Source organism: Streptomyces sp. CG4 (assembly GCF_041080655.1).
Lineage (GTDB): Bacteria > Actinomycetota > Actinomycetes > Streptomycetales > Streptomycetaceae > Streptomyces.
Genome location: NZ_CP163525.1, coordinates 2749628 through 2807298, shown reverse-complemented (window position 1 = coordinate 2807298; position 57671 = coordinate 2749628). Strand labels below are relative to the sequence as shown.

Annotated in this window: 36 protein-coding genes, 1 tRNA gene and 3 rRNA genes (2 of these 40 running past the window's edge); 26 read left to right on the top strand and 14 right to left on the bottom strand. The window is 68.8% G+C overall.

Features of this window, described 5'->3' with window-relative positions; translation table 11 throughout:
- The 4 genes from rbfA to AB5L52_RS12625 form a co-directional block, all read left to right on the top strand.
- Nucleotides 1-325: the 3' portion of a 30S ribosome-binding factor RbfA gene (gene rbfA, locus AB5L52_RS12640; RefSeq protein WP_351024681.1), read on the top strand. 137 nt of this gene lie to the left of the window's left edge; 325 of the gene's 462 nt are visible here — the last part of the coding sequence; its start codon lies off the left edge, out of view; its stop codon occupies nucleotides 323-325.
- The gene (gene truB / locus AB5L52_RS12635) at nucleotides 322-1227 is read left to right on the top strand and encodes a tRNA pseudouridine(55) synthase TruB (protein ID WP_351024683.1); all 906 of its coding nucleotides are present in this window, start codon (nucleotides 322-324) and stop codon (nucleotides 1225-1227) included. Before rbfA ends, truB begins: the two co-directional genes overlap by 4 nt.
- A 289-nt stretch (nucleotides 1228-1516) precedes the next feature.
- Nucleotides 1517-5341 carry a trypsin-like peptidase domain-containing protein gene (locus AB5L52_RS12630; RefSeq protein WP_369364043.1) on the top strand — a complete coding sequence of 1275 codons (3825 nt, stop codon included), beginning with the start codon at nucleotides 1517-1519 and terminating at the stop codon, nucleotides 5339-5341.
- Between the two features lie 256 nt (nucleotides 5342-5597).
- Nucleotides 5598-6545, top strand: a complete 948-nt coding sequence (locus AB5L52_RS12625) for a bifunctional riboflavin kinase/FAD synthetase (RefSeq protein WP_351024688.1) — start codon at nucleotides 5598-5600, stop codon at nucleotides 6543-6545.
- A 104-nt stretch (nucleotides 6546-6649) separates the two neighbouring features.
- Here AB5L52_RS12625 and AB5L52_RS12620 read toward each other — a convergent pair whose 3' ends face one another.
- The 3 genes from AB5L52_RS12620 to eccE all read right to left on the bottom strand — a co-directional run bounded on the left by AB5L52_RS12620 (nucleotide 6650) and on the right by eccE (nucleotide 12557).
- Nucleotides 6650-10057, bottom strand: a complete 3408-nt coding sequence (locus AB5L52_RS12620; RefSeq protein ID WP_369364041.1) for an SCO5717 family growth-regulating ATPase — start codon at nucleotides 10055-10057, stop codon at nucleotides 6650-6652.
- A gap of 335 nt (nucleotides 10058-10392) precedes the next feature.
- Nucleotides 10393-11196, bottom strand: coding sequence for a hypothetical protein (locus AB5L52_RS12615; RefSeq protein ID WP_369368862.1), 804 nt, complete (start codon nucleotides 11194-11196; stop codon nucleotides 10393-10395).
- A gap of 23 nt (nucleotides 11197-11219) precedes the next feature.
- The gene (gene eccE / locus AB5L52_RS12610; RefSeq protein ID WP_369364039.1) at nucleotides 11220-12557 is read right to left on the bottom strand and encodes a type VII secretion protein EccE; all 1338 of its coding nucleotides are present in this window, start codon (nucleotides 12555-12557) and stop codon (nucleotides 11220-11222) included.
- A gap of 185 nt (nucleotides 12558-12742) precedes the next feature.
- On the opposite strand from eccE, the gene eccB reads away from it, so the two are divergent.
- Genes eccB through AB5L52_RS12595 form a run of 3 tightly spaced genes read left to right on the top strand, consistent with a single transcriptional unit; the run spans nucleotide 12743 to nucleotide 17039 of the window.
- Nucleotides 12743-14272, top strand: a complete 1530-nt coding sequence (gene eccB, locus AB5L52_RS12605) for a type VII secretion protein EccB (protein WP_369364037.1) — start codon at nucleotides 12743-12745, stop codon at nucleotides 14270-14272.
- 53 nt (nucleotides 14273-14325) lie between these two features.
- A complete protein-coding gene (mycP, locus tag AB5L52_RS12600) occupies nucleotides 14326-15555 on the top strand; it encodes a type VII secretion-associated serine protease mycosin (protein WP_369364035.1) in 1230 nt (409 codons plus the stop codon).
- Entirely contained in the window at nucleotides 15552-17039 is a 1488-nt protein-coding gene (locus tag AB5L52_RS12595) for a PQQ-binding-like beta-propeller repeat protein (protein WP_369364033.1), read from the top strand. Before mycP (AB5L52_RS12600) ends, AB5L52_RS12595 begins: the two co-directional genes overlap by 4 nt.
- A gap of 52 nt (nucleotides 17040-17091) precedes the next feature.
- Here the strand turns inward: AB5L52_RS12595 and AB5L52_RS12590 are convergent, their stop codons facing one another.
- The gene (locus tag AB5L52_RS12590; protein ID WP_369364031.1) at nucleotides 17092-17385 is read right to left on the bottom strand and encodes a DUF397 domain-containing protein; all 294 of its coding nucleotides are present in this window, start codon (nucleotides 17383-17385) and stop codon (nucleotides 17092-17094) included.
- Between the two features lie 288 nt (nucleotides 17386-17673).
- Between AB5L52_RS12590 and AB5L52_RS12585 the strand changes: the two genes are divergently transcribed.
- Nucleotides 17674-18030, top strand: a complete 357-nt coding sequence (locus AB5L52_RS12585) for a WXG100 family type VII secretion target (protein WP_369364029.1) — start codon at nucleotides 17674-17676, stop codon at nucleotides 18028-18030.
- A gap of 24 nt (nucleotides 18031-18054) precedes the next feature.
- On the top strand, nucleotides 18055-18366 hold the full coding sequence (locus AB5L52_RS12580; protein WP_369364027.1) for a WXG100 family type VII secretion target: 312 nt from the start codon (nucleotides 18055-18057) through the stop codon (nucleotides 18364-18366).
- 128 nt (nucleotides 18367-18494) lie between these two features.
- Here AB5L52_RS12580 and AB5L52_RS12575 read toward each other — a convergent pair whose 3' ends face one another.
- The 7 genes from AB5L52_RS12575 to eccCa form a co-directional block, all read right to left on the bottom strand.
- Nucleotides 18495-18971, bottom strand: coding sequence for a hypothetical protein (locus AB5L52_RS12575; RefSeq protein WP_369364025.1), 477 nt, complete (start codon nucleotides 18969-18971; stop codon nucleotides 18495-18497).
- Between the two features lie 101 nt (nucleotides 18972-19072).
- Entirely contained in the window at nucleotides 19073-20854 is a 1782-nt protein-coding gene (locus AB5L52_RS12570; protein ID WP_369364023.1) for an alpha/beta hydrolase, read from the bottom strand.
- Between the two features lie 2 nt (nucleotides 20855-20856).
- Complete coding sequence (locus AB5L52_RS12565; RefSeq protein ID WP_369364021.1) at nucleotides 20857-21297, bottom strand: hypothetical protein; 441 nt, start codon at nucleotides 21295-21297, stop codon at nucleotides 20857-20859.
- A 59-nt stretch (nucleotides 21298-21356) separates the two neighbouring features.
- Entirely contained in the window at nucleotides 21357-22757 is a 1401-nt protein-coding gene (gene mycP, locus AB5L52_RS12560) for a type VII secretion-associated serine protease mycosin (RefSeq protein WP_369364019.1), read from the bottom strand.
- Between the two features lie 29 nt (nucleotides 22758-22786).
- On the bottom strand, nucleotides 22787-24388 hold the full coding sequence (locus AB5L52_RS12555; protein ID WP_369364017.1) for a hypothetical protein: 1602 nt from the start codon (nucleotides 24386-24388) through the stop codon (nucleotides 22787-22789).
- Nucleotides 24388-24807: a hypothetical protein gene (locus tag AB5L52_RS12550; protein WP_369368860.1), complete on the bottom strand. Its 420-nt coding sequence runs from the start codon at nucleotides 24805-24807 to the stop codon at nucleotides 24388-24390. Before AB5L52_RS12550 ends, AB5L52_RS12555 begins: the two co-directional genes overlap by 1 nt.
- 164 nt (nucleotides 24808-24971) lie before the next feature.
- Complete coding sequence (gene eccCa, locus AB5L52_RS12545; RefSeq protein ID WP_369364015.1) at nucleotides 24972-28934, bottom strand: type VII secretion protein EccCa; 3963 nt, start codon at nucleotides 28932-28934, stop codon at nucleotides 24972-24974.
- 165 nt (nucleotides 28935-29099) lie between these two features.
- On the opposite strand from eccCa, the gene eccD reads away from it, so the two are divergent.
- The 6 genes from eccD (at nucleotide 29100) to AB5L52_RS12515 (ending at nucleotide 36235) form a co-directional block, all read left to right on the top strand.
- Complete coding sequence (gene eccD / locus AB5L52_RS12540; RefSeq protein ID WP_369364013.1) at nucleotides 29100-30569, top strand: type VII secretion integral membrane protein EccD; 1470 nt, start codon at nucleotides 29100-29102, stop codon at nucleotides 30567-30569.
- Nucleotides 30570-30754: 185 nt separating this feature from the next.
- Entirely contained in the window at nucleotides 30755-31042 is a 288-nt protein-coding gene (rpsO, locus tag AB5L52_RS12535; RefSeq protein WP_023546329.1) for a 30S ribosomal protein S15, read from the top strand.
- A gap of 353 nt (nucleotides 31043-31395) precedes the next feature.
- Nucleotides 31396-33615 (top strand): polyribonucleotide nucleotidyltransferase, encoded by a 2220-nt coding sequence (locus AB5L52_RS12530; RefSeq protein ID WP_351024699.1) that lies wholly within the window; start codon nucleotides 31396-31398, stop codon nucleotides 33613-33615.
- Nucleotides 33612-34991, top strand: a complete 1380-nt coding sequence (locus tag AB5L52_RS12525; protein WP_369364010.1) for a M16 family metallopeptidase — start codon at nucleotides 33612-33614, stop codon at nucleotides 34989-34991. The genes AB5L52_RS12530 and AB5L52_RS12525 overlap by 4 nt, the downstream gene beginning before the upstream one ends.
- A 26-nt stretch (nucleotides 34992-35017) precedes the next feature.
- Complete coding sequence (gene dapB, locus AB5L52_RS12520) at nucleotides 35018-35770, top strand: 4-hydroxy-tetrahydrodipicolinate reductase (RefSeq protein ID WP_351024704.1); 753 nt, start codon at nucleotides 35018-35020, stop codon at nucleotides 35768-35770.
- 12 nt (nucleotides 35771-35782) lie between these two features.
- Nucleotides 35783-36235: a tetratricopeptide repeat protein gene (locus AB5L52_RS12515; protein ID WP_351024707.1), complete on the top strand. Its 453-nt coding sequence runs from the start codon at nucleotides 35783-35785 to the stop codon at nucleotides 36233-36235.
- A gap of 194 nt (nucleotides 36236-36429) precedes the next feature.
- Here AB5L52_RS12515 and AB5L52_RS12510 read toward each other — a convergent pair whose 3' ends face one another.
- Both AB5L52_RS12510 and AB5L52_RS12505 read right to left on the bottom strand, forming a co-directional pair.
- Nucleotides 36430-36990, bottom strand: a complete 561-nt coding sequence (locus tag AB5L52_RS12510) for a hypothetical protein (protein WP_351024709.1) — start codon at nucleotides 36988-36990, stop codon at nucleotides 36430-36432.
- A gap of 90 nt (nucleotides 36991-37080) precedes the next feature.
- Nucleotides 37081-37317, bottom strand: coding sequence for a hypothetical protein (locus tag AB5L52_RS12505; RefSeq protein WP_351024712.1), 237 nt, complete (start codon nucleotides 37315-37317; stop codon nucleotides 37081-37083).
- Between the two features lie 189 nt (nucleotides 37318-37506).
- On the opposite strand from AB5L52_RS12505, the gene thyX reads away from it, so the two are divergent.
- The 8 genes from thyX (at nucleotide 37507) to AB5L52_RS12465 (ending at nucleotide 47815) form a co-directional block, all read left to right on the top strand.
- On the top strand, nucleotides 37507-38247 hold the full coding sequence (gene thyX, locus AB5L52_RS12500; protein WP_369364007.1) for an FAD-dependent thymidylate synthase: 741 nt from the start codon (nucleotides 37507-37509) through the stop codon (nucleotides 38245-38247).
- A 229-nt stretch (nucleotides 38248-38476) separates the two neighbouring features.
- A complete protein-coding gene (gene dapA, locus AB5L52_RS12495) occupies nucleotides 38477-39376 on the top strand; it encodes a 4-hydroxy-tetrahydrodipicolinate synthase (protein WP_351024717.1) in 900 nt (299 codons plus the stop codon).
- Nucleotides 39377-39541: 165 nt separating this feature from the next.
- Nucleotides 39542-41227, top strand: coding sequence for a ribonuclease J (locus AB5L52_RS12490; RefSeq protein ID WP_351024720.1), 1686 nt, complete (start codon nucleotides 39542-39544; stop codon nucleotides 41225-41227).
- A gap of 495 nt (nucleotides 41228-41722) precedes the next feature.
- Nucleotides 41723-43248: ribosomal RNA gene (locus AB5L52_RS12485) — 16S ribosomal RNA — on the top strand.
- 304 nt (nucleotides 43249-43552) lie between these two features.
- Nucleotides 43553-46671 (top strand): 23S ribosomal RNA (locus AB5L52_RS12480).
- A gap of 88 nt (nucleotides 46672-46759) precedes the next feature.
- Nucleotides 46760-46876: ribosomal RNA gene (rrf, locus tag AB5L52_RS12475) — 5S ribosomal RNA — on the top strand.
- The 16S, 23S and 5S rRNA genes sit together here, the layout of an rRNA operon.
- Before the next feature lie 116 nt (nucleotides 46877-46992).
- Nucleotides 46993-47655 carry a DegT/DnrJ/EryC1/StrS family aminotransferase gene (locus AB5L52_RS12470; RefSeq protein WP_351016390.1) on the top strand — a complete coding sequence of 221 codons (663 nt, stop codon included), beginning with the start codon at nucleotides 46993-46995 and terminating at the stop codon, nucleotides 47653-47655.
- Nucleotides 47656-47739: 84 nt separating this feature from the next.
- A tRNA-Thr gene (locus tag AB5L52_RS12465) sits at nucleotides 47740-47815 on the top strand.
- 61 nt (nucleotides 47816-47876) lie between these two features.
- Here AB5L52_RS12465 and AB5L52_RS12460 read toward each other — a convergent pair.
- Nucleotides 47877-50636, bottom strand: coding sequence for a SpoIIE family protein phosphatase (locus tag AB5L52_RS12460; RefSeq protein ID WP_351016347.1), 2760 nt, complete (start codon nucleotides 50634-50636; stop codon nucleotides 47877-47879).
- A 409-nt stretch (nucleotides 50637-51045) separates the two neighbouring features.
- Here AB5L52_RS12460 and AB5L52_RS12455 point away from each other — a divergent pair, with 409 nt between their 5' ends.
- The 3 genes from AB5L52_RS12455 to AB5L52_RS12445 form a co-directional block, all read left to right on the top strand.
- Nucleotides 51046-56505: a HAMP domain-containing protein gene (locus tag AB5L52_RS12455; RefSeq protein ID WP_351016344.1), complete on the top strand. Its 5460-nt coding sequence runs from the start codon at nucleotides 51046-51048 to the stop codon at nucleotides 56503-56505.
- Between the two features lie 298 nt (nucleotides 56506-56803).
- Complete coding sequence (locus tag AB5L52_RS12450; RefSeq protein WP_351016341.1) at nucleotides 56804-57484, top strand: response regulator; 681 nt, start codon at nucleotides 56804-56806, stop codon at nucleotides 57482-57484.
- A gap of 124 nt (nucleotides 57485-57608) precedes the next feature.
- Nucleotides 57609-57671: the beginning of a DNA translocase FtsK gene (locus tag AB5L52_RS12445; protein WP_369364004.1), read on the top strand. 2661 nt of this gene lie beyond the right edge of the window; only the first 63 of its 2724 coding nucleotides appear in the window; it begins with the start codon at nucleotides 57609-57611; its stop codon lies beyond the right edge, outside the window.

Genomic DNA, 57671 nt, shown 5'->3' with positions numbered 1-57671 from the left:
GCGGGAGGCGACCGTCTTCTACACGGTCTACGGCGACGACGAGGAGCGGCAGGCCGCCGCGGCGGGCCTGGAGAGCGCCAAGGGCATCCTGCGCTCCGAGGTCGGCCGTGCGGCCGGTGTGAAGTTCACGCCGACGCTCACCTTCGTCGCGGACGCCCTGCCGGACACCGCCCGGACCATCGAGGACCTCCTCGACAAGGCACGGCAGTCCGACGCGAAGGTCCGCGAGGCCTCCGCGGGCGCGGCGTACGCGGGCGGGGCGGACCCGTACCGCAAGCCGGCCGACGACGAGACGACCGAGACGGACGGCGACGCCGCGGAATGACCCAGAAGCACACCACGCCCGACGGCCTCGTCATCGTCGACAAGCCGTCGGGCTTCACTTCGCACGACGTGGTCGCCAAGATGCGCGGGATCGCGAGGACCCGTCGCGTCGGCCACGCCGGCACCCTCGACCCGATGGCGACCGGCGTCCTGGTCCTCGGCGTCGAGCGCGCCACCAAGCTCCTCGGGCACCTCGCCCTCACGGAGAAGGAGTACCTGGGCACCATCCGCCTGGGCCAGAACACGCTCACCGACGACGCCGAGGGCGAGATCACCTCGTCCACCGACGCGTCCAAGGTGACCCGGGACGCCATCGACGCCGGGATCGCCAAGCTGAGCGGCGACATCATGCAGGTGCCGTCCAAGGTCAGCGCCATCAAGATCGACGGCGTACGGTCGTACAAGCGGGCCCGCGAGGGCGAGGACTTCGAGATCCCCGCCCGGCCGGTGACGATCTCCTCCTTCGCGGTGTACGACGTCCGGGACGCGGTCGCCGACGACGGCACCCCGGTCCTCGACCTGGTCGTGTCCGTGGTCTGCTCCTCCGGCACCTACATCCGCGCCCTCGCCCGTGACCTGGGCGCCGACCTGGGCGTCGGCGGCCACCTCACGGCACTGCGCCGGACGCGCGTCGGACCGTACAAGATCGATACGGCGAAGACGCTGGACCAGCTCCAGCAGGAGCTGACCGTGATGCCGATCGCGGAGGCCGCCGCGGCCGCGTTCCCGCGCTGGCAGGTGGACGCCCGGCGCGCCCGGCTGCTGCTGAACGGCGTCCGGCTGGAGATGCCCGACGAGTACGCGGGCGCCGGTCCCGTCGCCGTCTTCGACCCCGAGGGCCGCTTCCTCGCCCTGGTCGAGGAGCAGAAGGGCAAGGCCAAGAGCCTGGCCGTCTTCGGCTGAACCACCCCGCGGAGCCACCCGGCACGGTCCCCGGGCGGGTCGTCCGTGGAGCGGCGGCCGGCCACGGGGTGGGCCCCAGCCGCCGCTCCACGCTCCCCCTCGGTTCCCCCACCTCTAGGGTTATCCACGGGCTCCCGGCTATTCACCCGTCCGGGCAGGCGCTCGGAGTGAACCAGGGGAGCGGAAGGGGGCGCGTTCACCACGCGATCTGGTCCCGCCGATCATCGCGCGCCTACCGTCGAGACAGGGGTCGAGACAGGCACACGGGTACGGGCGGGGAGGTAGGGCCATGGCGGGACGGGGCCCGCGCACCAGGGGCGCTTGCCCGGCGGCGCACGGTACGGGGGAGACGGCGGACGGCGTCCGACGAGCAGATCAGGACCGTACGGGGCCCGGAGGCGCCGCGGAAACCGGCTACACCACGGGCACGGGCCGCTTCACCGGCGCCGGCTGCACCTCAGGCACGGGCGCCACCGGCCACACCACCGGCACAGCCGACGCGACCGGCACAGCCGATGCCACCGACACCGGCTACACCACCGGCACTTGGCACACCACCGGCACCACAGCCGCTCCCCAAGCCCCCCATACGCCACCCCACACACCCCGCACACCCCACGACACTTCCCACCCCCACCCGTCCCTCGTCCAGATCCGCGACCTCGCCGGTCGTCCCCGCGGCGTCGGGTTCCCCGTCGATCACCAGGGCACCCTGCTCACCAGCCACGAGACGGTCGACGGCCTGGCCCGGCTGGTGCTGCAGATCACGGCGGACCACACCTGTGTGGTCGGCGCCGATGCCGTCACCCCGCTGCCCGCGCTCGACCTGGCCCTGGTCCGCACCGAGGGCCTGGGCCTGGAGCCGCTGCCGGTGACCGTGCGCGAGCGGATCGAACCGGGGACGTACGTACGGATCCCGGCGGGCTGCTGGCGGGAGGCGCGGGTGCTGGCCGCCACCGAGGTGACGTACGCCGCCACCGACCGCTTCCACCTCCTCCAGGACGCACTGGAGCTGGCCATCGGCACCGCAGGCCGGGACGCGCTGCGGCCGGGCGGCGGAGCGGCCGGGGGACCGGTGCTCGACGCGGAGACCGGCGCGGTCCTCGGCGTCCTCGGCACCGCCCTGCACTCCACGCAGCGCGACACGGGCTTCGCGGCGCCGCTGCGGCCCGCCGACGGCCCCCTCGCCGAAGTGCTCGCACGCAACGCGGCCACCGTGCCCGCCTACGGCGCCGACCTCAACCTGGCCGGGATCCAGCAGCTGACCGCCACCTCGGTCGGCCAGAACGGCCCGCACGGCTTCCTCGCCGGCGTCGTGGAACCGGTCGAACGCGACGGTGTGGCACGGGAGTTGGCCGCTTTCACGGCCGGCGACCGGACCGTGCTCGGGCTGGTCGGCGCCGCGGGCAGCGGCCGTACGACGGAGCTGGCGGCCCTCGCCGCCCGCCGCGCTCACGACGAACGCCCCGCCCCGACGCTGTGGTTGCGCGGCGCCGACCTGGAGGACGCCGACGATTCCGTGGCCGACGCGGCCCGCCGCACTCTGGAGCGGGCCGCCCGCATCGTCGCCGCCGCCCGTTCCGTCGACCCCGAGGACCTGGGTGACCTCGGCCTCGAACACCTGGCCCGCCTCGCCGCACAGGCCGGGCGTCCGCTGCTGCTCCTCCTCGACGGCCCGGAGGAGATGCCCCCCGTCCTCGCCCACCGCCTGCCCGAGTGGGCCAGGGGTACGGCCGCCTGGCTGCGCACGACCGGGGCACGCCTGGTGGTGGCCTGCCGGGAGGAGTACTGGGAGCGCGCGGGCGCGGAGTTCCCCGCCGACCTGCTGTACTCCCCGGCGACGTCGCCGGCTCCGCCGACACTGCCGGGTCCGTCAGCACCGGCGGCACCGTCGGCTACCGCGGCCCGCGCCACCAAGCCTCCCACCCCCACTCCCATCCCCACCCCCCTCCCGCCCTGCCTCCGCCTCCCCGACCTCACGGCGGACGAGGCCCGCGCGGCCCGTGCCAGGTACGGCATCCCCGACGGGGTTCTCACCGACCGCGACGCACGGCATCCGCTCACCCTCCGGCTGCTGTCCGAGGTGCGGGCCGCCGCCCCGGACGCCCCGGTCGCCGCACCCCTCGACCGGCACGAGGTGTTCGCGGCCCACCTGGACCTGATGTGCCTGCGGATCGCGGTCCGGCTCGCCGCGGAGAGCGGGCTGCGCGGCGCGGCCGTACGCCGGCTCGCCGCGCGCGTGGCCGGGCAGGTGCACGAGGCCGCCCGGCGCAGCCTCGGCCCCGGGCAGGGCGAGCTGGACTGCGCCTCCTTCGAGGCGGTGTTCCCCTGGGGGCCCGCGCCGGCCCGGCTCGGCGGCGGCACGGGGTGGGCGTCCGCCGTACTGACCGAGGGCCTCCTCGTCCCGGCCGGAAGCGGCTACCGCTTCGCGCACGAGGAGCTGGCCGACTGGATCCAGGGCACCCACCTCGACCTCGACGAGGCCCTGCGCGCCCTCGTCCACCGTCCGCGCGCCGAGCGGGAGACCGCCCCGGTGCCCGTCCCGCACCACCGCATCGGCCCCGTCGTCCAGGCCCTGCTGCTGCTCGCCCGGCAGCACGGCACCCATCAACTGGCCGACCGGCTGCGGGACTTGATGGACGCCGTCGACCGGGACCCGCACTCCTGGTGGGCCGCCCGGCTGCTCGCTCGCACCCTGCTCCAGGTCCCGGACACGACGCCGTACACCGACGTGCTGTGGCTGCTCGCCGACCGCATCGTCGCCTGGCGGGGCGCCGGGCGGCCCGTACCGGGCGAGTTCGGTCCCGGCTTCTGGGCCGAGCTGCCGCTCTCCGACACCGAGCGGCTCGATCTGCTGCGCCGGCTCGTGCTGGCCGACCAGGCGCCCGCGGAGGCAGGTGAGCGGACCGGTGAGCGCTACCTCGACGCCGTCGCCCGGCTGCTGGCCGCCGCGCCCGCCGTCGTACAGCCACGGCTGACCCGCTGGTTCGACGACGAACGGCCGCTGCCCGCGACCCCGCACGCCACCGTCGCGACCGCCGCGCAGGCGCTGCTGCACACCCACCGGCACGGCGCGCTGGACGACCTCACCGAGATCCTGGTCGCGACCGCGCACCGGCGGGCCGACGAACTGCTCGCCACCCTCGCCGAGGACGAGCCGTCGGCCGTCTGCCGGGCCGTCGACCGCTGGGCGCACGACGAGCGCCCCGCCCGCCGGGTCGCCGCCGTGACGTACGGCCTGCGCGCGGCCCCGCACGTCCGCTCGGAGGCCGACCGCGAGCTGCTGCGCTACGCGGCCCTCGCCCTGCTCGCCCGCCCCGCCGACTGCACCCTGCACGGCAGCGCCCTCGCCCTGCTGGTCCGCGACCCGCACACCCGTGACCGACACCTCGCCGCGGCGCTGCGCCACTTCGCCGACGGCGACCCGCAGTTCCCGCCGAGCGCCCTGGCCCCGGCCCTGACCACCCACCCCGAACCGGTCCTGGAGGCCTTCCGCGCCCGGCTGAGCGGCCCGGACACCGGGGAAGCGCTGCGCACCCTCACCGACGTCACCACCCCGGCCCTCGCCCGTCGCATCGCGGCGCTGCTCCAGGACGCGGTACGGCTGCGCCCGGCGACCGCCGGACCCATCGCCGCCCATGTCGACCGCCGCCTCGCCCAGGGCCCCACCACCCGGCGCGCCCTGCTGCCCCTGGTCACCGGCCTGCTCGACGACGCTCCGGAACAGCTCCGCGCGGCCCTCGCCACCGTCCTCGCCGCCGCCGGCACCCCCGCCTGCCGTCCGCTCCGCCGCGAGCTGCTGGAACTCCTCCTCGCCGGGGAACGGGCCCCCTCCGTGCTGGACGCCGTCCTGCACGCGGCGGCCGAGCAGTGCGACGGACGGGAGGAGGAGGTCCGCGGCCTCGTCCACCGCACCGGCCTGCTCCTCGTCCGCACCCCCGAGGGCGCCACCCGCTTCGACCGCGGCCTGGTCGACCTCGGCCGCCAGGTCCCCGGCTTCGCCGCGCGCATGGCCCGCTGGCTGGCCGACACCCCGGAGGACTGGGCCGCCGTGGTGGGCCCCGGTACCCGGCGCATGCTCGAGAATCTCGCGGGCGTCCGCGTACCGGCGTGAACGGCGGCCACGGCGCTGCACGACGGCTATGGGGGATGCACGGCGGTTACGGCGATGCACGGCGGTCACGGCGAGGAAGCGGGCGGTGGCCGCGGGGACGGGGCGGCCGGCCTGGTGACGGAGCGGGCGGTAGCCGGGAACGTGCGCCCCGTCACAGCCTCCCTACCGATGCGGGCCCGGGACACCCGGCATGGCACCCTTAGACCTGCGCAAGTCTTAAGCGTCGATATGGACACGGGTTCGAGGAGCGGTCACAGTGCAGCGCTGGCGTGGCTTGGAGGACATCCCCCAGGACTGGGGGCGCAGCGTCGTCACCATCGGTTCCTACGACGGCGTCCACCGCGGCCACCAGCTGATCATCAAGCACGCCGTGGACCGCGCCCGCGAGCTGGGCGTCCCGGCCGTCGTCGTCACCTTCGACCCGCACCCCAGCGAGGTCGTCCGCCCCGGCAGCCACCCACCGCTGCTCGCCCCGCACCACCGCCGCGCCGAGCTGATGGCGGAGCTGGGCGTCGACGCGCTCCTGATCCTCCCCTTCACCACCGAGTTCTCGAAGCTGTCGCCCGCCGAGTTCGTGGTGAAGGTCCTGGTGGACAAGCTGCACGCGAAGGCGGTCGTGGAGGGCCCGAACTTCCGCTTCGGCCACAAGGCAGCCGGCAACGTCGAGTTCCTCGCCGAGCAGGGCAAGGTCTACGACTTCGAGGTCGAGATCATCGACCTGTACGTCACCGGCGAGGCGGGCGGCGGCCTGCCGTTCTCCTCGACCCTGACCCGCCGCCTGGTGGCGGAGGGCGACGTCGCGGGCGCCCGCGAGATCCTGGGCCGCCCGCACCGCGTGGAGGGTGTGGTCGTGCGCGGCGCCCAGCGCGGCCGCGACATGGGCTTCCCGACGGCCAACGTCGAGACCCTCCCGCACACCGCCATCCCCGCCGACGGCGTGTACGCCGGCTATCTGCACGTCGAGGGCGAGGCCATGCCGGCCGCGATCTCCGTCGGCACGAACCCGCAGTTCGACGGCACCGAGCGCACGGTGGAGGCGTACGCCATCGACCGCGTCGGCCTCGACCTGTACGGCCTGCACGTCGCCGTCGACTTCCTCGCGTACGTCCGCGGCCAGGCGAAGTTCGACTCACTGGACGCCCTGCTGGAGCAGATCGCCGCGGATGTGAAGCGATGCCGGGAGATCATCGCCGAGGAGGCGTAGGGCTCTCCCCGTAAACGCCGTAAACGCCGTAAACGCCACACACGAGACGAACGGAAAGGGCGGCCGGTGCGGAACACGCACCGGCCGCCCTTCTGCATGCCGTCCTACGGCTGCTGTCCTTGCGGGGGCTGCGGGTAGCCCTGCTGCGGCGGATACGGCTGACCGGGGGCCTGCTGCGGGTAGGGCTGCTGGCCCGGTGCCTGCGGCGGGTACGGCTGTCCCGGCTGCGCGGGATACGGCTGCTGCGGCGGCCCGGCGTACTGCTCCTGGCCCGGTGCCTGCGGATACGGCTGGCCCGGCATGGGCTGCCCCGGCATCTGCTGGCCCGGCATCGGCGGGGCGGCCACCGGGGGCGGGTTGCCGTCGCTGGTCCACAGCCCGTGCGACTGCTGGTGCCGTACGAAGTCCTCGGCGACCAGCGCGGCGAGGTTGAAGTACGCCTCGCGGGTCCGCGGCCGCATCATGTCGAGGTCGACCTCGGCACCGGCGGCCAGATGCTCGTCGAAGGGCACGACCACGACTCCGCGGGTGCGCGTCTCGAAGTGGGACACGATGTCCTCGACCTTGATCATCTTGCCGGTCTCACGGACCCCGGAGATCACGGTCAGGGACCGGGAGACCAGGTCGGCGTACCCGTGCGCGGACAGCCAGTCCAGCGTCGTACTGGCGCTGCTCGCGCCGTCCACGGACGGCGTGGAGATGATGATGAGCTGGTCGGCGAGGTCGAGCACGCCACGCATGGCGCTGTACAGCAGACCGGTACCCGAGTCGGTGAGGATGACCGGGTACTGCCGGCCGAGCACGTCGATCGCGCGCCGGTAGTCCTCGTCGTTGAACGTGGTCGAGACGGCCGGGTCCACGTCGTTGGCGATGATCTCCAGACCGGAGGGCGCCTGCGAGGTGAACCGCCGGATGTCCATGTAGGAGTTGAGGTACGGGATCGCCTGGACGAGGTCACGGATGGTGGCCCCGGTCTCCCGGCGCACGCGCCGCCCGAGCGTACCGGCGTCCGGGTTCGCGTCGATGGCGAGGATCTTGTCCTGCCGCTCGGTGGCGAGGGTGGACCCGAGCGCGGTGGTCGTGGTCGTCTTCCCCACGCCGCCCTTGAGGCTGATGACCGCGATCCGGTAGCAGGACAGCACCGGCGTGCGGATCAGGTCCAGCTTGCGCTGCCGCTCGGCCTCCTCCTTCTTGCCGCCGATCTTGAACCGCCCGCCGGCGGCCGCGGGCCGGCCGCTCCTCGCCTTCTGCTTCTTGTTGTTGAGCAGCCGGTCCGCGGACAGTTCCACGGCGGCGGTGTAACCGAGCGGCGCGGCACCGGGGTTGGTCGGCTGCCGCTGGTCGTGCTGGAGCGGCTGCGGCCACGCGGCCCCGGTCCGCGGATCGACGGGCGCCTGCTGGCCCTGCGGGGCGTGGGGGCCCTGTGGAGCGTGAGGGGCGTGGGGGCCCTGTGGCGCCTGCCGGCCTTCGGCCGCCGGTGCGCCTTCGGGGCCCTGCGGGGCTTGCGGGGCCTGCGGGCTCTGGGGCGGCTGCGGGAAGCCGTAACCGCCGGGCTGGGCCTGGCCGTTGGGAGTGCCGGGCTGAGGGAAGGCGTAACCGCTTTCCGGGGTGGGGCCGTTGGGGTTGGTCTGCTGCGGGAAGCCGTAGCCGCTGTTGGGCGGGGTGGGGGTGTTGGGGTTGGTCTGCTGCGGTGCCGCGGGCTGCGGCGGTACGGGCGGCTGCGGTGCGGGCGCTTGTGGTACGGGCGGCTGCGGGAAGCCGTAGCCGCTGGTGGGCGGGGTGGGGCCGCCGGGGTGCTGCTGCGCGGGCGGCTGCGGGAATCCGTAACCGCCCGCGGCGGCGGGGCCCGCCGGGTTCGGCTGCGGTGCGGTGGGAACGCCGGGCTGGTTGGGCTGACCGGTCTGGCCGGTCTGGCCGGGCGGGGCCGGCTGGTTCCAGGCGGCGGGCGCGGGCTGCGGGGCCTGCGGCTGGAACGGCGCCTGCTGTCCGGGGACGCCGCCGGGCCCCTGCGCGGCCGTCGGCTGCGGCTGACCGGGCATCGGGCCGGGCTGCTGCGGCGCGGCCGGCTGCCCGGGCCACTGGCTCGCCGGGGCGGGCGCGGCGGGCTGGTAGGAGGGCGGCAGCGGGGGCACCCCGCTCTGCGGCGCGGCGGCCGGCGGCGACCAGGCGGGCCGGGCGTCCTGAGGAGCGGGCGGTACGGCGTCCTGAGGCGTGCCGGTCCGCGCGGCGCCGTTCGGCTGGGCGCCGTCCTCCGGAGTGCCCGGCCGGGGCACGCTGTCCTGGGGGCCGGCCTCGGCGCCGACTGCGTCCGTGGGCTCAGCGGAAGCGGACTCCGAGGCGTCGGACTTGGCATCGCCGGACTCGGCGTCGTCGGACACGGCACTGTCGGCGGCGCCCTCCTCGGCGTCGACCGTGGCGGCTGTGTCGGTCGCGTCCTCGGCCAGGGCCTTGCTCTCGGCCTCGCCCTCGCCGTGGTCCTCACCTTCGTCGGCACCGGAGGCCGCAGGCCCCTCGACGGCAGCGCCATCGCGCCCGGAGCCGTCCTCCGCGACGACCGGGTCGCCGGACTCCTCGTCACCCGACTTCTGGGCGCTCGGCTCCTCGGCAGCCTCGGTGGTGTCGGCCTTCTCGGCCGCCTCGGCCACCTCGGACGGGTCGCCGTCGGCATCGTCGGCACCGGCGGAGCGGTCGGCCGCCTGGTCGGCCGCAGCCGTACCGGAAACCTCGGCGGAGCCCCCGTCCTCCGACGCGGGCTGCTGCGCGGCCGTCTGTGCGCGCTCGGCGATCTCGGCCATCTCGCGCTTCAGGGCCACGGCGGAGAACCGCATGGTGGCCCCGCTCTCCAGGTCCCCGTTGCCCGTCTCCGGCTCGACCGCGGCGGGCGGGGTCACGGCCTCGGGCCGGGGCTGCGGGGCGGGTTCCGGCCGCTGCAGCTCGAAGCCGTCCGGCAACCGTGGCACCGACACGGGGCTACTGGCGGGCGGGGTGGGCGGCACGGGTGCCGTGTAGGGCGCGCCCTGCGCCGGGGGCGGAGGCGGCGGCGTGTACGGAGCCCCCGGCCGGGGCGCGTACGGTGCTCCCTGCGGAGGCGTCTGAGGCGCGTACGGAGCTCCCTGCGGGGGTGCGAACGGAGCGCCCTGCGGCGGTGCGTGCGGGGGTCCCGGCGGCGGCGCGTGTGGAGTTCCCTGTGGCGGGGTGCCGGCGGGGTGGACGGCGGGCGGCTGCGGAGCCGGCCCGGGCGCCGGTGTGTTCGACGGGAACACCGGCCTCGCGGAAGCGCCCTGAGTGCCCGCGTCGCCGGAGCCGTCCGCTCCGGTGGCACGGTCCTCGCCGTCCGATTCCTCTGCCGTGTCTGCGGAGCCGGACGCGCCGGACGCGTTCTGCGTGTACCAGGCGGGTGGGGCGTAGTCGATGGTGAACTCGCCCGTCATCTCGATGGCGGACTCCGCGTCGGGCTGGTCATCGCCGGGTGTGGCCCAGCCCCCGCGCATCCCGTCCCGATCGCTGCTCACAGTTCCTCCTGGTGTGGTCGAGCACCCTCATGCCGTGCCGGGGCGACCATGTCGTGTCGTTCCGAGTCGTCCGTAGTCGTTCGGGGCAGCCCGATCCGGCGGTTCTCCCCCTGGGACACCGACGACCGGTCGACGGGTCGTGCATCGCGCCCGCTCCCAGCCTAATCACCACGAGCCGTACCTCGGCAGGCCCGCCCACCTTCGAGCGCGACCGCGAGCGCACCGAACCGCCCCACCGGCCGCATGACCTGGGCAAGGAAAACAGGGAGCAATCGGCAGACAAGTGACGAACAGAGAAGGAGCATTCGTCGAACAAAACGGGCATATAAGGCAGTTCAGTCCATCCGTCGTGGTGCGCCCAACAATCCGACTTCGAGGTCGGTGGGTTGTGTCAGCACATACTGCCGGTCACGGTCCGTGCACCACAGGGTGACGCCATCGGGCAGGGCCGGAAGCGACTCCACCTCGGTCCGGGTCAGCCCCATGGTGCGCCCCAGCTCGGCGGCCTCGTCCGGGGAGACCCGCTGGATGCCCGCGAGCCGCGCCTGCCGCAGCAGCCGGGGGGCGACCGGGCTGAGATACGGCAGCAGGGTCAGCACCGACTGCCAGGGCCCGGACACCACGCGTCCGCGCGGCGGCCGCATACCGCAGTCCCGCACCACCAGCATGGGTGTACCGGCCGAGGAGCCCTGAGGCGGCACACGCCCGACGTCGTACACGGACAGGCCGTTCTGCCCGCCGCCCATCGCGTGCACCATCTGCATCCACGCCTGGGGCCGACCGGTCTCCACCGCGACCCGGGCGCCCGTGGCCGCCGAGCGCAGCGCCAGCACCTGCGCGGTCCACAGGCCGCCGATCAGCACGACGTCGTACGGCGTCGGCCGATTGATGCCCAGTACGGCCGGCTGCCCCTCGGCATCGATGCCCGCCACCACGCCGTCATCCCCTATGGGCAGCGCGAGCGCGTCCAGTTGCTGCACGGGCAGCCCGTGCCGGCCGTGCCGAGGCCCGATCAGACCCAGTCCGTGCCGAAGCAGCTCGAGCCCCCGCCGTGGACCGGATCCCGCCGACGCGCCCGCATCCCCACCCGGACCTGCACCCGCCCCCGTCCCGAGCCCTGTCCGCGCTGTCTCCGGCATCGCGGACGTCGTCGGCATCGTCGTCACCGCGCACCTCCGAGGGGCAGTGTGGCCAGCATTCCGGGCAGTTGCTCACGGTCGAGGCGGGCGAGCCCGGCCCCGGACTGCCGTGCCGCGGCTTCCAGCGCGCGGCGCGCCGCCACCAGCTCTTCGTCACTGCGCCCGGTCACCCGCAGATGCGCGGACAGCGACACCTCCTGCCGCTCGCCGTGCGCGAGCGTGAGGCTGAACGTGGTCGCCAGGGCCGGTATCGCCGTGACCCGGGCGACGAAGTGCGGCAGCGATTCGCCCCGGCCGCCGCCCAGTGGGGGCCAGCGTCTGACCCAGTACGTCGTATGCCGCCGGTTGTCGCAGCGCCAGCTGCGCCCGGACTCCTCGGTGCGCCGCTCCCGAGTCTCGCTGCGCCCCGCCTCGGCGGTGACCAGGGGGTTGGCGCAGGCCGAGGTGGCAAGTGCCGCGACCAGCTCCTCCTCGTCGAGCACCCGCGCGCGGAACCCGGCGCCGGTCAGCCGGCTCGCCAGATGGTCCGCGGTCCGCGCGACGCACTTCTGCGCGCCGAGCAGCCCGCCGCCGCGCGCGGCCACGGCCTCCGCGCACAGCTCCGGGTCGAGCTTCAGCGCGATCCAGGTGATGCGCACCGCCGGGGCGCCCGTCTGCTCCTGCAGCGGCAGGTAGTTGGCGACGGCGATGGACTGCTGGGGTAGATGCAGCGCGGGCGCCGGCTGGGTGTGCAGCACGATCTGCGCGGATTCCAGCCGGATTCCGTCCACCTCCAGCGCGTCCCGCACCAACGCGACTGGCAACGGCTGTCGGCTCCGCTCGGCCCGCAGCGCCGTCGCGTCCGCCTCCACCTGAAGCACGGCCGTGACGAACGTGCCGTCCCCCACGACGCCGACCGCCCGCTGGTCCCGCCTGCCGTAGGAGTACGTGCGCAGCGCGGGCTCGCACTCCAGAGCGGGAACCAGCGACGGCTCCGTACCTGGCGGTATCGGCATGGCGACGGCACGCCGCTGACGTGCCTTCAGCGCGCGTGCCGTGGACAGCCATTCGGGCAGGGAACGGCCTCTGTGACGCACCACCGCGAGCAGGATGAGAGCCACCGCCACCGGTGCCGCGACGGCCAGGGCCAGCGGCGCGATCACCCACCCGACGATCAGCACGGCCACGGCCAGTTCCAGCAGCACGAGCCGTTGCAGCCGGAAGGAACTGCCTTGACCAGACTGCGTCCGGAAGTGCAACGCGCCTGCGCTGTGTCCTTGGGGCGCCGGCTCGGCCGACCGGTGGAAGGCCCCGGGAGCGGGTGTCGCGGAGCCCAGGCCCCTCGACCTGCCGCGCACGCGGGACCGCGTACCGGAAGCCATCACTGCATCCCCCCGCGTTGCTCACAACTCACTGGTCCAGGCATCACACTTGTGCCTCGCCGAGGCCCCGGTACCGTACCCGCTCCTCCAGCCCCCGCGGACACCATGCATAGTAGGGGGCTGGTCTGACATCGCGACGCGGGACGGGTGCCCGCCGGTGCGACGAGGGGGAGAAGCAGGGGCCGATGGCATCACAGCGGGACGAACTCAACGCCTACACGTTCGCGAAGAGGCGTACTCTTGCGGCCTTTCTCCAGTCCTCGGCGTCGGGGTCCGAGGAAGGGGCACCCAAACCGCTCCGGGCGGTCGTGCCCAGCCTCGTGGCCGGTGCGCTGACGCTGGCCGTGTTCGGCGCCTGGGGCATGTTCCAGCCCACCGCGCCCGCCGGATGGGACACGCCCGGAACCCGGGTGATCGTCGGCAAGCAGTCCACAACGCGGTACGTGGTACTCAAGACCGGCAGGACCACCCGGCTGCACCCGGTCCTGAACCTGGCTTCCGCGCGCCTGCTGATGAACGACGCCGACTACCAGGTCATCCAGGTCAGCGACAAGTTCCTCGACGCCGGCAAGCTGCCGCGTGGCCCGATCCTCGGTATCCCCTATGCGCCCGACCGCCTGCCCTCGGCCGAGGAAGCGGGCAACGCCAAGCGATGGGCCGTGTGCGAACAACCCGGTGGCGAGGGCGAGACCGTCCAGCAGGCCACGTTCGTCATGGCGCAGCGGGACGCCGCGAAGACGGACGGTTCCGGCCGCCTCGGTGCGGGCGACGTGCTCTACGTCAAGACCCGTACGGGCGCGCGCTATCTCGTGGACGCGCACGGAACGTCGTACTCCGTCACCGGAAGCGAGTCGGACGCCCTGACGACCGCCCTGGTCGGCACGCGCACGCCGCAACTCGTCACCAAGGAGTGGCTCGGCACCCTCCACCAGGGCGACCCGATCACGTTCCCGCAATTGCCCGTCGGTGTCGGCTCGCCCGCTCATGTGCCCGGACAGCTGTCGCAGGCGGAGAACAGGGTCGGCATGGTCCTGAAGACCCAGACGGGCGACGGCATCAAGTATTACGTCGTCCTGCCGGGCAAGGTGCGGCCGGTCAGCGAGTTCACGGCCTGGTTGCTCATCTCCTCGCCCCAGACCGCCTCGCTGAACATGAACGGCGAGGCTCGCACCGTCGGTCTGCAGGACTTCACCGCCGATCCGCAGCCCTTCGCCGGGCAGGCCGCCGGCTGGCCCGAGCAGCGGGCGCGGCAAGTCAACTCTCCTTCCCCCGCCTCCGATCACGACACCGTGTGCAGTGTCCTGCGCGACGTCGGCGTCAACTCTGGCAGCACCACCACACTCAGCACCTGGGTGGGCAAGGACTACCCGGCCGACATCACCGCAGATGGCACGGGAACCTACGTGACCCCCGGAACCGGTCTGCTCTACACCCAGATCCAGGGCAACGAGACCGGCGCCGGAGCGCTCTTCCTGGTCACGGACACCGGGCTGCGGTACGCCGTCCAGACCAACGGGGACAGTGACAGCCACAAGTCGGACATCGGTGCGGACGGCAAGAAGACCTCCGACGGCACTCCCGAGCCCAGCGAGGCCCAGGTCAAGCTCGGGTACCAGAACGTGCGTCCCGCCAAGGTGCCTGCGGCCTGGTCGGAATTCCTCGCCAAGGGGCCCCGTCTCGACACCAACGGCGCCCGTCAGCCGCAGGGTTCATGACGCGCCCTCTCCCCGACGTGACTGACGGACATGTGAACAGGAGCGCCGCACGCGTGCTGCCGACGAAGGCAACCCTGCTGACCGCCGCCACCCTGCTGACCACACTCGGCACTGCCCCGCCCGCCTCGCCTGTCCCGCCTGCCTCCGGGCTCCGGCTGGACGGCAGCGGCGAATGCACCTTCCCCGCCAAGGAGATCAAGGGCACGCCCTGGTCCCTGCAACGTGTCCTGCTCGACCAGCTGTGGCAGGGCACCGACGAGGGCAAGGGCGTACGGGTCGCGGTCATCGACACCGGCGTGGACGACAAGAACCCGCAACTGGCCCCGGCCGTGGACAAGGCGGCCGGCCGTGACTACCTGACCAAAGGCAAGGGCGGCGACCCGACCAACGACCAGGTGGGGCACGGCACCAAGGTCGCCGGCATCATCGCGGCCCGCCCTCGAAAGGGGACGGGCTTCGTGGGGCTCGCCCCGAACGCCACGATCATCCCGATCCGGCAGAACGACGCCAACAGCAGCGGCAACTCGGACACGATGGCCCAGGCGATCACGTACGCCGTGTCCCAGGGTGCCGAGGTCATCAACATCTCCCAGGACACGACCAAGCCGCTGTCGGGCACCTCGGCCCTCGCCGAGGCCGTGCGCAAGGCGATCGCCCAGAACGTCGTCGTGGTCGCCTCCGCGGGCAACGACGGATTGGACGGCAAGGACAAGAACACCTATCCGGCCGCGTTCCGGGGTGTTCTGGCCGTGGCCGCCTCCGACCGCAACAACGAACGGGCGTCGTTCTCGCAGGCCGGCACCTTCGTCGGGGTCGCCGCGCCGGGTGTGGACATCGCCTCCACCGTTCCCGGCGGTGGCCAGTGCACCGACGACGGCACCAGCTTCTCCGCCCCGTTCGTCGCCGGTGTCGCGGCGCTGCTCAAGGAGAAGCACCCCCGCTGGACCACCGCTCAGGTCGTCACACAGATCGAGCAGACGGCCGAGCGCTCTGTCAATGGGCACGACGACTTCGTCGGATGGGGCGTCGTCGACCCGGTTCGCGCCGTCCAGGAGTCGGACATCAGTGATCCATCCTCCTCCCCGTCGCCCGACCCTGGCTTGGCCAAGGCACCGGAGCCCGACGTTGCGCCTTTCTCCCTGGCCGAGACCCCACGGGAACGCAACCAGCGCTATGCCGTCTACGCGCTGGGGATCACAGCCGTCCTGGTCGCCGTCATCGCTGGTACGGCCGTTGTCACCCGCGATCTGCGGCGACGCCACCGAAAGGATCTGTCAGCGTGAGCTTCGGCCCACCACCCTCGATATACACCCACTCCGCGCTGGAGGCGGACCGGTCGCGGGCCAGGCGCCGTAGACGCGTTCTCGGCGCCGCCGCAGCGGTGTCCGCGGTCGTATGTCTCGGGGCAGGCGTGCTCTGGTACGACTCGGCCGGCCACGAGAAGAGGCGGACCGACACCACGCAGGCCCGACAGGCGCCGGACGCCATACGCGAGACCGTGGAGAAGACCCCCGTCTCTCCGGAGGGCCAGGTCGTCGTCCAGCACAACGAGCCCAACCTCACCGGCAAACAGCAGCGGCTCGCGCCCGGGACCTGGGCCACGGGCAAGATCCTCGCGCGGGCCGTCGCCAACCACATCGAGGGCTACAGGATCGAGCCCGATCCCGACTGGGACGCGAAGGCATGGACCCTGACCCTGGACGGCCATGTCTGTGCCACAAGCCGCGACGTCACCGCCGACGGCCGCACCGCGATCGTCGTCCAGCCCGCCCGCGCCAAGTCCTCCGGCAAGAACGGCGTCTGCGACGAGGTGATCATGGTCGACCTCGACACGGGCAAGAAGCTCTGGCAGCAGACGATGCCGTCGGCCGGCTCCGCCTACGTCACCAACACCGACATCGCCCTGACCCAGGGCGTCGTGGCCATCGCCTGGCGGGAGGGGTCGGTGGCGTACGCCATGGACGGCGGCAAGCGGCTGTGGAACACCACCGTCGCCACGTCCCGGTGCCCCGACACGGGCTTCGCCGGCGGCCGGGCCCTGCTGGCCCTCGTCACCTGCGGCGAGGGCGACAACACCACCTACCGCGTGGCCAAGCTCGACCCGCGCACCGGCAGGACCGTGTGGCAGTACCCGGTCAGCAAGGGCGTCAACTCGGTCTGGCTGCCGTCCGCCGACCCGCCCGTGATAGCCATCCAGGCGGGGGACTACACCGTCACCGACCTGATCTCCCTGGACTCGAAGACCGGCGAGCAGCTGACCAGGATCCCGATGACGAAGTACAAGCCCGACTGCAGCATCGACATGTACTTCGGCGTCGTCGCCAAGTGCTACGGCATGGTGGTCGGCCGCGACCGGGTCTTCGTCATGAGCAAGGACAACGACGACATCACCAAGCCCGAGAACCAGATCACGGCCTTCGACCTCAAAAAGGGCACCGCCGTCGCCAAGTTCCAGGGCCGTCCCTTCCAGCCGGTCCTCCCGCTCCGTACGAACGGTGACGACCTGATCATCTACCGCAGCACCCTGGACGACGTCCGGCCCGCGGCCGTAGTGGACTGGAACCCCCAAACCGGCAAGGAGACCCCGTACCTCCTGTTCCACCTCCCGGACGAGTACGGTCGACTCAGCAACCCCGATGACTCGGACATCCTCTACGAACAGGGCCACGCCTTCTTCGCCCGCCGCGAGCTCGAACGCGACGACGTCCATCCGAAGGACCCGGTGCTCTCGGTGATCGGAGTGGGTAGCGCGGGGCTCAAGCACTGAAGCGTGAAGGGGCGGCACACGCGTGTGCCGCCCCTTCACGCTCACGTTCCGCTCACTGCGCCGCAAGCCCCCCATTGCGCTCCGAGGGCTCCAGATCGAACTCCCCGTCCCGCGCCCCCAGCACGAACGCCGTCCACTCCGCCTCGGTGTAGCGCAGCACGGTGTCGTGGTCGAGGGAGGAGCGCATCGCCACCGCCCCACCGGGCAGGTACGCGATCTCGACCCGCTCTTCGTGCTCCTCCGTACCCGGCGCGCACTGCCACTCCACGCCGGAGATGTCGAGGGCGTAGAGCTCATCCCGTTCGCGTTCCTTGCGCGCCTTGATCTCCTCTGCCGACTCTGCCATGCCGCAGCGACCCTTTCCGACGTACGAACAATCCACCGGCCAGCGTAGTCGCCGGCGAACTTCCCCCGAGGGCCTTTGCAGTTGGAAGCGCCACGTCAAATGACTAGAGTGGCTTCCGGTACTACGCGAGTGGTACGTCACGGGGGCGGCGCGGTGTTGCGTCCCGCGCGTCGGCGCATGCGGGGAACGGCGACACCTCTTGCCCATGGTCGGGCACCTCAGGGACAACCTCGTGGCCCCGGCCCAGTGGCTGTCGCCATGATCAGGACAACAGGAGGGCAAGAGGCGATGACGAAGCCGCAGTTCGACTTCAGCCATGACAGCGGCACACAACTGGCCAAGGACATCGAGTCCTTCAACGTCGAACTGAGCAAGCGGATCGGTTCGCTGAACCAGGTCGTCGACATGGTCCAGGCGGGATGGCAGGGCGCCGCGGGCAAGGAGTTCGACTCTTTGCAGCGGGGCATCAACCAGAACCTGAGGAAGCTCCAGGACAACCTGTCTGACCTGGAGGACATCGTGCGCATGAGCACCAACAAGTTCAGTGCCCACGAGCAGGAACGGATCGCGGAGATCCGCAAGGTGGACAACTCCGGGGAGATCCAGAGCAAGATCCTCGGCCAGGTCGGCGTCAACTACTCCTGAACCGCTCGAAAGGAAGCGAAGAACATGTCGAGCAGCTTCGACCGGACAGCGGTCAACTACGACACCGTCACCCAGGCCGCCAGCGACGTGCGCAGCACGGCCAAGAACCTCAGCGACCACCTGGAGGCCCTGATGCGCGCCGTCAGGGCCAAGGCCGAGAGCTGGGAGGGTGAGGCCAAGACGGCCTTCGGCGAGATCCAGCGGAGCAACGCGCAGGAAATGGCCGCCATGACGGAGAAGCTCGGCCGCGTCGCGCAGCTCCTGGACGACTCGGTCGTCGGCTACCAGGACACGGACAAGGGCAATGCGGCGCGTTTCCGCATGCTGATGGGCTGAGCGACGACCCGAACACCCAGGGGGGAGGCAGCGCGGCCGCGCTGCCTCCCCCTGCTGGTGAAGTACGGGACGTGGGGAGAGCAGTGGCCCCTCAGCCCATCTGAGACTGCTGTACGGCCTTCCGGCCGTCAGCCGGATGAAGAAGTCCCCGGGACCGTAGATTTCGCGGACCAGAAGTCGGAGTGCTCGCTCGGCAAGGGCGGCTCTGAGCCGTCGTACGTGGGTGCGCCCGCCCTCGGCTTCGGCGGTGCGACTCCGGACTTCTCCACGCAAGGAGTGGTCACCTCGAAGTGAGCCTGTCCCTGGTACCCGAACAGCAGCCGGATCTGGAATTCGTCCGGCGTCACGAAGTACGTGGCGGGAGTCGTCTCGCTCTTGTTCGAGCCCCGGTAGGTGAACCCCTTCTTCTTCCAGTACTGCTCTACGATGCCCAGGAAGCTCCCCCGTCGCTCGGCGGAGATGACGGTCGTCACGGACACTCGCCGTGACACCGTGCAGCTGAGGTCCGTGGAGATTCCGTGCGCCCACTTCACCTGCGGCTTGATCGCATCCAGGGTGCCGGCAAGGAGGCTGTCGGCCCGTTCTGCCGCTTCTTGCATGTTCATGTCTGACGCCTTCTTTCCTTCGTTGTCCCCGCTTTCCCCTCCGATCAGCCCGCAAGCCGTGGTGAGCGCGAGCAGTGCAGCAGCCAGAACAAGTCGCGTTTTCATCGACGTGCCTCCGGAGTGATCCCCCCAGGATTGCCGGCGACGATGTTGGCGATGCTGTCGGCTGACATCTGATCCTTCTCGGGATTGAAGTAGTTCGAGTGGGCTTCCATCGTGAAATGGGTGAACGCATTCGGCCCCGGTTCCGTCCGGAAGCGCGTAGCCCCGAACTCGTCACTCGCCGGGTCCTTGCCGAACCAGTTGTCATCATGATCGGGATCGCCCAGCTCCGCCCCCACGGTGGCGCCCTCCAGCGCACCGCCCAGCCCGCCCGTGACCAACCCGATCCCGCCCCCGACGAATCCGCCCGCGACCGCCCCCTTCGAAGGAGCCTTGCTGACGAGGTCGTTCTCCGCCGCACCGACGAAGACGTGCTGCTTACCCACGCCCAGATCCTCGGCGTGGTCCACTCCCACACCCGGGCTGCCCAGCAGGATGTAGTCGTCCACATCGGGCATGCCGCCCGGTTGCTGACTTGCCGTGCCGACCGTCAGCGAGCCGTACGAATGCCCGATGGCAGTGAGGTGTGGGTCGGCGTTGTCGTTAGTGGCGGCAAGGCCGCTCATGAACTTCTGGTAGGCGGGTGCGCCCCTCTTCGCATCGTCGGTGAAGGCGACGTCCGCGCTCTGCGGAGCGTCATAGCCAAGCCACACGATCGAGGCACTGGACGGGTTGATTTCCCGTGCTCCGACGGCGGTGTCCCTGGCGCGCTTCACCGTGCCGTCCGCGAAGTCCCCGTCGAGTTTCGTACCCAGACCAGGAACATAGGCGGAGACATTCTGCGACGTGTCCGGATCGCCGAAGGACACGATCGCGCGCCCGTTTCCCTGGTCTCCGACTCCGAGGAGGAACATGGGGGGCTGGCGGCCCGCTCTGAGCTGGTCGTCGATCTTCCGTAGGCCGTCGAGCTTGGTCATGGAGGCCTCGTCGCCCTGTTCCTCCAGCTTTCCCATGAGCTGCGGAAGGTACAGGCGGTTCGCCTCGTCGCGGGACCCCGCCGGAATACCGTCCAGGTTTCCTATGGTGTCCGGGTAGACCGCGAGGTACTCCCTGCGCTCCTCCTCGCTGAGGCCGTTCCACCACTTCTTGCGGTCGGCCGGGGACTGATCGGTGGGGATGTTGCGCTTCAGGACATCGTCCACCGCACCGTGCACTGCTGTCGTGTCACGGCTGACGTCGGCCCACGTCGCGTCGGTGACATCGAGTCCCTCGGCAGCCTTCAGGCGGCGGAGCGTCTGCGCGTACTGATCATCGATCTCCGTTGCCTGGGAGAGCGCGCTGGCGATGGTGTCCGCGATGCCCTGCGCGACGACGGCGTGGGGATTCGGGTTTGTCGTCGCCGCGGCCTCTCCCACAGCCTGGTTGAGGAATCCACTGTTCCCGGTGACGGTGTCACCTGGTAGGAACGTGTCGTCGCGGCTCGATTCCGGATAACGCACGGACCCGTCGTCATTGACGTCGAAACCCTCGTGTTTGGCTTCTGCAAGAGCGTTCAGCAATTTCTGCTGGAGGGGCGCCAGCTCCTCGGCCAGGCCCGTGAGCGCTGCGCTGATCAACCCGCACTCGGTATAGATGTACTGATAGTTGTTGCTGAGCCGGCCGAGCCGTACAAGGGCCCAGAAAGAGGCGTCACCGATCTGAGTCGCCGACAGGTCGGCGCTTATCTCGTTGGTGACCCTGCCCCGGGATGCGTAGGCGCTGTTGCTGATGGTGGCCCAGCCGTGAGCTTCGTCCGTGAGGTCCGACAGCTTGAGATCGCGAAGTTGACTGAGGGGAATCATGGCTACTGGCCTGCCTCGAAGGGCTTGGCCACATTCTTCTCGGCGGCAATGGCGGCCCTGATCCTCGCATCGTTCTCGCCGTGGTCCTTGGCGGCCTGACGCATGGCTGGCTCCAGGTTTTCGCACTCGTCGCGAACCGCCTTGAGCCGACGGTGCCAACTGTCCTGAACGGCAGTCAGAGCCACGACCGACGTCAGTCCCTTCATGCTTGAGGATGCGCCGGCTTTCTCATCCGCCAACTGCGTCACTGAGGTGTTGGTGGTAGTCCTCAACTCGCCCAGGACCCTAGCGCCGTTGGTCCAGGGATACGCGACGTAGACCATTTTGCCGCCCCCGCTTTCGCCCGAGTTGGCCGAGGCGAGGGTCATGTCGGATGTGTCGGAAGGGCCTGACTTGGCGGCGGCATGCGTGCGCGCCGATGCCCACTGTTCTTCGAACGTCACAGAGACCTCATTCATTGCATCGTCGCGGCCGGCAGGCGCTCACGACCGGGAGATATCGATCAGCCGGGCTGCCCGGGCTCGCGCGGCGGTTGATAAGGGGCATGCGGCGCGGATGAGTGGTACGGGGGCTGCTGCTGGTACGGCACTTGAGGCGCGTACGGCGGCGGGTACCCGGGTGGCGTCGGGGGGCCGGCCGGAGTCGGAGCCGCTCGACGGCGGCGCGCACGGAGGATGGGGACGGTGATCGCCGTCCCGAGGAGCGCAGCGGTCGCGATGCCCAGGCCGACCCACAGTGAAGTGTCGCCTTCGTCGCTTGCCTTGCCTGCCGCGGTCTGGGGCTTGGCATCGCTCTTGCCGGCATCCGCGGACCCCGCGGGCTGCGACGCATTGGCGGACGGCGACTTGGCGGCTGCAGCGGCCAAGTCGGGGAGAGGGTACTCGTCCGCGGGGCCGGGGTCGCCCGGGTTCTCCAGGGCGACACGGGGGCGGACACCGCCATATCCGACGTAGTCGCTCCGCTTTTCTCCGCCCGCCGGCTTGCTGGCCGTATTCAGCATGACTCGGAGGACCTGGTTGTTTGTCCAGGTGGGGTGTTCGGACCAGATGAGGGCGGCGGAGGCAGAAGCAAGGGCGGTTGCGTCACTGGTTCCGTTGGACTTGCAGATTTCACTCCCGCCGGGGCAGGCGTGAATCATGTCAGTGCCAGGTGCGACCAGATCAACCTGAGGGCCTCGCTGGGAGAACGAAGCCACCTTGGCGTTCTCGTCAGCGGCCCCGACGCCGACGACACCAGGGGTAGCTGCGGGGTACTCCAACACGTTCGAGGTGTCTCCGGTATTTCCCGCACCGGCGAACAGTAGCTTTCCCTTGGAGATTGCGTACTTAACTGCCGCAGCCAACTGCGGGGTTTCCACATTATGGGTGCCCGGCGCATCGGAACTGCCCAGCGACATATTGATGATCTGGGCTTTGCTGTCCGCGGCGTAGCGAATGGCCTGGCTCAATATGCGGGAAAACTCGGCCTTGTTGTCGACGGATCCATAGTCCTCGGTGGCATAGCGCATACGGATGGGGAGGATCTTCGCTCCCGGGGCGAGACCGTACGAGCCGTTCGACGGTCCCCGTGCCCCGGTGGCGGCGATGAGAGCGGCAATTCCTGTTCCATGCCCGTCGAGGTCGGTGTGTTCATCACCGTGCTGACTGGAGTAGTCCTTGCCGACCAGAACCTGGCCTTTGAGATCGGCCAGAGAATCGTCGACACCGGAGTCGATGACCGCCACCGTGATGCCACGGCCCGTGCTGATCTTCCACATCTCCTCGGCATGCATGGCATCGAGATGCCACTGACGTGCCCGGACCGAATCGGCATAAGCGGGAGTGGAACCGACGCCCACGAGAAGCAGGCCGAGAACAGCTGACACCGTCGGCAATGACCGGAGTGTCCAGTTGTTGGTACGCATATGCCTTCCTGGATGTGGAGTCGCGGGCTTCAGCCGACCACAGGTGGAACGGAGCGGCGCCTGTCGGACGCCCAGGTCTCCTCGTCCTCGACGAGGTAGTCAGCCCGCTGCTCCTGCCGTCGGTCCTTGCGGGAACCCGAGACGGAGGTGGAGGAGGCGGCTGCCTCTGTGCGGCCGTTCACCGGGAAACGCGCCGGATTCGACTCATCGGACGACGAACGAACGAGACCCGAACCACCTGGTGTGAACGGACGCCCGCCCGTACGCCCCGGCTGGACCTGTCGGTTGCCGACGACCCCACCCGTCTCCGATGCCAGACGACGGCCACCGGTCATCCCGCTGCCGGAGCCCGCACCCCCCATGGATGGTTGCACGATGCCCCCACGAGCTGTACCGGTACGGCCCTCGGCGCCTTCGTCGCCGATGACTGTTCCGCGCGGAATGGTGCTCTGCGGCCGTCCCGTCGCAGAGGACACGGGACGGCCGCCGACGATGCCCGTCTCACGCGGCAACTGCGGTGTGCGGCTGGTTGCGGTGCCGCCAGGTGACGGCATCTGCGGTACCCGCCCGGTGGCGACACCCTCGGGCCCCGTCGTCTGCGGGAGCCGCGAGGGCGATGGAACCCGAGGGCCGGAGGCCGTGCCAGGTGCACGTCCCCGGCTGGTGAATACCGGCGGCATGGTGGTCGGCTGTTGGCTCGGAACAGGCAATTCCGGGTGAGGGACACTCGTGTGCGACGCCGTAGGCCCTGTGGTGCTCGGGACTGGAGCGCGAGGGAGTGGGTCCGTCCCGTCGATTCCCATGTCGACAGGCTTGCCGTGCGGAATTGGCTGGCTTGTGTGCACAGGTGCGGCGTGGCCAGTGACTGTGTGGCCGCTCACAGGCCGCGCTGTACCTGGCTGCCCGGAGATACTGCCGCCCGCGCTTCGACCCGGACTGCCACTCGACGGTGCTGGGTAGCCGCCCGAACTCACAGAGATGTGCTGGGAATCGCCAAACCAATCCCTGGAGTCCATATGGTTTGCCGGCGGCGAAAACGTAGGCGGCGTCACACTGTTCACCTGTTGCGCCGAGAATTCGTACGTCTGCCCCAGCTTCCGCATCTGCTGGATCGCCTCGCCGCGAGCCGCTTCGATCTGCTTCTGGGCGGCCGCTGCGTCCGTCTGCGCTGTCTGGACTTGCTTCCGCGCGGCGGGGTCGTTGCGCGCACCCGGCTGCTGGGCCGCCGCGAGCGTCGTGTGGGCGTCAGCGAGGTCCGCCTTGGCCTGCGTCGTCTCGGAGACGTCCGGCATGGCCGCCTTCGCTTCTCCGATGGCCTGCGAAACCGTACCCATCCAGCGGGCCGCCACCTCGGCGTACTGGCCCAGGCGCAGGGTGGCGCTCGCCGTCTGACCGCCCCAGCCGCGGAACGCGTCGCCGGCCTGTCCCTGCCACTCCAGACCCTTGACGTGCGTCATCAGGTCGTCACCGATCTTGGTGATCGTCGAGGCGGCTTTGGAGAGCTTGCTGGACAGGTGCGATGCCCCAGCCGTATGCGCGGAGTCGAGCATGGCGGCAAGCTGCTCGTGCGTCATGGATTCGAAGTCCGTGCGGGCGAGCTGCGGTTCTCGATTCTTCGACTGCCCGTCCATCACCACTTCTCCTTCGTGCCCTCAGAGCCGGAGGTGTTCGACTGGTCCGGTTGCTGTGCGTACGGATCCCGGCCCGCGTCGTAGTACTTCTCCGCCTCCGCATTCACCGCTCGCATCCGCGCCTTGATGTCCTCGTCGAGGTTCACGTAACCCACCCGCGACGCGTGCACCGCCAGCCCCATCCCCTCGATCTGCGCGCTCAGCGCCTTGGAGAGGTTCTCCAACTCGTCGTGGACGAGGGTGTACGAGTCGTAGAGGAACTGTGCTTCCTTGAAGTCGGAGGAGCCCAGCTGGGCGCGCGTCAGACGGTCTCCGCCGACCTTGCCCGGGGCCGCCTCCGACTTGTCCAGTTCGATGAGCAGCTCGTCGACGCGCTTCTTGAAGTTCTCCATGGCCTTGTGCTGGATGTCCAGCGCCATCTGCGGATTCACCCCCGACAAGGTGTCGAAGGACTTGCCGGTGTCGGATGCGTCGCTCCGATCGTCCGAACCGCCCGCGCCCCCGTAGGAACTCACCTCGGACGCCTCCCCGTCTCCCCGTGCGCTTCATTCACTCGGATGAAGCGCGTACTTGACCAGTCACTTTAGTGCCGTTGCGGAAGCAATCCCACTTGAATCAGGGACGTCCCGCGCTTACGCGAAACGAACACGCCACGCCCCGGCGGCATCGGACGGGCGCGGACGGTGCCGAGAATGTCGCCCTCGCTCGGATCACCGGACAGGACCACGCCCTGGGCGCCCAGTTCCTTGAGGCGTTGCATGAACGACTCGTACATGGCCCGTGAGGCGCCGGCCGAGTTGCGGGCGATGATGAACTTGACGCCAACATCGCGGGCGAAGGGCAGGTGTTCCACCAACTGGCCAAGAGGGTTGCCCGAGTTGGTGGCCACCAGCTCGTAGTCGTCGACGATGACGAACAGCTGCGGGCCGCTCCACCAGCTGCAGTCACGCAACTGCTGCGGGGTGATGTCCGGTTTTGGCGCCCGCATCTCCATGAACTGGCGGATCGCGTCCATGTGGACATCCATGGCCGACGCCATGGGCGCGTACTCGAGCAAGTGCTCCTCCGAGACCGCCTCCAGCATGGTGCGCCGGTAGTCGCCGACGACGATCCGGGCCTCGGCGGGCGTGTAGCGCTCCGCGATCTGCTTGGCGATCAGTCGCAGCAGGTTTGTCTTCCCCGACTCGCTCTCGCCGAAGACGAGGAAGAACGGGTCGGTCTCCAGGTCGATGAAGACCGGCTCCAGGTTCGCCTCGTCGATGCCGATCGCGATCCCGTTCTGCGGGAACTCGAAACCCTTTGGCAGCTGGTCCGCGGGCATCTTGCGGGGCAGCAGGCGCACCGCCGGCGCCGCCGGACCCTGCCAGTTGGCCTTCACCGCCTGAACGAACTGACTCGTCGCGTCAGAGAGGTCGCCCGGTGACGACGAGGAGTCGACACGCGGCAGAGCCGTCATGAAGTGCAGCTTCTCCGGCACTTGTCCACGGCCGGGCACGCCCGCCGGCACGTTCACGGCGACCTTGCGGTCGAACTCGGAGTCCATCGGGTCGCCCAGCCGCAGCTCCAGCCGACCCAGGATCTGGTCCTTCAGGGCCGAGCGCACCTCCATGTAGCGCGACGCGGAAACGACGACGTGGACGCCGTAGCCGAGGCCTCGCCCCGCGATGTCGTTGACGACGCCCTCTAGGCCCTCGTAGTCGTTCTTGAAGTTGCCCCAGCCGTCGATCACCAGGAAGACGTCTCCCCAGGCCTCGCCGGGCAGTTCGCCTGCGGCCCTGCGCCTGCGGTAGGTCGCCATGGAGTCGATGCCGTTGGCGCGGAAGAACTGCTCACGGCGGTTGAGGACCCCGGCCACCTCCGCGACCGCACGACGGACCCGCTCGGGGTCCAGACGGGATGCCACTCCGCCCACGTGCGGGAGGTCTGCCAGGGCCGAGAGGCCGCCGCCACCGAAGTCCAGGCAGTAGAACTGCACCTCGTGCGGGGTGTGAGTGACCGCGAAGGACCCGATCAACGTCCGCAGCAGAGTCGACTTTCCGGACTGCGGGCCGCCGACGACCATCATGTGGCCCGCCGCCCCGGAGAAGTCTCGGTAGAGCACCTCGCGCTTCTGCTCGAACGGCTTGTCGATCAGGCCGAGCGGAACCGCCAGACCGCCCGAGCGGGTGTATTCGGATGCCTGCAGGCCGCGCCCCGGCGACACGGACAACGCCGGCAGCAACTGATCCAGGGCCGGTGCCTGGTCCAGCGGCGGCAGCCACACCTGGTGCGCGGGCACGCCCTGCCCCTCCAGCCGCTGCACGACCACGTCCAGCACGGTGTCGGCCAGTGCGTCGTCCTCCGGACGAGCCGCCCGTGCCTGCGTCTGCGCCGGATCGGGCTCCGCGTAGGCCATGCGTACGGGCAGGGCCGTGAACGGCGCCGGACGGCGCTCGATGGGCAGGGCGCCCTGTGTGACCTCAGGGCCACCGGAACGGTATGTGCCCGACACATAGGCCGCCTTGAAGCGGACCATCTCGTCCGTGCCGAACTTCAGGTAACCGGAGCCGGGCACGGACGGGAGGTGGTAGGCGTCCGGGACACCGAGCGCGGCCCGGGACTCGGCGGCGGAGAATGTCCGCAGACCGATCCGGTACGACAGGTAGGTGTCGAGACCTCGCAGCCGGCCTTCCTCCAGGCGCTGCGAGGCGAGGAGTAGATGCACACCCAGGGAGCGGCCGATACGGCCGATCTGGATGAACATGTCGATGAAGTCCGGCTTGGCCGTCAGGAGTTCGCTGAACTCGTCGATCACCAGGACGAGGGTGGCCAGCGGCTCCAGGGGAGCGCCGGCGGCGCGTGCCTTCTCGTAGTCGTGGATGTTGCCGTAGTTGCCCGCCGCGTTCAGTAGCTCCTGGCGCCGCTGCAGCTCGCCCCGGATCGCGTCTCCCATGCGGTCGACCAGGGTCAGGTCGTCGGCCAGGTTGGTGATCACGGCCGCGACGTGCGGCATCTGGGACATACCGGCGAAGGTCGCGCCGCCCTTGAAGTCGGCGAGGACGAAGTTCAGCGTCTCCGAGGAGTGCGTGACCGCCAGGCCCAGCACGAGCGTGCGCAGCAGCTCGGATTTGCCCGAACCGGTCGCGCCCACGCACAGGCCGTGCGGGCCCATGCCGTCCTGCGCAGCCTCCTTGAGGTCCAGCATCACGGGTCGGCCGTCCTCACCGACGCCGATTGGCACACGCAAACGCTCAGGAACGGAACGCGGCCGCCAGGTACGCGTGACATCGACGGAAGCGGCGTCACCGAGGCTCAACAGGTCAGTGAAGTCCAGGTTGGACAAAAGGGGTTCGTCATCGTCCCCACCGCCCATGCGCAGCGGCGCGAGCTGCCGGGCCAGCGCCTCCGAGGCCGGCAGCGAGAGCCCGTCGGGCAGGCCCTCGTAGGCGATCCCGTTGCCGGAGTCGAGCCGCAGGCGCTCCGGGCCTACGACGATCGAGAGGTCGCCGCGGGGCTGGTCCAGCTCACCCTGGACGACCTCCACGATCGTCACGCCCTGCAGCCCCTCCGCCGCGGCGAACGCGGAGGTCGGCGGCACCAAGCCACCGTCCAGTACCACCAGGATGTGCGGCTGGTCCAGCAACGGCTGCCCGTCCCGGCTGAATCGCGGCCGGCCGTCCAGCCGACTCCTGAGCAGCTGTTCCAGTTCACCCAGGTCGTCACTGAACAGGCGGCGGGTGCCCGCGCCGTCGAACTGGCCCGCCACCTGGCAGTGCGGCAGCCACTTCGTCCAGTCCCAACGGGCGACGGCACCCGGCGCGGTCACCAGAGCGACGACGAGGTCGTCGGGGGAGAGCAGAGTGGCCGCCTGGGCCACCAGAGCCCGCGCCGACGACTGGGCGCATTCGGGGTCGCCCGAGATCGTCACGTGGTAGAAGGCGCGCAGCGACACTGCCACGGGCAGGTGGTCCATCTGGCCGTGCACCGCCAGGAACCGCTGCATGGCGCCGGCGCACAACGGCTCCAACTCGTCCACGGGCGCGGTCTGCGGCGCCACCAGGGGAGTGGATAGTTGCTGAGGCCCCAGACCGATGCGCACCTGTCCGAAGTCCTCGTCGGCTATGCGCCGTTCCCACACCCGGCTTCCCTCGGCGACCACCGACCACAGCTGGTCCGGGGCAGGGTGCAGATACAGCTGTGCGTCCCGCTGGCGCAGTGCCGTTTTGCGCACCGAGCGCCGGGTCTGGGCCAGGTAGCGCAGGTAGTCCCGGCGAACGTCGGCCATTTGCCCCTGCGTACCGCGGCGATACCGCACGATCTGCGAGATCACCATGGCGGCCGTCGACACCATCATCACCACACCCATGATCCGCATGAACGGAGCGGCGTTGGGCGAGGCGAAGTAGAAGACCACGGACGAGCCCATGCCGAGGGTCGGCAGGACCTGCATCAGCATGCCCTCCTGCTGCCCACGCGGCAGCTCGGGAGGAGCCTCGAGGTGCACCTCGTCCGAGGACACTTCGGGTGGAAGCGCGCGTGGCGGGCGCTTGATGACGATCTGGCTCACCGGAGCATCAATCCTCGTGTACGGACGATCGGTTGATCACCGGCACCCCCGTGGCGACGGTCGTCCCCCTCCTGTCGGGCGATCCTACTGGTGACCACGGACACCAACTCCCCGGTAGGGTGACGCCCGCACCGTGCGCATCCGCGAACAGGGGGGTCAGGAAAGGTGAGTACGACAGCGGCGACGGGGTTCTGCAGAGTCACTGTCGTGGCGCCCGACAGCCGTATCGACGTGGCACTCCCGGTGGACATCGCCGTGGCCGACATCTATCCGGAGATCCTGCGCCTGGCCGGGCAGGCCCAGGCCGTCGGCGCCCCGACCGGTTACCACCTCGTGCGCCGGGACGGGCGAGTCCTTGACAGCGGCCGCACCCTCGCAGACGAACGAGTCCTTGACGGCGAGGTGCTGAGCCTACGGCCCTTCGCCGAGTCACTCCCGCCCCTGGTGTACGACGACATCGCCGACGCCGTCGCCTCCGCCGTCGTACGCGACCGGCACCTGTGGAGCGACGACATGCTGCGCACCGCGGGCCTGGCCGGCGGTGCACTCTTGGCTCTGCTGTCCGGGTTCGTCCTGTGGTTCGCCGATCCGGTCCGCCATGACATGCACGGGCTGCCCGGGATCATCGCCGCGGGTCTCGGGGTGCTGCTGACGGCGTTCGCGGGCGTGCGCGCGCGGGTCTACGGCGACCGGGCCGCCGCCATGGCCCTCGGGCTCGGCGCCTTGCCCTTGCTGATGATCGCGGGCTCCGGGCTCGTCGCCCCCGCCGCCGGCCAGGGGCCGGGCAAGCTGCAGTTCATGCTGGGCTGCGTCGTGGTCCTGGTCGCCTCGGTGGTCCTGGTCGCGGTCACCCCCGGCGGAGACGCCCCGTTCGTCGCCGCATCCTTCCTGGCGACGGCCGGCACCCTGGCCACCTTCACGGCCGTCCTTGCGAACGCGTCCGCCACTGCCGCGGCCTCTGTCTGCGCCCCGGTGGCGATCGGCCTCGTCGCCTTCCTGCCCGGCCTGTCCGCGCGCTTCTCGCGGTTGCCCATCGGATACGCCTCGCCACGCTCCGCCGCCGGCGACGACTTCGAGACGGACCCCACCCGGGGCGCGGACGCCGAACCGTACGACGCCGAACGCATCGCCGCACAAGCCCGCAGGGGTCACGAGATGCTGCTGGGCCTGGTCGCCGGTACCGCGGCCGTCGTGGTCGCCGCCGCGGCCGTCCTCGGTTTCTCCGGCAACGTCTGGGGACAGCTCCTCGCCTTGGCCGCGGGCCTCGCCATGATGATGCGCGCGCGCCTGTTCCGCTACACCTCGCAGGTGTGTTGCGTGCTGGTGGCCGGTATCGCGGCCGTCGCCCTGCTGCTGCTCGGCCTCGCGCTGAACCCGCCGTCCGACGCGCTCACCGACTTCGTACTGCACCACGACCGCGGAGCCCTCGACCTGCGCACCGTCTGGCTCACGGCGGCTGTCGCCGCGGGGGCCGCGCTGATCACCGCGATCGGCCTGATCGTCCCGCGCAAGGGCCTGTCCCCCTTCTGGGGCCAGTTCCTGGACCTGTCCGAGGGCGCCGTCCTGCTCTCCCTGGTCCCGCTGTGTCTCGCCGTGGTGGGCGTCCTGACCGAGGTGCGTTCGATGGTCGGCTAGTGCCCGAGGGCAGCTGCGCCCCAGCGCACTGGTACCCTGACTGACGGCCGTTCGTGTACGCACCCCCGGAGCCCCTGGCTCTGGTGGCCGCGCGCAGCGGATCCCCGCCTCCCGAGTAACGGAAGCTCCCCCGAGACGTAGACCGGGGGCACTCGGTGGCATTCAACAGACTATGAGGAGTACGCGTGTCGCTCGACGCCGCTACGAAGAAGCAGATCATCTCCGAGTTCGGTACCAAGGAGGGTGACACCGGCTCCCCCGAGGTCCAGGTCGCTCTGCTCTCCCGTCGGATCTCCGACCTGACGGAGCACCTCAAGACCCACAAGCACGACCACCACTCCCGTCGTGGCCTGCTGATCCTCGTCGGTCAGCGCCGTCGCCTGCTGCAGTACCTGGCGAAGAAGGACATCCAGCGCTTCCGTACGCTGGTCGACCGCCTCGGCATCCGCCGTGGTGCGGCGGGCGCCAAGTAAGACGCCGTGAGGGGAGCGGTTCCCGGTAGCACCCGGGGACCGCTCCCTTCGTCGTACGTGCGGAGCCCTTCGTCAAGCGGAGATCTCCGTCGTACAGGCGGAAACATGCGGAGTGTCACTCACGCTTTGTAGTGTGGTAGCACAACGCAATACGGACGACACAGCACGACAACAAAGATGGAGAGGCGCACCTCGCCGCCGCCGGTCCTCGGTAGTGGCCCCCGGGGGGAAGTGAGCCCCGGGTGCTTCGATCGAAGACCGGCCCGCACCAGACGGCGCGCTTCTCCGCCACCGTCCCCCTGCCACACGGGCAGCCAAGGGACGAAAGACGATACGTAACGGAGAAAACGCTAGTGGAGAACGAGACCCACTACGCCGAGGCCGTCATCGACAATGGCGCCTTCGGCACCCGCACCATCCGCTTCGAGACGGGCCGCCTGGCCAAGCAGGCCGCCGGCTCCGCCGTGGCGTACCTGGACGACGACACCATGGTGCTGTCGGCCACCACCGCCTCCAAGAACCCCAAGGACCAGCTCGACTTCTTCCCGCTGACGGTGGACGTCGAGGAGCGGATGTACGCCGCCGGCAAGATCCCCGGCAGCTTCTTCCGCCGTGAGGGCCGTCCTTCCGAGGACGCCATCCTCACCTGCCGCCTCATCGACCGCCCGCTGCGCCCGTCCTTCAAGAAGGGCCTGCGCAACGAGATCCAGGTCGTCGCCACGATCATGGCGCTCAACCCCGACCACCTGTACGACGTCGTGGCGATCAACGCCGCGTCCGCGTCCACGCAGCTGGCCGGTCTGCCCTTCTCCGGCCCGATCGGCGGCGTCCGCGTCGCGCTGATCCGCGGCCAGTGGGTCGCCTTCCCGACGCACACCGAGCTCGAGGACGCCGTCTTCGACATGGTCGTCGCCGGTCGCGCCCTGGAGGACGGCGACGTCGCGATCATGATGGTCGAGGCCGAGGCCACCGAGGGCACCATCAAGCTCGTCGAGGGCGGCGCCGAGGCGCCCACCGAGGAGATCGTCGCCGCCGGTCTGGAGGCCGCGAAGCCCTTCATCAAGGTCCTGTGCCGCGCTCAGGCCGACCTCGCCGCCAAGGCCGCGAAGCCGACCGCCGAGTTCCCGATCTTCCTGGACTACCAGGACGACGTGTTCGAGGCCCTGACGTCCGCCGTCCGCCCCGAGCTGGCCCAGGCGCTCACCATCGCCGGCAAGCAGGAGCGCGAGGCCGAGCTGGACCGCGTCAAGGGGCTCGCCGCCGAGAAGCTCCTGCCGGAGTTCGAGGGCCGCGAGAAGGAGATCTCCGCCGCGTACCGCTCGCTCACCAAGCAGCTGGTCCGCGAGCGCGTGATCAAGGAGAAGAAGCGCATCGACGGACGTGGGGTCACGGACATCCGTACCCTCGCCGCCGAGGTCGAGGCCATTCCGCGGGTTCACGGTTCGGCCCTGTTCGAGCGTGGCGAGACCCAGATCCTGGGCGTCACCACCCTCAACATGCTCCGCATGGAGCAGCAGCTGGACACCCTCTCCCCGGTGACCCGCAAGCGCTACATGCACAACTACAACTTCCCGCCGTACTCCACCGGTGAGACCGGCCGCGTCGGCTCCCCGAAGCGCCGCGAGATCGGCCACGGCGCCCTCGCCGAGCGCGCGCTCGTGCCGGTGCTGCCCACGCGCGAGGAGTTCCCGTACGCGATCCGTCAGGTGTCCGAGGCCCTCGGCTCCAACGGCTCGACGTCCATGGGTTCGGTCTGCGCCTCCACTATGTCGCTGCTGAACGCCGGTGTGCCGCTGAAGGCCCCGGTCGCCGGTATCGCCATGGGTCTGATCTCCCAGGAGATCGACGGCGAGACGCACTACGTCACCCTCACCGACATCCTCGGTGCGGAGGACGCCTTCGGCGACATGGACTTCAAGGTCGCCGGCACCAAGGAGTTCGTGACCGCCCTCCAGCTCGACACCAAGCTGGACGGCATCCCGGCCTCCGTCCTGGCCGCGGCCCTCAAGCAGGCCCGCGACGCCCGTCTCCACATCCTCGACGTGATGATGGAGGCCATCGACCGGCCCGACGAGATGAGCCCGCACGCCCCGCGGATCATCACCGTCAAGATCCCGGTCGACAAGATCGGCGAGGTCATCGGCCCCAAGGGCAAGATGATCAACCAGATCCAGGAGGACACGGGCGCCGAGATCACCATCGAGGACGACGGCACGATCTACATCGGTGCCGCCGACGGCCCCTCCGCCGAGGCCGCCCGCGCCACGATCAACGGCATCGCCAACCCGACGATGCCCGAGGTCGGCGAGCGCTACCTCGGTACGGTCGTCAAGACGACCACCTTCGGTGCGTTCGTCTCCCTGCTGCCCGGCAAGGACGGTCTGCTGCACATCTCGCAGATCCGCAAGCTCGCCGGCGGCAAGCGCGTGGAGAACGTCGAGGACGTCCTCGGCGTGGGCCAGAAGGTCCAGGTCGAGATCGCCGAGATCGACTCCCGCGGCAAGCTCTCCCTCGTTCCGGTGATCGAGGGCGAGGAAGGCAACGACGAGAACAAGGACGACGCCGAGCAGTGACGTCCCGTAGCTCCAAGGTGACGGCCCGCCCCTCTTCGGAGGCGCGGGCCGTCGCCCGTACCCAAACCCTCATCAAGGGCCAGAACGGCATCGCCACGGTCCGCAAGACCACCCTCCCGGGCGGCCTGCGCATCGTCACCGAGACCCTGCCCTCGGTCCGCTCCGCGACCTTCGGCATCTGGGCGCACGTCGGCTCCCGCGACGAGACCCCGGCCCTGAACGGCGCCACGCACTACCTGGAGCACCTGCTCTTCAAGGGCACGCACCGGCGTAGCGCACTGGACATTTCCGCCGCCCTCGACGCCGTCGGCGGCGAGATGAACGCGTTCACGGCGAAGGAGTACACGTGCTACTACGCGCGCGTGCTCGACACCGACCTGCCGCTCGCCATCGACGTCGTCTGCGACATGCTGACCGGCTCGCTCATCCTCGAAGAGGACGTCGACGTCGAGCGCGGCGCGATCCTCGAAGAGATCGCCATGACCGAGGACGACCCGGGCGACTGTGTGCACGACCTGTTCGCGCACACCATGTTCGGCGACAACGCCCTCGGCCGCCCGGTCCTCGGCACGGTCGACACCGTCAACGCCCTCACCGCCGACCGCATCCGCCGCTTCTACAAGAAGCACTACGACCCGACCCACCTCGTGGTCGCCTGCGCCGGCAACATCGACCACAACAAGGTCGTACGACAGGTCCGCGCGGCCTTCGAGAAGGCGGGCGCCTTCAAGAACGCCGACGCGCGGCCCATCACCCCGCGCGACGGCCGCCGGACGATCCGCACCTCCGGCAAGGTCGAGCTGCTCGGCCGCAAGACCGAGCAGGCGCATGTCGTCCTCGGCATGCCGGGCCTCGCCCGCACCGACGACCGCCGCTGGGCCATGGGCGTGCTCAACACCGCCCTCGGCGGCGGCATGTCCTCCCGCCTCTTCCAGGAGGTCCGGGAGAAGCGCGGCCTCGCCTACAGCGTGTACTCGTACACCTCGGGCTTCGCCGACTGCGGCCTGTTCGGGGTCTACGCCGGCTGCCGGCCGAGCCAGGTGCACGACGTGCTGAAGATCTGCCGGGACGAACTCGACCACGTCGCCGTCAACGGCCTCACCGACGACGAGATCGCCCGCGCCGTCGGCCAGCTCCGCGGCTCCACCGTCCTCGGCCTGGAGGACACCGGCGCGCTGATGAACCGTATCGGCAAGAGCGAGCTGTGCTGGGGCGAGCAGATGTCCGTCGACGACATGCTGGACCGGATAGCTGCGGTCACCCCGGACGAGGTCCGCTCGGTCGCCCGCGACATCCTCGGACAGCGCCCGTCGCTGTCGGTCATCGGCCCGCTGAAGGACAAACAGGCCGCACGCCTGCACGACGCCGTCGCCTGACACACCTCCCGTAAGGAACGAAGAAGATGAGCAAGCTGCGCGTGGCGGTCCTCGGTGCCAGGGGCCGGATCGGGTCCGAGGCGGTCCGGGCGGTCGAGGCCGCCGAGGACATGGAGCTGGTCGCCGCCCTTGGCCGCGGGGACAAGCTGGAGACCCTGGCGGAGACCGGCGCCCAGGTCGCCGTGGAGCTGACCACCCCGGACTCCGTCATGGACAACCTCGACTTCTGCGTGGGCCACGGCATCCACGCGGTCGTGGGTACGACGGGCTGGACCGAGGAGCGCCTCGCGCGGCTGCAGGGCTGGCTCGCCCAGTCCCCGCAGACCGGTGTGCTCATTGCGCCGAACTTCTCCATCGGCGCCGTTCTGACCATGAAGTTCGCCCAGATCGCCGCGCCGTACTTCGAGTCGGTCGAGGTCGTCGAGCTGCACCACCCGAAGAAGGTGGACGCGCCGAGCGGTACGGCCACGCGCACCGCTCAGCTCATCGCCGAGGCCCGCCGGGCCGCCGGTACCGCCCCGGCGCCGGACGCCACGGCGACGGCCCTGGACGGCGCGCGGGGCGCCAGTGTCGACGGGATCCCGGTCCACGCCGTGCGGCTGCGCGGGCTGCTGGCTCACCAGGAGGTGCTGCTCGGAGGCGAGGGCGAGACGCTGACGATCCGCCACGACTCTCTTCACCACAGCAGCTTCATGCCGGGCATCCTGCTCGGCGCCCGCCGCGTGGTGACCACTCCGGGCCTGACCTTCGGCCTGGAACACTTCCTCGACCTGAGCTGAGCCGAAGACGTCATGCGCGCGAAGATCACCTACCTCGTCACGGCCGCCGTCCTGGTCTTCTACTTCGTCCTGGTCGGCAGCCGCGGCATCATGCTCATCCAGTCCGGCACGGTCCTCACCGTCACCTTCGGGGTCGCGGTGCTGATCCTGCCGGTCATCGGGCTGTGGTTCCTGTGGAAGAACACCCAGTTCGTCCGCAAGGCCAACCAGCTCGCCGCCGTACTCGACGCCGAGGGCGGGCTGCCCGTCGACGAACTGCGGCGCACCCCGGGCGGCCGGATCGACCGCGACTCGGCCGACGAGGTCTTCGCCCGGCGCAAGGCCGAGACGGAGGCGTCTCCCGACGACTGGCGCTGCTGGTTCCGCCTCGCCGTCGCCTACCACGACGCCCGCGACACCCCACGCGCCCGCAAGGCCATGCAGCGGGCCATCGCCCTGCACGACGGAAGGCCCGTCCAGGCCTGACCGAGGCGCCCGCTCGCCGGGCCATGTCCGCCCCTGGGGAGCCGCAGTCCCGTCAGCCGTCATCCCCGCCGTAGCCGCGCGCAGCCGGGCCGCTGGGGGCGGCACGGGCGGGCGCGGCGGCACCTCTCGGCGAGCAGCGCCCGGCAGCGCCCGACTCCACCCGCCGGCCGGCACCGGCTCAGGGCACCGTGGGGTCAGCCGCGCCCGCGACCGTTCTCGGCCGCCCACGCCTCCACCACATCCGCGGCCCGGTCGAACGCGACCGGGCGGCCCAGGAAGTCCAGCGTGTGCGTCGTCAGCAGCGGTGGTGTGTCCTCGGCCGCCCGGTCCTTGCGCACGAGCGTCAGCGCCTGCCCCTGCACCGTACGCGGCAGCCCCAGCAGTCGCACCGGCTGCTGCACCGTCCGCACGGAGATCACCCGCGCCCACGGCGCCGTACGCGTCACCAGAAAGCCGACGTGCCGCAGCCCTCGCCCGCTCACCCACACACCCATGCGCAGCAGCCGCAGCGCGCCGGCGATGACCAGGAGCGCCAGGACGAGCACCGTCACCGCCGAGGGCACCGAGCCGGTCAGGGCGATGAGCACCGCGGCGAACAGCACGAACGCGGCCAGCAGCAGCACCAGCGCCGCCACACCCACACGCCAGGGACCGGGACGGTAGGGGCGCCGCCAGCGCTCCCGGTCGTCGTACGGCAACGCGCTCTCGGAAGCGGCCTCGAAGGTGCGGTCGGCCGTCAGGAAGGACAGGGGCACGACGGGTCCTCACTCGATCCTCGCGTGGGTTGTGCCCGGTGAGGCTATCCGCCGGTGTGTCGGCTCACCACCCGAGGGCGGCCGGAAGGGTCAGTGCCCCTGGGAGGCCTGGGACTGCTGCGTCGGCGTACTGGACGGCGTCGACATCGCCGGCATACCGACGATCAGGCCCCCCACCAGCCCGGCGACGATGGTCACTCCCAGCAGCCAACGCCCGGCTATCTCCCCGAAGGACGCCCGGTGCCGGGGCGGGGGAGTGACATTGCTACGGAACCGGTCCGCCTCGGCGATGAAGGCGAAGGGTACGGGCTCACGCCGACGGAACATCGCGGGTACGTCTCCTTTCGGGTCGAACGAGCAGCTCTCACCGGTACAGACGCTCGAGTGACACAAAAGGTGCCCATGTCGGAAAAAATCCATGGCGGGAATTCCGGGGCGAGCTACTGCCATGGCCCCGGCGAGCGCCCCGTAAGGTGGGCGCGAACCACAGCTGTGATGGGAAGGACCCCAACCCCCGTGACCACCCCCGAGTCGCTCCCCGAGTCGCTCACGTTCCGCAGTGACGTCACCGTCGAGCTGGTCAAGTCCAGCGCCTCAGATGCCGACGTCCTCTTCGCCGCGCGGGTCTCCACCGCCGGCGAGCAGTCCCTGGACGAGCTGAAGAAGGACCCCGAGCGCTCAAAGGGCCTGATCAACTACCTGATGCGCGACCGGCACGGCAGCCCGTTCGAGCACAACTCGATGACGTTCTTCATCAGCGCCCCGATCTTCGTCTTCCGCGAGTTCATGCGGCACCGGGTCGGCTGGTCGTACAACGAGGAGTCCGGCCGCTACCGCGAGCTCCAGCCCGTCTTCTACGTCCCCGACGCCTCCCGCAAGCTCGTGCAGCAGGGCCGCCCCGGCAAGTACGTCTTCGTCGAGGGCACCCCGGCCCAGCAGGAGACGGTCAGTAGCACCCTGCGGGAGTCGTACGAGCAGGCGTACGGCGCGTACCAGAAGATGCTCGCCGAGGGCGTCGCCCGTGAGGTCGCCCGTGCCGCCCTCCCCGTGGGCCTCTACTCCTCGATGTACGCCACCTGCAACGCCCGCTCCCTGATGCACTTCCTCGGCCTGCGCACCCAGCACGAGCTGGCCAAGGTGCCGTCCTTCCCGCAGCGGGAGATCGAGATGGTCGGAGAGAAGATGGAGGCGGAGTGGGCGAAGCTCATGCCGCTGACGTACGCCGCCTTCAACGCGAACGGGCGCGTGGCTCCGTAAGCCCGTAAAAAAGGCCTACGAAGCCCTGTTCCCCCACCAGGAACGGATGTACGGATCAGCCGCGCGAAGTGTCCGTATTGCAGCATTTGGAGAAGTTCATCTAGCCTGATCAAACGGACCCGGCACTGCTTGAACCCCCGAGCAGGCAGTGCCGGGCTCCGCATTTGTCCTGACTTTCCCGGCACCCCACGGGCAGACCACGCATGGAGCACCGAGTAGCGTGTTACCCATGGCTCCGACCTCGACTCCGCAGACCCCCTTCGGGCGGGTCCTCACCGCCATGGTCACGCCCTTCACGGCGGATGGCGCACTCGACCTCGACGGCGCGCAGCGGCTCGCCGTCCACCTGGTGGACGCAGGCAACGACGGCCTGATCATCAACGGCACCACCGGCGAGTCACCCACCACCACCGACGCGGAGAAAGCGGACCTCGTACGAGCCGTACTGGAGGCGGTCGGCGACCGCGCCCACGTCGTCGCCGGGGTCGGCACCAACGACACCCACCACAGCCTGGAGCTGGCCCGCGAGGCCGAGCGCATCGGCGCCCACGGCCTGCTCGTCGTCACGCCGTACTACAACAAGCCTCCGCAGGACGGCCTGTTCCGGCACTTCACGGCCATCGCCGACGCCACCGGCCTGCCCGTGATGCTCTACGACATCCCCGGCCGCAGCGGCGTCCCGATCAACACGGAGACGCTCGTCCGGCTCGCCGAGCACCCCCGGATCGTCGCCAACAAGGACGCCAAGGGCGACCTCGGCCGCGCCAGCTGGGCCATCGCCCAGTCCGGCCTCGCCTGGTACTCGGGCGACGACATGCTGAACCTCCCGCTGCTCTCCGTGGGCGCGGTCGGCTTCGTCTCGGTCGTCGGCCATGTCGTCACCCCCGACCTGCGGGCCCTGGTCGACGCCTACGTCTCCGGTGACGTCGTCAAGGCCACCGAGATCCACCAGAAGCTGCTCCCGGTCTACACCGGCATGTTCCGCACCCAGGGCGTCATGACCACCAAGGCCGCGCTCGCCCTCCAGGGCCTGCCCGCAGGGCCGCTGCGCTCGCCCATGGTCGAGTGCTCGCCCGAGGAGATCGCCCAGCTCAAGATCGATCTTGCTGCCGGCGGGGTACAGCTCTGACAACAGACTTGGCACCACCCGGGGTTCACAAGCTTCACAACTGAAGAACAACAGAACAAAGCGGGCCACCGGTGCCCGCATCCCACAACGACAACTGCTTCTGCACGAACGTCATGCGCGCCACGTGCCCGACCGGTACGTGGCGCGTGTGGTGAGGAGAGTCTTTTGAGTCATCCGCATCCTGAACTCGGCCCGCCCCCGCCGCTCCCCGAAGGCGGCCTACGGGTCACCCCGCTCGGCGGTCTCGGCGAGATCGGCCGAAACATGACGGTCTTCGAGTACGGCGGCCGCCTGCTGATCGTCGACTGCGGAGTGCTCTTCCCCGAGGAGGAGCAGCCCGGAATCGACCTGATCCTGCCGGACTTCTCGTCCATCCGGGACCGCCTCGACGACATCGAGGGCATCGTCCTCACACATGGCCACGAGGACCACATCGGCGGTGTCCCGTTCCTGCTCCGCGAGAAGCCGGACATCCCGCTGATCGGCTCCAAGCTGACCCTCGCCCTGATCGAGGCCAAGCTCCAGGAGCACCGGATCCGCCCGTACACCCTTGAGGTGGCGGAGGGGAACCGCGAGCGCATCGGCCCCTTCGACTGCGAGTTCATCGCCGTCAACCACTCCATCCCGGACGCTCTGGCGGTCGCCATCCGCACCCCCGCCGGCATGGCCGTGCACACCGGCGACTTCAAGATGGACCAGCTCCCGCTGGACAACCGCCTCACCGACCTGCACGCCTTCGCGCGGCTGAGCGAGGAGGGCATTGACCTCCTGCTCACCGACTCCACGAACGCCGAGGTCCCGGGCTTCACCCCACACGAGCGCGACATCTCCAACGTCCTGCGCCAGGTCTTCGCGAGCGCCGGCAAGCGGATCATCGTGGCGAGCTTCGCCAGCCACGTCCACCGCATCCAGCAGATCCTGGACGCGGCCCACGAATACGGCCGCCGGGTCGCCTTCGTCGGCCGCTCGATGGTCCGCAACATGGGCATCGCCCGCGACCTCGGCTATCTGAAGGTCCCGCCGGGCCTGGTGGTCGACGTCAAGACGCTGGACGACCTCCCCGACCACGAGGTGGTCCTGGTCTGCACGGGCTCCCAGGGCGAGCCGATGGCGGCGCTGTCGAGGATGGCCAACAGGGACCACCAGATCCGCATCGTCGAGGGCGACACGGTCATCCTGGCGTCCTCCCTGATCCCCGGAAACGAGAACGCGGTCTACCGCGTCATCAACGGCCTGACCCGCTGGGGCGCCAACGTCGTCCACAAGGGCAACGCCAAGGTGCATGTTTCCGGCCACGCGTCCGCGGGCGAGCTGCTGTACTTCTACAACATCTGCCGCCCGAAGAACCTGATGCCGGTCCACGGCGAATGGCGCCATCTGAGGGCGAACGCGGAGCTCGGCGCGCTGACAGGCGTCCCGCACGACCGGATCGTCATCGCCGAGGACGGTGTGGTGGTCGACCTGGTCGAGGGCAAGGCCAAGATCTCCGGGAAGGTCCAGGCCGGTTACGTCTACGTCGACGGCCTCTCCGTCGGCGATGTCGGCGAGCCGGCCCTCAAGGACCGCAAGATCCTCGGCGACGAGGGCATCATCTCGGTCTTCGTGGTCGTGGACTCGTCCACCGGCAAGATCACCGGCGGCCCGCACATCCAGGCGCGCGGCTCCGGTATCGAGGACTCGGCCTTCGCCGAGGTCATCCCGAAGATCGCGGAGGTGCTGGAGCGGTCCGCCCAGGACGGCATCGTGGAGCCCCACCAGCTCCAGCAACTCGTTCGGCGCACCCTCGGTAAGTGGGTCTCGGAGGCGTATCGCCGCAGGCCGATGATCCTGCCCGTCGTCGTGGAGGTCTGACACCCCGTCGGTGCGGGCCCGGAGCGGGGCGCCTCGATTTGCATCGAGGCGCCCCGCTCCAGTACGTTTACGGCTCCGCCCAACCGGGAACCCCAGCACTTCATGCGCTGGACACAGGTGCCCGGAAGCGGGTGGAAAAACCGACTCAGAACTTCTGATAAAGTCGGAACCGCCGGAAAGGAAACCGCGAGAAAAACGCGGGAGCCTGGAAAGCACCGAGGAAATCGGATCGAGAAAAGATCTGATAGAGTCGGAAACACCGAAGGGAAGCGCCCGGAGGAAAGCCCGAGAGGGTGAGTACAAAGGAAGCGACCGTTCCTTGAGAACTCAACAGCGTGCCAAAAATCAACGCCAGATATGTTGATACCCCGTCCGTCGGAAACATTCCGATGGTCGAGGTTCCTTTGAAAAACACAGCGAGGACGCTGTGAACGGTCGGGTCATTCCATCCGACTGTTCCGCTCTCGTGGTGTTCATCCCGATCACGGGAAAACATTCACGGAGAGTTTGATCCTGGCTCAGGACGAACGCTGGCGGCGTGCTTAACACATGCAAGTCGAACGATGAAGCCCTTCGGGGTGGATTAGTGGCGAACGGGTGAGTAACACGTGGGCAATCTGCCCTTCACTCTGGGACAAGCCCTGGAAACGGGGTCTAATACCGGATACGAGCCTCCACGGCATCGTGGAGGCTGGAAAGCTCCGGCGGTGAAGGATGAGCCCGCGGCCTATCAGCTTGTTGGTGAGGTAATGGCTCACCAAGGCGACGACGGGTAGCCGGCCTGAGAGGGCGACCGGCCACACTGGGACTGAGACACGGCCCAGACTCCTACGGGAGGCAGCAGTGGGGAATATTGCACAATGGGCGCAAGCCTGATGCAGCGACGCCGCGTGAGGGATGACGGCCTTCGGGTTGTAAACCTCTTTCAGCAGGGAAGAAGCGCAAGTGACGGTACCTGCAGAAGAAGCGCCGGCTAACTACGTGCCAGCAGCCGCGGTAATACGTAGGGCGCAAGCGTTGTCCGGAATTATTGGGCGTAAAGAGCTCGTAGGCGGCTTGTCACGTCGATTGTGAAAGCCCGAGGCTTAACCTCGGGTCTGCAGTCGATACGGGCTAGCTAGAGTGTGGTAGGGGAGATCGGAATTCCTGGTGTAGCGGTGAAATGCGCAGATATCAGGAGGAACACCGGTGGCGAAGGCGGATCTCTGGGCCATTACTGACGCTGAGGAGCGAAAGCGTGGGGAGCGAACAGGATTAGATACCCTGGTAGTCCACGCCGTAAACGGTGGGAACTAGGTGTTGGCGACATTCCACGTCGTCGGTGCCGCAGCTAACGCATTAAGTTCCCCGCCTGGGGAGTACGGCCGCAAGGCTAAAACTCAAAGGAATTGACGGGGGCCCGCACAAGCGGCGGAGCATGTGGCTTAATTCGACGCAACGCGAAGAACCTTACCAAGGCTTGACATACACCGGAAAACCCTGGAGACAGGGTCCCCCTTGTGGTCGGTGTACAGGTGGTGCATGGCTGTCGTCAGCTCGTGTCGTGAGATGTTGGGTTAAGTCCCGCAACGAGCGCAACCCTTGTTCTGTGTTGCCAGCATGCCCTTCGGGGTGATGGGGACTCACAGGAGACCGCCGGGGTCAACTCGGAGGAAGGTGGGGACGACGTCAAGTCATCATGCCCCTTATGTCTTGGGCTGCACACGTGCTACAATGGCCGGTACAATGAGCTGCGATACCGTGAGGTGGAGCGAATCTCAAAAAGCCGGTCTCAGTTCGGATTGGGGTCTGCAACTCGACCCCATGAAGTCGGAGTCGCTAGTAATCGCAGATCAGCATTGCTGCGGTGAATACGTTCCCGGGCCTTGTACACACCGCCCGTCACGTCACGAAAGTTGGTAACACCCGAAGCCGGTGGCCCAACCCCTTGTGGGAGGGAGCTGTCGAAGGTGGGACTAGCGATTGGGACGAAGTCGTAACAAGGTAGCCGTACCGGAAGGTGCGGCTGGATCACCTCCTTTCTAAGGAGCATCTAGCTGCCGCAAGGCAGCCAGAGCCACTACGCCAGCAAATGTCTGGCGGTGGTCAGCTCATGGGTGGAACGTTGATTATTCGGTCAGGACCTCGGGTCGGGGGCTGCTAGTACTGCTCGTAAGAGCGTGGAACGCATGATCTCCGGACGGGACATGACCGGGCACGCTGTTGGGTGTCTGAGGGAACGAACTTTCCTCAGTTCGCCGGCCCCAGTGCACTCGAGCCTTCTGGTTCGGGGTGATGGGTGGCTGGTCGTTGTTTGAGAACTGCACAGTGGACGCGAGCATCTGTGGCCAAGTTTTTAAGGGCGCACGGTGGATGCCTTGGCACCAGGAACCGATGAAGGACGTGGGAGGCCGCGATAGTCCCCGGGGAGTCGTCAACCAGGCTTTGATCCGGGGGTTTCCGAATGGGGAAACCCGGCAGTCGTCATGGGCTGTCACCCACTGCTGAACACATAGGCAGTGTGGAGGGAACGAGGGGAAGTGAAACATCTCAGTACCCTCAGGAAGAGAAAACAACCGTGATTCCGGGAGTAGTGGCGAGCGAAACCGGATGAGGCCAAACCGTATGCGTGTGAGACCCGGCAGGGGTTGCGTATACGGGGTTGTGGGATCTCTCTTGATCAGTCTGCCGGCTGGTCGGCGAGTCAGAAACCGTATGGATAGGCGAAGGACATGCGAAAGGTCCGGCGTAGAGGGTAAGACCCCCGTAGTCGAAATCTGTACGGCTCGTTTGAGAGACACCCAAGTAGCACGGGGCCCGAGAAATCCCGTGTGAATCTGGCGGGACCACCCGCTAAGCCTAAATATTCCCTGGTGACCGATAGCGGATAGTACCGTGAGGGAATGGTGAAAAGTACCCCGGGAGGGGAGTGAAATAGTACCTGAAACCGTGTGCCTACAAGCCGTGGGAGCGTCGGATACAGCTTGCTGTATCTCGTGACTGCGTGCCTTTTGAAGAATGAGCCTGCGAGTTTGCGGTGTGTTGCGAGGTTAACCCGGGTGGGGAAGCCGTAGCGAAAGCGAGTCCGAACAGGGCGATTCAGTAGCACGCTCAAGACCCGAAGCGGAGTGATCTAGCCATGGGCAGGTTGAAGCGGAGGTAAGACTTCGTGGAGGACCGAACCCACCAGGGTTGAAAACCTGGGGGATGACCTGTGGTTAGGGGTGAAAGGCCAATCAAACTCCGTGATAGCTGGTTCTCCCCGAAATGCATTTAGGTGCAGCGTCGTGTGTTTCTTGCCGGAGGTAGAGCACTGGATAGGCGATGGGCCCTACCGGGTTACTGACCTTAGCCAAACTCCGAATGCCGGTAAGTGAGAGCGCGGCAGTGAGACTGTGGGGGATAAGCTCCATGGTCGAGAGGGAAACAGCCCAGAGCATCGACTAAGGCCCCTAAGCGTACGCTAAGTGGGAAAGGATGTGGAGTCGCAGAGACAACCAGGAGGTTGGCTTAGAAGCAGCCACCCTTGAAAGAGTGCGTAATAGCTCACTGGTCTAGTGATTCCGCGCCGACAATGTAGCGGGGCTCAAGCGTACCGCCGAAGTCGTGTCATTGCAGCATAAGCCCCAACGGGTGCTGTGATGGGTAGGGGAGCGTCGTCTGCCGGGTGAAGCGGCACTGGAAGGTAGTCGTGGACGGTTGACGAGTGAGAATGCAGGCATGAGTAGCGATACACACGTGAGAAACGTGTGCGCCGATTGACTAAGGGTTCCTGGGTCAAGCTGATCTGCCCAGGGTAAGTCGGGACCTAAGGCGAGGCCGACAGGCGTAGTCGATGGATAACCGGTTGATATTCCGGTACCCGCTGTGAAGCGTCAAACATCGAATCCAGTGATGCTGAGGCCGTGAAGCCGTTCCGGACCCTTCGGGGAATGGAAAGTGGTGGAGCCGCCGGACCAATCTGGTAGTAGGTGAGTGATGGGGTGACGCAGGAAGGTAGTCCATCCCGGGCGGTGGTTGTCCCGGGGTAAGGGTGTAGGACGGTGTGTAGGTAAATCCGCACGCCATTAAGTCTGAGACCTGATGCCGAGCCGATTGTGGTGAAGTGGATGATCCTATGCTGTCGAGAAAAGCCTCTAGCGAGTTTCATGGCGGCCCGTACCCTAAACCGACTCAGGTGGTCAGGTAGAGAATACCGAGGCGTTCGGGTGAACTATGGTTAAGGAACTCGGCAAAATGCCCCCGTAACTTCGGGAGAAGGGGGGCCACGTCTGGTGAGAGGACTTGCTCCTCGAGCTGGGGGTGGCCGCAGAGACCAGCGAGAAGCGACTGTTTACTAAAAACACAGGTCCGTGCGAAGCCGTAAGGCGATGTATACGGACTGACGCCTGCCCGGTGCTGGAACGTTAAGGGGACCGGTTAGCTTGGATTCGTCCAGGCGAAGCTGAGAACTTAAGCGCCAGTAAACGGCGGTGGTAACTATAACCATCCTAAGGTAGCGAAATTCCTTGTCGGGTAAGTTCCGACCTGCACGAATGGCGTAACGACTTCTCGACTGTCTCAACCATAGGCCCGGTGAAATTGCACTACGAGTAAAGATGCTCGTTTCGCGCAGCAGGACGGAAAGACCCCGGGACCTTTACTACAGTTTGATATTGGTGTTCGGTTCGGCTTGTGTAGGATAGCTGGGAGACTGTGAAGCATGCACGCCAGTGTGTGTGGAGTCGTCGTTGAAATACCAGTCTGGTCGTGCTGGATGTCTAACCTGGGTCCGTGATCCGGATCAGGGACAGTGTCTGATGGGTAGTTTAACTGGGGCGGTTGCCTCCTAAAGGGTAACGGAGGCGCCCAAAGGTTCCCTCAGCCTGGTTGGCAATCAGGTGTTGAGTGTAAGTGCACAAGGGAGCTTGACTGTGAGACCGACGGGTCGAGCAGGGACGAAAGTCGGGACTAGTGATCCGGCGGTGGCTTGTGGAAGCGCCGTCGCTCAACGGATAAAAGGTACCCCGGGGATAACAGGCTGATCTTCCCCAAGAGTCCATATCGACGGGATGGTTTGGCACCTCGATGTCGGCTCGTCGCATCCTGGGGCTGGAGTCGGTCCCAAGGGTTGGGCTGTTCGCCCATTAAAGCGGTACGCGAGCTGGGTTTAGAACGTCGTGAGACAGTTCGGTCCCTATCCGCTGTGCGCGTAGGAGTCTTGAGAAGGGCTGTCCCTAGTACGAGAGGACCGGGACGGACGAACCTCTGGTGTGCCAGTTGTTCTGCCAAGGGCATGGCTGGTTGGCTACGTTCGGGAGGGATAACCGCTGAAAGCATCTAAGCGGGAAGCCTGCTTCGAGATGAGGACTCCCACCCACTTGATGGGGTAAGGCTCCCAGTAGACGACTGGGTTGATAGGCCGGATCTGGAAGCCAGGTAACTGGTGGAGGTGACCGGTACTAATAGGCCGAGGGCTTGTCCTCAGTTGCTCGCGTCCACTGTGTTGGTTCTGAAACCACGAACAGCCCCACGTTGTCACAGCGTGGTGTGGCGTTCACAGTTTCATAGTGTTTCGGTGGTCATAGCGTGAGGGAAACGCCCGGTTACATTCCGAACCCGGAAGCTAAGCCTCACAGCGCCGATGGTACTGCAGGGGGGACCCTGTGGGAGAGTAGGACACCGCCGAACAATTCTTCCCAAAAGGTCGGATCCTGAACTTCGGTTCAGGGTCCGGCCTTTTTACGTTGTCCTTAACGTGTCGTTCACCCTGCGCGCTCAGCATCCAGCACATGGGAACTGCTGCAATGCTCAGGGCCGCCGGCGTCGGAGTGGGTGACGAGGTCGTCGTACCGGCCTTCGGGAACGTCGAAGTCGCCGAGGCCGTGACCCTGGCTGGTGCGCTCCCGGTGTTCGCCGACATAGATCCGGTGACCTACTGCCTCGACCCCGGCGCTGTCGAGGCAGCCGTAACTTCGCGTACGGCGGCGGTCGTTGTCGTCCACCGCTTCGGGCGGTGGGCCGACCTTGTGCGGTTGCGCGCGCTCGGGCAGCGGCACGAGCTCCTGGTGCTGGAGCAGGGTGAGTCCGAGGCGCCGTACGACGAGATAGCGCAGCGCCGGGAGCGGGCCGCCTACCTAGACGCCAAGCTCAAGGGCGTGCGCACGCCGGACGGCGGGGACGGGCACACCTACCAGCAGTACGTCGTGCGGGTGCCCGGGAACGGCCGGCCGGACCGCGATGCCTTCGCGATGGCCTTGCGGGGCAAGGGAGTTGAGTGCCGGGTGCCGGTCAAGACGCCCGTGCACCGGCTGCCGGAGTTCCGTCGGTGTGTGTCTCTGCCGGAGACGGAGCTGGCCGCCGACGAGACGCTCACGCTTCCCGTGGACGCTTCGCTGACCAAGCGGGAGATGCAGCGGATCGTCTCTGCCTGCAATGCGCTCGGGGGATTGCTGCAGCCCGCCTACTGAGCGGGTCCCGAACGAATTTGGGAAGTCGAGCCTGGTCGGGGTACAGTTTCTTCGTCGCCGCGAGGGAAACCTCGAAAGCGACAGGCCCCTATAGCTCAGTCGGTAGAGCGTCTCCATGGTAAGGAGAAGGTCAACGGTTCGATTCCGTTTGGGGGCTCCAGCAGAAAAGGCCTCACCCTTTCGGGTGGGGCCTTTCGTGTGTCTCACGACTCCTTTGTGTCTCACGCCTCCTTGTGGTGGCCCGGGACGCGCATCGCCAGGATGGCCATGTCGTCCGACGGGGCATCCGAAGCGAAGCGTTCCACGGCCCGCATGATGCGCGCGGCGACCGCGCCCGCGGTCAGACCCGTGCAGGTGGTGAGGACGTCGGCGAGGCCGTCGTCGCCCAACATGCGGGAGCCCTCACGGCGTTCGGTGACGCCGTCCGTGACGCACAGCAGCACGTCACCGGGGTCGAGGGTGACCGTCTCCTCGTGCAGTTCCAGGTCCTCGATCACGCCCAGCAGCGGCTGCGGTTCGGCGGCGGGCGTCACCGTGCCGTCCTGGCGCAGGCGCAGCGGGAGCGGATGGCCTGCGCAGACCACCTTCAGCTCGGCGCTGCCGTCCTCCTGCGGGCGCATCTCCCCGTAGAGGAGCGTCAGGAAGCGGCTGCGGTCGCCCTCGTCGAGAATGGCGGAATTCAGGCGCTGCAGGACCGCCGGTCCGGACAGGCCCTCGCGGGCCAGCAGGCGCAGGGCGTGCCGGGCGAGGCCCGTGACCGCGGCCGCGTTCGGGCCCGTACCGCAGACGTCGCCGATGGCGAAGCCGTAGGCGCCGTTGCCGATGGGGAAGAGGTCGTAGAAGTCGCCGCCGACTTCGTTGCCCTCGCCGGCCGCCCGGTAGATGACCTCGACCTCGACGCCCTCGATGTGCGGGGTGCCGGGCGGGAGCAGGCTGCGCTGGAGAGCCTGGCTGATGGCCGTGCGCTCCGAGTAGAGGCGGGCGTTGTCCAGGGCGAGCGCGGCCCGGCGGGACAAGTCCTCGGCCAGTTCGAGGATTTCCTGGCGGAAGTGTTCGTCGGTGGGCTTGCCGAGGACGAGCATGCCGATGACGCGGTTGCGGGCTACGAGCGGCAGGACGACCGTCTCGCCGCCCACCGCGGACGCCGTGGCGAGGGTCGGGCCGATGCCCGCGGTGACCCGGTGCGTGGGGCCGCCGGACAGGCCGAGGCTGCGCATGGAGGTGCGCAGGGCCGCCTGGTGCGCCACCTCGGCGGGGATGGTCCACACGCGGGCGCCCGGGGTCGGCACCGGGTCCGGCGGGGCGATCTTCGACAGCAACGACTTGATGCCGTCGATGAGTTCCTCGTCCTCGTGCAGGACGTACGACAGATAGGGCTCGGAAGCCTGGTCGGCGATCGTGTAGACGGCGCACCAGGTGGCCAGGGTCGGGACCGTCATCTGGGCCATCAGGGCCAGCGTCTGGTCGCGGTCCAGGGTGCCGGCGAGCAGGTCGGAGGCTTCGACCAGGAAGCTCAGGGAGCCGCGGCGCAGCCGTTCCAGCTCGCCCAGGCGGGCCGACTCGACGGCCAGGGCGATGCGGTCGGCGGCGAACTGCAGGCGCAGCGCCTCCTCGTTGGAGTACCGGCCCGGTGCCTCGGCCGCCACGCCGAGGGAGCCGGTGAGCCGGCCCTCGACCTTCAGCGGGACCGTGACGACCGAGCGCATGCCGGTGCCGGACAGCAGCGGTACGGCTCCTGGTACGGCGGTGAGGTCGTCGTGGACGGCGGGCATGCGCGCGGAGCCGTAGCGGCCGGGGCCGGCCTCGACGGGGACGCGGGCGAAGCGCTGGCGGGCCGAGGGCAGGCCGGTGGAGGCGCGGACCTCCAGCTCGGTCTCGTCGTCGGTGGCGAGCAGCAGGAACGCGGAGTCGCCGTCGAGCATGTCGCGGGCGCGCTCCACCGTGCGCTGCAGCAGTCCGTCGAGGTCGTCCGGGGCGGGGGAGCCGATGAACACCTCGAAGGGGTCGGTGCTCTGGCCGTCGGGGGACGAGGTCTGGTCGGTGGCCGGCACGCGCGGCGGGGACTGCAGTACGGCGCGCTCGTGGTCGCGGACCAGGAGGCAGACGGTCGAGGGTTCGCCGCCGGTGTCGCGGACCCTGAGGTGGGAGGCGTAGACCGGGGCCACCCGGCCGTCGGCGCCGCGGATGCCGTAGCTGCCCTCCCAGCGGGAGAGTCGGAGGGCTTCGGCCACGCCGGTGCTGGTGCCCGGGGTGTGCGGCCAGGCCGCCAGTTCGGTGAGGGGGCGGCCTACGACCTCGGTGGCGGGGTAGCCGAAGAGTTCCTCGGCGTCCTCGTTCCAGGAGGTGATGGTGCCCTTCCGGTCGACCTGGAGGACCGCGACGCGGACCCGGCCGTCGGCCAGCGGGAGCAGGTCGGCGGGCAGGGAGGGACCGGCGGTGCGGGTGCCGACCGGGCGTTCGGGGAGGTTGAGCTGGAACCAGACGTTCTTGTGGGTGGGGGTGTAGTCGACGCCCCAGCGGGTGGCCAGGGCCGCGCACAGCTGCAGGCCGCGGCCGCCCTCGCGGTCGGGACTGCCCATCGAGGCCGGGGCGCTCTGGAGCGGGACCTCGCGCTCCGGGTAGCGGTCGGCGACCTCGATGCGCACGCCGTCCTCGGCGCGCAGGCACAGCACGTCAGCATGGGTGCCCGCGTGGACGACCGCGTTGGTCACCAGTTCGCTGGTGAGGACGACGGCGTCGTCGACGACATCGGCGAAGCCCCACCCCTGGAGCGTGTCACGGACGAAGGACCGGGCGGTCGCGACCGATCGCCCGACGGGCTCGAAAGTGGCGGCCGCGCGCGCGGTGATCACAGAACTCCTCGGCCGGTTGTCGACGTGCAGGGCTGCATGGCCGGCCGGCTCGCTCCGCTGCTGCGGCATCAGCTCGCCCGTCGGCTGTGGCTCCGGGGGCTGTCCCCCGGGGATGACTCCGGTGGTCATGGTCTGCGGCCGCCCCTCCGATGCCCGCTCGTGCTCGTGCCACCGCCCAGGCCGGTCGGACCGGTGCGGCTGGACAGCCGCATGCAAGGTTACTTACCTTCGCCGTCCGAGCGGATGCCGGTCGCAGGTGTTTACCCCCGAGGGTGTGCGGACGATGTGCGAAGCTGCCGAACTGTTATGGCCTGGTTCGGGCAGGGTGAAACACTGGGCAAGCTTCTGATGAAGGTCGGGTCGGGGTGCGTGTGTTCCGTGTACGGCGGGCAGCAGCCCCTGGTGTGGCCGGATCTCGTCTGGAAGAAATACGCAGCAGTAACGGGTACGCGGAAGTATCCGGTATGCCGATGACCGGCAGGCCGGGCCGAAGCGGCCGAGCACAGCAGTAACGGTCTACCCCTCCGGGAGGGACACAGTGGAGTCTGGCGCGGCGACGCGTGGCACGAAGACGCGCGCGAAAGGCGGACCGTCCCTGGGCAGGCGCGGCAGTACGACTGCCGTGGACACGGCTGCCCTGAACCGGCTGCTGACGGCGCTCGTCGCGATGCGTGACGGGAACTTCCGCAAGCGGCTCACGGTGTCCGGGGACGGCGTGATGTCGGAGATCGCGGCCGTCTTCAACGAGGTGGCCGACCGGAACATGCACCTGACCGGTGAGCTGTCCCGGGTGCGGCGCATGGTGGGGCGTGAGGGAAAACTCACGGAACGGCTGGAGACGGGGGCCTGCGAGGGCTCCTGGGCGTCCGCCATCGACGCCTCCAACGCGCTGGTGGACGATCTGGTCTGGCCGGTGTCGGAGGTCAGCCGGGTGCTGACGGCGGTCGCGGAGGGCGATCTGTCGCCGCGCATGGAGCTGCGCACGCAGGCCCCGGACGAGGGCACCGGGCATCCGCTGCGGGGCGAGTTCCTGAAGGTCGGCCGTACCGTCAACAACCTGGTCGACCAGTTGTCGACGTTCACGGACGAGGTCACGCGCGTGGCCAGCGAGGTCGGCACCGAGGGCAAGCTCGGCGGTCAGGCCCGTGTGCGCGGTATGTCCGGTTCGTGGAAGGACCTGACCGAGTCCGTCAACACCATGGCGAACCGGCTGACCGCGCAGGTGCGCGACATCGCGCTGGTCACCACGGCGGTCGCGCGGGGTGATCTGTCACGCAAGGTCACCGTGCATGTGGCCGGCGAGATGCTGGAGCTGAAGAACACCGTCAACACGATGGTGGAGCAGCTGTCGTCCTTCTCCGTCGAGGTGACCCGGGTCGCCCGTGAGGTGGGCACCGAGGGCATCCTGGGCGGTCAGGCACAGGTTCCGGGTGTGGCCGGTGTGTGGAAGGAGCTGACCGACTCCGTCAACACGATGGCGGGCAACCTCACCGCACAGGTGCGGGGGATCTCGCAGGTCACGACCGCTGTCGCCAGTGGTGACCTGTCGCAGAAGGTGACGGTTCCGGCGCGTGGCGAGGTGGCGCAGCTCGCCGAGACGATCAACCAGATGACCGAGACGCTGCGGATCTTCGCGGACGAGGTCACGCGCGTGGCGAACGAGGTCGGCGCGGAGGGGCGGCTCGGCGGCCAGGCGAACGTGCCGGGCGCGGCCGGCACCTGGAAGGACCTCACCGACTCCGTCAACACGGTGTTCCGGAACCTGACCACGCAGGTGCGTGACATCGCCACCGTGACGACCGCCGTGGCCAGCGGTGATCTGTCGCAGAAGGTCACGGTCGACGTCGCGGGCGAGATGCTGGAGCTGAAGAACACCGTCAACGGGATGGTGGACCAGCTGTCGGCGTTCGGTGCCGAGGTGACCCGCGTCGCGCGGGAGATCGGCGTCGAGGGCGAGCTGGGCGGTCAGGCGCAGGTGCCCGGTGCCGCCGGTGCGTGGAAGGACCTGACGGACTCCGTCAACACCGCGTTCCGTAACCTCACCGGACAGGTGCGCAACATCGCCCAGGTGACCACGGCGGTGGCCAACGGCGACCTCTCCCAGAAGGTCACTGTGGACGTCTCCGGCGAGATGCTCCAGCTGAAGAACACCGTGAACACGATGGTGGACCAGCTGTCGAGCTTCGCCGACCAGGTCACGCGGATGGCCCGGGACGTGGGTACGGAGGGCCGCCTCGGCGGTCAGGCCCGGGTGGACGGCGTGTCGGGCACCTGGAAGGAGCTGACGGACTCCGTCAACTTCATGGCCGGCAACCTGACCTCGCAGGTGCGGCAGATCGCCCAGGTGACGACGGCCGTGGCGCGCGGTGACCTGTCGCAGAAGATCGACGTCGACGCGCGCGGCGAGATCCTTGAGCTGAAGAACACGATCAACACGATGGTCGACCAGCTGTCCGCCTTCGCCGACCAGGTGACCCGGGTGGCGCGTGACGTGGGTACGGAGGGCCGCCTCGGCGGTCAGGCGCAGGTGCCCGGTGTGGCGGGTGTGTGGCGGGATCTGACCGACTCCGTGAACGGCATGGCCGGCAACCTCACGGCTCAGGTGCGCAACATCGCGCAGGTCGCCACCGCCGTGGCCCGCGGTGACCTCTCCCAGAAGATCACCGTGGACGCGCGCGGGGAGATCCTGGAGCTGAAGAACACGCTGAACACGATGGTCGACCAGCTGTCGTCGTTCGCGGAGGAGGTCACGCGTGTGGCCCGCGAGGTGGGTACGGAGGGCATCCTCGGCGGTCAGGCCGAGGTGCAGGGTGTCTCCGGCACCTGGAAGGACCTCACGCAGTCCGTGAACTTCATGGCGAACAACCTGACCATCCAGGTGCGCAACATCGCCGAGGTCACGACGGGGGTGGCCAAGGGCGACCTGTCGAAGAAGATCACGGTTGACGCCAAGGGCGAGATTCTTGAGCTGGTCACGACGGTCAACACCATGGTTGATCAACTGTCCAGCTTCGCCGAGCAGGTGACCCGGGTGGCCCGTGAGGTGGGCACCGAGGGCATTCTGGGCGGTCAGGCGCACGTACCGGGCGTCACCGGTATCTGGAAGGACCTGAGCAACAACGTCAACCTGATGGCCAACAACCTGACCATGCAGGTGCGGAACATCTCCCAGGTCGCGGCGGCGGTGGCCAACGGCGACCTGACACGGCAGGTGACGATCGAGGCGCGCGGCGAGGTCGCGCAGCTGGCCGACACCTTCAACACCATGGTGAAGACGCTGAGTTCGTTCGCCGACCAGGTCACCAAGGTGGCCCGCGAGGTGGGCACGGACGGCATCCTCGGCGGTCAGGCGCATGTACCGGGTGTGGCCGGCACCTGGAAGGACCTCACCGAGTCCGTGAACCAGATGGCGTCCAACCTGACCGGTCAGGTGCGCAACATCGCCATGGTCACCACGGCCATCGCCAAGGGTGACTTGACGAAGAAGATCGACATTGACGCCCGCGGTGAGATTCTCGAGCTGAAGACGACGATCAACACGATGGTCGATCAGCTGTCCAGCTTCGCCGAGGAGGTCACGCGCGTGGCCCGCGAGGTGGGCACCGAGGGACAGCTGGGCGGCCAGGCACGTGTGCGTGACGTCGACGGCACCTGGCGGGACCTGACCGAGTCCGTGAACGAGATGGCCGGGAACCTGACCCGGCAGGTGCGTGCCATCGCGCGCGTGGCGACCGCGGTGACCCGTGGCGACCTGAACCTGAAGATCGACGTGGACGCGTCCGGCGAGATCCAGGAACTGCAGGACTACATCAACAAGATGATCGCCAACCTGCGCGACACCACGATCGCCAACAAGGAGCAGGACTGGCTCAAGGGCAACCTGGCCCGCATCTCCGGCCTCATGCAGGGCCGCCGCGATCTGGAGGACGTGGCCTCGCTGATCATGAGCGAGCTGACGCCGGTGGTGTCCGCGCAGCACGGCGCGTTCTTCCTGACGATGCCGCTCATGGAGGGCAAGGACGCCGCTGCCGGCGCGGACCCCTACGAGCTGCGGATGCTGGGCTCGTACGGCTACTCGATGGGCTCCATGCCGACGTCGTTCCGGCCCGGTGAGGCGCTGGTCGGCACGGCCGCCCAGGAGAAGCGCACGATCCTGGTGGAGAACGCGCCCAGCGGCTATCTGAGGATCTCCTCCGGGCTCGGCGAGGCCCCGCCCGCGCAGGTGATCGTGCTGCCGGTGCTGTTCGAGGGCAATGTGCTCGGTGTGATCGAGCTGGCCTCCTTCACGCCGTTCACGCAGATCCAGAAGGACTTCCTCAACCAGATCGCCGAGATGATCGCGACGAGCGTCAACACCATCTCGGTCAACACCAAGACCGAGCAGCTGCTGCGCCAGTCGCAGGAGCTGACCGAGCAACTCCGTGAGCGGTCGGCCGAGTTGGAGAACCGGCAGAAGGCGCTGCAGGCCTCCAACGCCGAACTGGAGGAGAAGGCCGAGCTGCTGGCCCGGCAGAACCGCGACATCGAGGTGAAGAACACCGAGATCGAGGAGGCCCGGCAGGTCCTGGAGGAGCGCGCCGAGCAGCTCGCGGTGTCGATGCGCTACAAGAGCGAGTTCCTCGCCAACATGTCGCACGAGCTGCGTACGCCGCTCAACTCGCTGCTGATCCTGGCCAAGTTGCTGGCCGACAACGCCGAGGGCAATCTCTCGCCGAAGCAGGTGGAGTTCGCGGAGACCATCCACGGCGCCGGTTCCGATCTGCTCCAGCTGATCAACGACATCCTCGACCTGTCGAAGGTCGAGGCGGGCAAGATGGACGTCTCGCCGACGCGTATCGCGCTCGTACAGCTCGTGGACTACGTGGAGGCCACCTTCCGGCCGCTGACCGCGGAGAAGGGCCTGGATCTGTCCGTACGGGTCTCCCCGGAGCTGCCCGCGACCCTGCACACCGACGAGCAGCGGCTGCTGCAGGTGCTGCGCAACCTGCTGTCGAACGCCGTGAAGTTCACCGACTCCGGCTCGGTGGAGCTGGTCATCAGGCCGGCCGGTGCGGACGTACCGGTGCGCATCCGGGAGCAGCTGCTGGAGACCGGCTCGCTGACCGACCCGGCGGCGCCGCTGATCGCGTTCTCGGTGACGGACACCGGCATCGGGATCGCGGCCAGCAAGATGCGGGTGATCTTCGAGGCGTTCAAGCAGGCGGACGGCACGACCAGCCGCAAGTACGGCGGCACCGGCCTCGGTCTGTCGATCTCCCGGGAGATCGCGCAGTTGCTCGGCGGTGAGATCCACGCGCAGAGCGAACCCGGCCGCGGCTCGACGTTCACGCTGTACCTGCCGCTGCACCCGAGCGAACTGCCGCCGCAGGGCTACCAGCAGTCCGTGCCCCAGCTGGAGGCCGGCGAGCTGCTGGCCTCCGAGGCGCAGGAGTCCTCGGAACTGTCCGCCGTGGAGGTCGAGACGCCGGCCGAGGTGAAGTCGTACCGGGAGACGCAGAACGGTCCCGCGGCGCTCTTCCGGCGCCGCCGGCGGGGCCTGCCGCAGGGGGAGCTGCGCACCGAGCAGTGGGTGGCGGTCCCCGGGCAGGAGGGCGCGCCGCACTCCGCGCGCCCGGTGCGGTTCGGCGGCGAGAAGGTGCTGATCGTCGACGACGACATCCGCAATGTGTTCGCGCTGACCAGCGTCCTGGAGCAGCACGGGCTTTCGGTGCTGTACGCCGAGAACGGCCGTGAGGGCATCGAGGTGCTGGAACAGCACGACGACGTGGCGGTCGTGCTGATGGACATCATGATGCCGGAGATGGACGGGTATGCGACGACCACGGCGATCCGCCGGATGCCGCAGTTCGCCGGGCTGCCGATCATCGCGCTGACCGCGAAGGCGATGAAGGGCGACCGGGAGAAGGCGATCGAGTCCGGCGCCTCGGACTACGTGACCAAGCCGGTCGACCCGGATCATCTCCTGGCCGTGATGCAGCAGTGGATGGGTGGGAAGTGACGAGATCGGTCCACCGCGATGTGAACACCCGGGGAACCCTCGGCGTGTGTCGGGAGTTGCCCACTTGAGGTGAGTGCGAACGTACGACTTAAGGTGGCAGCGCACGTATGGGAATGCCGTATTCCGGGAACCATCCCGGCCTCCGCCGCGTTTCCGCTACGAGCACAGTGACATCGCGGTGACAGGGTGTGGCGACAGGCGGGGTGCGGCTACGATGACCGGCACAAGGACGGGCGGCGAAAGGGAGTCGTCCCCTGGGGCGGCGCCCGGTGTACCGCCGGGGCGAGGAGGGCGGGCCATGGTGCAGAAGGCCAAGATCCTCCTGGTCGATGACCGGCCGGAGAATCTGCTGGCGCTGGAGGCGATCCTCTCGGCGCTCGATCAGACGCTGGTGCGGGCATCGTCCGGGGAGGAAGCACTCAAGGCACTGCTCACGGACGATTTCGCGGTCATTCTGCTGGATGTCCAGATGCCGGGCATGGACGGCTTCGAGACCGCCGCGCACATCAAGCGGCGCGAGCGGACCCGGGACATCCCGATCATCTTCCTGACGGCGATCAACCACGGCCCGCACCACACCTTCCGGGGCTACGCGGCGGGTGCGGTCGACTACATCTCCAAGCCGTTCGACCCGTGGGTGCTGCGCGCGAAGGTCTCGGTCTTCGTCGAGCTGTACATGAAGAACTGCCAGCTGCGCGAGCAGGCGGCACTGCTGCGGCTGCAGTTGGAGGGCGGCGGCAAGGGCGCGGTCGGCGGCAAGGAGTCCGCCGGGCTGCTCGCCGAGCTGTCCGCGCGGCTCGCGGCCGTCGAGGAGCAGGCCGAGGCGCTGTCCAAGCAGCTGGACGACGATTCGGCGGACGCGGCCGCGGTGGCCACGGCGGCCCATCTGGAGCGCAAACTCACCGGGTTGCGGCGCGCACTGGACGCCCTGGAGCCGGGCGCGGGCCCGAGCGGTTCCTCGGTGCCGGTGCAGAACTGACTTACGCCCGGACGGCGGTTGCCCATGAGTGCGCGTCAGCTCCGGTCTCCGGCAAGGGCGACACGATCGGGTGAAGCTGTGGGCACACGTGTCCGCCGTCGTCTCCCCCGGTAACCTCACACTCATGGCCTCACGTCCCTCCGCAGCCAAGAAGCAGCCCGCGAAGAAGGCGGCCGCTCCCTCGAAG

Excerpts from the sequence above, each read along its gene's own strand:
- truB (WP_351024683.1), top strand. The coding sequence starts at position 322 with ATGACCCAGAAGCACACCACGCCCGACGGCCTCGTCATCGTCGACAAG.
- AB5L52_RS12630 (WP_369364043.1), top strand. The coding sequence starts at position 1,517 with ATGGCGGGACGGGGCCCGCGCACCAGGGGCGCTTGCCCGGCGGCGCAC.
- AB5L52_RS12615 (WP_369368862.1), bottom strand. The coding sequence starts at position 11,196 with ATGCCGGAGACAGCGCGGACAGGGCTCGGGACGGGGGCGGGTGCAGGT.
- eccE (WP_369364039.1), bottom strand. The coding sequence starts at position 12,557 with ATGGCTTCCGGTACGCGGTCCCGCGTGCGCGGCAGGTCGAGGGGCCTG.
- eccB (WP_369364037.1), top strand. The coding sequence starts at position 12,743 with ATGGCATCACAGCGGGACGAACTCAACGCCTACACGTTCGCGAAGAGG.
- AB5L52_RS12590 (WP_369364031.1), bottom strand. The coding sequence starts at position 17,385 with ATGGCAGAGTCGGCAGAGGAGATCAAGGCGCGCAAGGAACGCGAACGG.
- AB5L52_RS12585 (WP_369364029.1), top strand. The coding sequence starts at position 17,674 with ATGACGAAGCCGCAGTTCGACTTCAGCCATGACAGCGGCACACAACTG.
- AB5L52_RS12580 (WP_369364027.1), top strand. The coding sequence starts at position 18,055 with ATGTCGAGCAGCTTCGACCGGACAGCGGTCAACTACGACACCGTCACC.
- AB5L52_RS12575 (WP_369364025.1), bottom strand. The coding sequence starts at position 18,971 with ATGAACATGCAAGAAGCGGCAGAACGGGCCGACAGCCTCCTTGCCGGC.
- AB5L52_RS12570 (WP_369364023.1), bottom strand. The coding sequence starts at position 20,854 with ATGATTCCCCTCAGTCAACTTCGCGATCTCAAGCTGTCGGACCTCACG.
- mycP (WP_369364019.1), bottom strand. The coding sequence starts at position 22,757 with ATGCGTACCAACAACTGGACACTCCGGTCATTGCCGACGGTGTCAGCT.
- AB5L52_RS12555 (WP_369364017.1), bottom strand. The coding sequence starts at position 24,388 with ATGGACGGGCAGTCGAAGAATCGAGAACCGCAGCTCGCCCGCACGGAC.
- AB5L52_RS12550 (WP_369368860.1), bottom strand. The coding sequence starts at position 24,807 with ATGGCGCTGGACATCCAGCACAAGGCCATGGAGAACTTCAAGAAGCGC.
- dapB (WP_351024704.1), top strand. The coding sequence starts at position 35,018 with ATGAGCAAGCTGCGCGTGGCGGTCCTCGGTGCCAGGGGCCGGATCGGG.
- AB5L52_RS12515 (WP_351024707.1), top strand. The coding sequence starts at position 35,783 with ATGCGCGCGAAGATCACCTACCTCGTCACGGCCGCCGTCCTGGTCTTC.
- AB5L52_RS12505 (WP_351024712.1), bottom strand. The coding sequence starts at position 37,317 with ATGTTCCGTCGGCGTGAGCCCGTACCCTTCGCCTTCATCGCCGAGGCG.
- dapA (WP_351024717.1), top strand. The coding sequence starts at position 38,477 with ATGGCTCCGACCTCGACTCCGCAGACCCCCTTCGGGCGGGTCCTCACC.
- AB5L52_RS12470 (WP_351016390.1), top strand. The coding sequence starts at position 46,993 with ATGCTCAGGGCCGCCGGCGTCGGAGTGGGTGACGAGGTCGTCGTACCG.
- AB5L52_RS12460 (WP_351016347.1), bottom strand. The coding sequence starts at position 50,636 with ATGACCACCGGAGTCATCCCCGGGGGACAGCCCCCGGAGCCACAGCCG.
- AB5L52_RS12450 (WP_351016341.1), top strand. The coding sequence starts at position 56,804 with ATGGTGCAGAAGGCCAAGATCCTCCTGGTCGATGACCGGCCGGAGAAT.